Origin of the sequence: Sphingomonas yunnanensis, from assembly GCF_019898765.1 — a bacterium.
GTDB lineage: Bacteria > Pseudomonadota > Alphaproteobacteria > Sphingomonadales > Sphingomonadaceae > Sphingomonas > Sphingomonas yunnanensis.
In genome coordinates, this window is record NZ_JAIOKB010000002.1 from 508,521 (window position 1) to 564,157 (window position 55,637).

Sequence of the window (55,637 nt, forward strand, 5' to 3'; positions counted from 1 at the left end):
CCGCTGGAGGCGTGGCGGCCGATCCTCACCGCGGCACAGGCGCCCGGCGCGGTCTTCACCGATCGCAGCCCGCGCGCGCAGACCGCGGAAGGGTTCTACGACTGGACCGTCGTCAGCAAGGCCTTCGCCGAGCGCGAGTGGGCGGGCGCGGCGGAGCAGTGGAACGCGCCCACCAGCCTGACGCTCGCGCCGGGCGAGTCGCGCAGCGTCGGCGTGCGGCTGGTCGCCGCGCCGACGATCCGCGCGATCGAGGCGACGCTCGCCGCGCAGCATCGCCCGGTCGCGGTCGGCGTGCCCGGCTATGTCGTGCCGACCGACCTCGAGGCGCAGCTCTTCGTCAGGGCGCCGCGCGCGATCCGCGCGATCGACGTGGCCCCGGCCGGCGCGCTGACGGTGACCCGCGCGGGCAGCGTGGGCGGCTGGCAGCGGCTAGCGGTGCGCGGGGGCGGGTGGGGCCGGGCGCGGGTGTCGCTGACCTACGACGACGGCAGCGTGCAGACGGTGAGCTATTTCGTCACCGAGCCGCTCGACCAGGTGATGGCCGACCTCGGCCGCTTCGCGACGACTCAGCAATGGTATGAGGGGCGCGGCGACGCGTTCGGCCGCTCGCCCGCGATCCTCACCTACGATCGCGCGCGCGACGCGGTGGTGACGCAGGAGCCGCGCGTGTGGATCGCGGGGATGAGCGACGAGGCCGGCGCGGGCAGCTGGGTCGCCGCGATGATCAAGCAGCTCGACCATCCCGACGCGGGCGAGATCGCCAGGCTGGAGCGGCTGGTCGACACCACCGTGGTCGGCCGGCTCCAGGTCGCGGACGGGCCGCACGCGGGCGCGGTGCGCAAGAGCCTGTTCTTCTACGACCCCAGGGCGCACCCCGGCTATTACGACCCGCGCCGGGACTGGACGAGCTGGACCTCCTGGTCGCGAAGGGACGCGGACGACCTCGGGCGCGCCTACAACTACCCGCACGTCGCGATCGGCCACTGGGTGCTCTACCGCACCGCGCGCAACCACCCCGGGCTGGTGCGCGCGCACGACTGGCGCTGGTATCTCGGCTGGGCGCAGCGCACCGTCGTGGCGATGATGCGCGACGCGCCGCACTACGCGCAGTTTGGGCTGATGGAGGGCGACGTCTTCGTCGACATCCTCGACGACCTGAAGCGCGAGCGGATGACCGCCGAGGCCGCCGAGATGGAGCGGCTGATGCGCGCGCGGGCCGATCACTGGACGAGCCTGCGCTACCCGTTCGGCAGCGAGATGGCGTGGGACTCGACCGGCCAGCCCGAGGTCTACGCCTGGATGCGCCACTTCGGCCACGCGCCGGAGGCCGCGCTGACACGCGAGGTGATCCTCGGCTATGATCCGACGATCCCGAGCTGGGCCTATAACGGCAACGCGCGGCGCTACTGGGACTTTCTCTACGGCGGCAAGGTGGCGCGGATCGAGCGCCAGGTGCATCATTACGGCTCGACCCTCAACGCGGTGCCGCTGTTCGACTCGTTCCGCCGCGATCCCGCAGACCTGCACCTGCTGCGCGTCGCCTATGGCGGGCTGCTCGGCGGCATCACCAACATCGACCGCGATGGCTTCTCCTCGGCCGCCTTCCACTCCGCGCCCGACATGATGCGCTGGGACGCCTATAGCGGGGACTATGGCATGGGGCTGTTCGGCCATGCCTATGCCGCGGCGACCTATGTGGTGCGCGATCCGGTGTTCGGCTGGCTGGCGTTCGGCGGCAACCTGCGCGAGGAGAGCGGTGCGGTGACGGTGGCACCGCGCGACGGCGCGCGCGCGCGGCTGTTCGTGGCGCCGGCGCGGGCGTGGATCACGCTGGAGGCTGGCAAGATCGCGCTCGCCCGCTACACGCCCGCGAGCGGCGAGATCCGGCTGACGCTCGACCCGGCGCGTCCGGAGACGCCAGCGGCGCGGCTGTTCGTCGGGGACGACGGCGGCGGCGGCCGGGGCTACGCGCCGGCGAGCGGGACGTTCGAGCGCGGCGGGTACACGATCGCGCTGGGACAGGGGACGACCGAGGTGGTGCTGCGCGCGCGGTGAGGGGTCACCGCCTCACTCCTCCCCGCTTAGCGGGGAGGGGGACCGCCGGCCGCAGCCCGGTGGTGGTGGGAGGCATCCACAAACCTGCGCTACGTGGAGGTCCGCCTCCACCAGCCCGCGGCTGGTCCCCCCCTCCCCCGCCGAGGGGAGGATTGAGGGTCACCAATCCCCCGCCGCCGCCATCCACAGCGCCACCGCGGCCGCCGCGGCGGTGTCGGCGCGCAGGATGCGCGGGCCGAGCGTGATCGCCACCGCCTGCGGCAGCGCGCGGACCAGCGCGCGCTCCTCGTCGTCGAAGCCGCCCTCGGGACCGATCAGGATCGCCGCCGGCCCCGCGCGGGCGTGCATCGCCGCCGCGGCGGGGACGCCGCCGGTCTCGTCGGCGAAGAACAGCGCACGTTCCGCGGGCCACTCGCGCAGCAGCGCGGGGAGCTTCAGCATCGGCGCCAGCTCGGGCAGGGCGGTCCGCCCGCACTGCTCGGCCGCCTCGATCATGTGCGCGCGCAATCGCTCGGCGTTGGGCCTGTCGACCACGGTGCGCCGCGTCACCACCGGCACCAGCCGCGCCACGCCGAGCTCGCACGCTTTCTCGGCGAGCCAGTCGACCCGCCCCTTCTTGAGCGGCGCGGCGGCGAGCCACAGGTCGGGCACCGGCTCGCGCTCGGCCAGCCGCTCGGTGACGTCGAGCACCAGGTCGCGCTTGCCGACGCTCGCCGCGGTGGCGAGCCACTCGCCGGTGACGTCGTCGAACAGCCGCACGGGGTCGCCCGCGCGCAGCCGCATCACCGCGATGAGATAATGCGCCTGCGATCCGGCGAGCGCGCGCTGGCCAGGGGCGAGCGGCGCCTCGACGTACAGCCTCGGCGTCGAGCGCGGCGGCCAGGCAGGGGTCGCGCCCATCAGCGGCGCCCGCGCGCGAGCAGCAGTCGCGCCACCAGGAAGGCCGCGCCGCCGAGCACCGCGATGCCGATCACGCTCACCGCGATGACGCCCGCCACCCGCAGGATCGCGTAGAACAGCGCCTCGAAGAAGCGCCCGAGCGCGACCGAGAGATGGATCACCTCCCCGTCACGCGGGACCAGCGCTGCGCGCGGCAGCCGAATCCCGCGAAGAGGCAGCCCTCGGCGACCAGCGTATCGCGGCCCTCCAGGTGGAGCGTGCCGTCGACCTCGCTGCCGATGTCGGGGACGAAGACGGTGCCGGCATATTGCCCGTCCTCGCCGCGCTCGAAGCCGCGGAACAGCGCGGTGCCGATCAGCCGCTCGGTGCCGCCGGCCGCGGCGTCGTCGCGCGCCTTCTCGCTCGCGGCCACCACCGTGCCGCACATGCCCGGCGCGCCGCGGCACGGCGCGACTCGGATGCGGACGCTGTCGCCCGCGTTGCGCCAGGTGCCGGCGAGCGGGTCCGCCGCGGCGGCGGGAGCGGGGGCGAGCGCGAGGAGGAGAGCGAGCGGGAGCATGGCGGCGAGATAGGGGAGGAAGCGGGCGGTTTTAAGTCCGCGCCATCCGGTCACACGAACGCGCCTGTGCCCCGGCGAAGGCGGGGGCCTAGGCAGGAAAGCTTATGTGGGACTCACCGTCATCCCCCAGCTGGGCCCCGACCTCCGCCGGGGCACGCGCTCGGTCAGCCGGGCTGCGCCGCCAGCCGCACCGCCACCGCCTCCGCCACCTTGATCCCGTCGACCGCGGCCGAGAGGATGCCACCGGCATAGCCGGCGCCCTCGCCCGCGGGATAGAGGCCGGCGGTATTGAGGCTCTGGAAGTCCGCGCCGCGGGTGAAGCGTACCGGCGAGGAGGTGCGCGTCTCGACGCCCGTCATCACCGCGTCGGGATCGTCGTAGCCGCGGATCTGCCGGCCGAACACCGGCAGCGCCTCGCGCATCGCCTGGATCGCGAAATCGGGCAGGCAGGCGGCGAGGTCGGTCGGCGTCACGCCGGGGCGGTAGCTCGGCGTCACGCTGCCGAGCGCGGTCGAGGCGCGACCCTCGAGGAAGTCGCCGACGCGCTGCGCCGGCGCGCGATAGTCGCGCCCGCCGGCAACGAAGGCGCGCTCCTCCCAGTGGCGCTGCAGCGCGATGCCGGCGAGCGGGTCGCCGGGGAAGTCACGCGCCGGGTCGATCGCGACGACCAGCCCCGAGTTGGCGTTGCGCTCGTTGCGCGAATATTGGCTCATGCCGTTGGTGGCGACTCGTCCCTCCTCCGAGGTGGCCGCGACCACGGTGCCGCCCGGGCACATGCAGAAGCTGTAGACGGTGCGACCGTTCGAGCAGTGATGCGAGATATGGTACTCGGCCGCGCCCAGCGCCGGATGGCCGGCGTCATCGCCGAAGCGCGCGCGATCGATCCACGACTGGAGATGCTCGATCCGCACGCCGAGCGAGAAGGGCTTGGCCTCGGCATGGACCCCCGCCTCGACCAGCATGCCGAACGTGTCGCGCGCGCTGTGGCCGACCGCGAGCACGACATGCTCGGCCTCGAGGTACGAACCGTCGTGGAGGTGCAGCCCGCGGAGGTGGCGCTCGCCGCGCGCGTCCGTCCCGACGTGGAAGCCGTCGACCCGCGTCGAGAAGCGATATTCGCCCCCGAGCGCCTCGATCGAGGCGCGCAGGCGCTCGACCATCGTCACCAGCCGGAAGGTGCCGATATGCGGGTGCGCGTCGGTGAGGATCTCGGGCGGCGCGCCGGCGGCGACGAACTCCTCCAGCACCTTGCGGTTGAGGTGACGCGGGTCCTTGATCCGGCTGTAGAGCTTGCCGTCGGAGAAGGTGCCCGCGCCGCCCTCGCCATATTGCACGTTCGATTCGGGCACGAGCACGCCGCGCCGCCACAGCCCCCACGTGTCCTTGGTGCGCTCGCGCACGACCTTGCCGCGCTCGAGCACGATCGGACGGAAGCCCGCCTGCGCCAGGATGAGGGCGGCGAAGAGACCGCATGGCCCCGCGCCGATCACCACCGGGCGCTGGCGCGCGCCGCCGGCCGGGGCGAGCACGGGCGGGCGGTAGGCGGTATCGGGGGTCGGGCGGACGTCCTTGTCGTCGCCGAGCCGCGCCATCACCGCGGCCTCGTCGCGCAGCGCGACATCGACCGAATAGACCAAGGCGATGCGCCCGCGCCCGCGCGCGTCATGCCCGCGGCGCGCCACCTGCCAGCCGAGCACGTCATTGGCGGCGACGCCGAGCCGCTCGTGCAGCGCCGCGGGAAGCGCGTCGTCGTCGTGGCGCAGCGGCAGGCGCAGGTTGGAGAGCCGGATCATGGCGCGCGCCTTACACCGCGCGGGGGCGGCGGCCAACGTGAGTCGGGCGGCGGCAGACTCTGCCAATCCTCCCAGGCACGGGGAGGGGGACCGCCGACGAAGCCGGTGGTGGAGGGGGCTCTCCACCAAGCACAGCGCTCGCGGAAGCCCCCCTCCACCAGCCTTCGGCTGGTCCCCTCCCCGCGAGCGGGGAGGATTTCGCCCCGTCACAGCTTCTCGGTCAGCTCCGGCACGATCTTGAACAGGTCGCCGACCAGGCCGACGTCGGCGACCTGGAAGATCGGCGCGTCCTCGTCCTTGTTGATCGCGACGATGATCTTCGAGTCCTTCATCCCCGCGAGATGCTGGATCGCGCCGGAGATGCCGACCGCGACATAGACCTCCGGCGCGACGATCTTGCCGGTCTGGCCGACCTGATAGTCGTTGGGGACATAGCCCGCGTCGACCGCCGCGCGGCTCGCGCCCACCGCCGCGCCGAGCTTGTCCGCCAGCGGCTCGATCAGCTCGTGGAACTTCTCGCCCGAGCCGAGCGCGCGCCCGCCCGAGACGATCACGCGCGCGCTGGTCAGCTCGGGGCGGGTCAGCGCCGCGATCTCCGCGCCCTCGAAGGTCGCGAGTCCGGTGTCACCGGTGCCCGCCACCGCCTCGATCGTGCCGCTGCCGCCCTCGGCCGCGGCCTTCTCGAACGCGGTGCCGCGCACCGTCAGCACCTTCTTGGCGTCGCGCGTCTGCACCGTGGCGATCGCGTTGCCCGCGTAGATCGGGCGCGTGAACGTGTCCTCGCCCTCGACCGACAGCACGTCGCTGATCTGCATGACGTCGAGCAGCGCGGCGACGCGCGGCGCGATCGCCTTGCCCGTGGTGGTGGCGGGCGCGACGAAGGCATCGTGGTGCCCCATCAGCTCGACCACCAGCGGCGCGACATTCTCGGCGAGCTGGTGCGCGTAGGCGGCGTCGTCGGCGACATGGACCTTGCCCACGCCCGCGATCCTGGCGGCCGCCTGCGCGACGCCGTCGACCCCCTGCCCCGCCACCAGCAGATGGACCTCACCGAGCTTGGCCGCCGCGGTCACCGCGGAGAGCGTGGCGTCCTTGACGGACTGGCCGTCGTGCTCGACCCAAACCAGAGTCTTCATGCTGCGCTCCCTTACTTCGCGATGCCGAGCGACTTGAGCTTGCCCGCCAGCTCGTCGACGTCGGCGACCTTGACGCCCGCGGTGCGCTTCGACGGCTCGGCGACCTTCACCGTCGTGAGCCGCGGCGCGACGTCGACGCCGACGTCCGCGGCGGTCTTGGTCACGAGCGGCTTCGACTTGGCCTTCATGATGTTGGGCAGCGAGGCGTAGCGCGGCTCGTTGAGGCGCAGGTCGGTCGTCACGATCGCGGGCAATTTGAAGCGATCGGTCTCGAGCCCGCCGTCGACCTCGCGCGTCACCGTCACGGCGTCGGCGCTCAGCTCGACCTTGGAGGCGAAGGTCGCCTGGCCCCAGCCGAGCAAGGCGGCGAGCATCTGGCCGGTCTGGTTGTTGTCGTCGTCGATCGCCTGCTTGCCGAGGATGACGAGCTGCGGCTGCTCCTCCGCCACGATCTTGGCGAGGATCTTGGCGACGCCGAGCGGCTCCACCTTGGTGTCACTGGTGACGAGGATGGCGCGGTCGGCGCCCATCGCCAGCGCGGTGCGAAGCGTGTCCTGCGCCTTGGGCTCGCCGATCGAGACCGCGACGATCTCGGTGACGGTCCCCTTCTCCTTGAGCCGGATCGCCTCCTCGACCGCGATCTCGTCGAAGGGGTTCATGCTCATCTTGACGTTGGCGAGGTCGACGCCCGAGCCGTCCGCCTTCACACGGGGTTTCACGTTATAGTCAAGCACGCGCTTGACCGGCACCAAGACCTTCATCAGCGTCCTTCCGATCCTGCGGTCGGGGCGCGCGTTCGCGGCCCCGGTGTGGGCTCCACATGGCGGTTTTCCGCGCTTTTCGCAAGTTCAGTACGGAAAGCCCGGTTGCCGTAGCGGCAGCGTTCTCGGCGTCAACGCGCGGGGCGCGGACATGGTGGCCGGGGCAGGTGATTTTCGCGTCGCGCCTTGATCGCCGCGGCGCATGGGCGGGCACAGGCAGCGAGATTTGTGCCGCACCAGCCCGTATCACAACCTGCGGTCATCCCGGACTTGGTCCGGGATCCACTCCTCCGCTCACTCGCCGGCGATCGGGTCTGCGCGCCGGTAGATCCCGGACCAAGTCCGGGATGACGGAAGAGAGAGGGGTGCCCGAAGGGTGTGAGGCGACGCCACCAGGCGCCGCCCCTCCTCACTCAGGCGACCTTCTTCACCTCGGCGACGATCTTCTGCGCGGCGTCGCCCAGGTCGTTGGCGGGGACGATCGCGAGGCCGGAGGTGGACAGGATCTCCTTGCCCTTGTCGACATTCGTGCCCTCGAGGCGCACGACCAGCGGCACCGACAGGTTCACTTCCTTCGCCGCGGCGACGATGCCCTCGGCGATGATGTCGCACTTCATGATGCCGCCGAAAATGTTGACGAGGATGCCCTTCACCGCCGGATCGGCGAGGATGATCTTGAACGCCGCCGTCACCTTCTCCTTGCTCGCGCCGCCGCCGACGTCGAGGAAGTTGGCGGGGAACATGCCGTTGAGCTTGATGATGTCCATCGTCGCCATGGCGAGGCCGGCGCCGTTGACCATGCAGCCGATGTCGCCGTCGAGCTTGATATAGGCGAGGTCGTACTTGGACGCTTCCAGCTCGGCGGCGTCTTCCTCGGTCTCGTCGCGCAGCTCGGCGAGGTCCTTGTGGCGGAACATCGCGTTGCCGTCGAAGCCGACCTTGGCGTCGAGCACCATCAGCTTGCCGTCGTCGGTGACCGCCAGCGGGTTGATCTCGATCTGCTCGGCGTCGGTGCCGAGGAAGGCGTCGTACAGCTTCGCCGCGACGTTGGCCGCCTGCTTGGCGAGATCGCCGCTCAGCTGGAGCGCGCCCGCGACCGCACGGCCGTGGTGCGGCTGGAAGCCGGTCACCGGGTCGACGTCGATCGAGTGGATCCTCTCGGGCGTGTCATGCGCGACCGTCTCGATGTCCATGCCGCCCTCGGTCGAGGCGACGAACGAGATGCGGCCGGTGGCGCGATTGACGAGCAGCGCGAGGTAGAATTCCTTGGCGATGTCGACGCCGTCGGTGACGTAGAGGCGGTTGACCTGCTTGCCGGCGTCGCCGGTCTGGATCGTCACCAGCGTGTTGCCGAGCATCTCGGTGGCGGCGTGGCGCACCTCGTCCTCGGTCCTGGCGAGACGGACGCCGCCCTTGGCCTCGGGCGACAGCTCCTTGAACTTGCCCTTGCCGCGTCCGCCGGCGTGGATCTGCGCCTTCACCACGTAGAGCGGCCCGGGCAACTTCTTGGAGGCGGCGACCGCCTCCTCCACGCTCATCGCGGCGAAGCCCGCGGGCACGGGCACGCCGAACTTCGCGAGCAGCTCCTTGGCCTGATATTCGTGGATGTTCATGCGCGGTCTCCGACACAGCAGGACAGACTAGACTGGAGCGTGCCTTAGGCGCTTGCGGCAGGGGAATCCACCCCGCGGTTTGGCTTTCCGAAACACGGGACGCAGTTGCGAGGCGATAGCATTAGAGTGTGAGAAGGGTGGCACGGGCATGTGAATTTGCGTTTGACGGCGCGAGGGCGCCGTCGTGGCGGGCGGAGGTGCCTGATGACGCTGCACTTGCTCTCCCCCGCGCGCCGGCGGACCGCGCCACCACCGAGCACCACAACACGCCTTTGCGGTTGCCGATCTGTTCCACTTGGCGCAGAGCGAGAGCGTGACGTCGCCCTTCCCCGCGCTGCCGCACCCCGCCCTCCACGCCAGCCACTCGGGCGTGTGGGTGGCGCGCGCCGGCGAGACGCGCGCGCTCTCGCGCGGCGAGGCGATCCGGCTCGCCGCCGACACGCCGGTGATCCTGCTCAACGCCCCGCTGGTGGCGCAGCGGCTCGGTTATGCCGAGCTGTCGGGGCTCGACCTGCTCGAGCTGTTCGCCTTCCTCCACCCCGCGCGTTTCGCGGTGCCGACCCCGCGCGGGATCGCGCAGGTGGCCGGGCTCGACGCCCCGGCGCGCGATGAAGACGTCGCCGCCTTTCTCGCCGTCGCGGCCGAGCGGCTGCTCGCGGTGACGCAGGCGAGCGACTGGTCCGAGCGCGAGGGCGCCTGGACCGCCGCACAGTCGCTCACCCGCGCGCGCTGGCCGTGGGCGCCGATCGTCGCGCCGCGGATCGCCAAGCCGGCGCAGCACGAGCGCTGGCTGTTCTCGCGCCTGCCCGAGTGGCAGGAGACCGCGCCCCGCCCTGCCCCCCGCGCGGTGACGCTCGACGACGCCGCGGTGATCGAGCGGCTTGCGACGCTCGTCGGCGGCGACGCCGAGGTGCGGACCGGCCAGCGCGCTTACGCCGCGGCCGCGGGAGCCGCGTTTGCGCCGCGGGCGGCGCGCGACATGCCCAACCTCGTGCTCGCCGAGGCGGGGACCGGGATCGGCAAGACGCTCGGCTATCTCGCCCCCGCCAGCCTGTGGGCCGAGCAGGCCGGCGGCGCGGTGTGGATCTCCACCTATACCAAGGCGCTGCAACGCCAGCTCGGGCATGAGACGCGGCGGCTCCACCCCGATCGCGCGGTGCGCAAGGCGCGCGTGGTGACGCGCAAGGGGCGCGAGAATTATCTCTGCCTGCTCAACCTCGAGGACGCGCTGCAGGGCGGCTTCGCCGGGCGCGCGGCGATCCTGGCGCATCTGGTGGCGCGCTGGGCGGCCTATAGCGACGACGGCGACATGGTGGGGGGCGACCTGCCGGGCTGGCTCGTCACGCTGTTCCGCCGCAACGGCTCGGCCGCGCTGACCGACCGGCGCGGCGAGTGCGTCTACGCCGGCTGCCCGCATTACCGCCGCTGCTTCATCGAGCGCGCCGCGCGCGCCTCGGCCGAGGCCGACCTCGTCATCGCCAACCACGCCCTCGTGATGGTCAACGCCGCGCGCGGGCGCGAGACCGCGACCCGGCCGACGCGCTACGTGTTCGACGAGGGGCACCATCTGTTCGACGCCGCCGACGCGATGTTCGGCACCGCGCTGACCGGGCAGGAGACGATCGAGCTGCGCCGCTGGATCGTCGGCCCCGAGGGCAACGCGCGCGGGCGGCGGCGCGGGCTCCAGGCGCGGCTGTCCGACCTCGCCAGCTACGACGAGCAGGGCGCGCGCGCGATCACCGAGATCGTCGCGGCGGCGGGGGCGCTCGCCGCCGACGGCTGGCTCCAGCGAGTCGCCGAAGGGCAGCCGTTCGGCGCGATCGAGACGCTGCTCGCCGCGGTGCGCGGGCTCGCCTACGCGCGCGCCGAGCAGGACGCCGACGCGGGCTACGGGCTCGAGACCGAGCTCGCCGAGCCCACCCCCGAGCTGATCGAGGCGGCGGCGCCCGCCGCGCACGCGCTCGACTCGCTGGTGCGCCCGATGGTGGCGCTGGGCAAACGGCTCGAGGCGGTGCTCGCCGACGCACCCGACTGGATGGACGCGCCGGCGCGCGCGCGGGTCGAGGGCGCGATCGCCTCGCTCGGCTGGCGCGCCGAGACCGTCGCGGCGTGGCTCGCGCTGCTGGCGCGCGTCGGCGGTCCGGCAGACCCGCGCTTCGTCGACTGGCTCGCGGTCGAGCGTGGCGAGGGGCGCGAATATGATATCGGGCTGCACCGCCGCTGGCTCGACCCGACGCTCCCCTTCGCCGAGACGGTGCTCAAGCCGGCGCACGGCGCGCTCGTCACCTCGGCGACGCTCACCGCGGGCGGCGACTGGGAGACCGCCGAGGCGCGAGTCGGTGCGCCGCATCTGCAGCGCGCGCCGGGCCGCTTCGCCGCGCCGAGCCCGTTCGACTACGCGCGCAACGCCGAGGTGGTGGTCGTCACCGACGTCAAGCGCGGCGACGTGCCCGCGCTCGCCAATGCCTATGCGCGGCTGATCGAGGCGTCGGGCGGCGGCGCGCTCGGGCTGTTCACCGCGATCCGCCGGCTGCGCGCGGTCCACGCGCGTCTCGCCGACCGGCTCGCGCGCGCCGGGCTGCCGCTCCACGCGCAGCACGTCGACCCGATCGACACGGGCACCTTGGTCGACATCTTCCGCGACGATCCGCACGCCAGCCTGCTCGGCACCGACGCGCTGCGCGACGGCGTCGACGTGCCCGGCCAGTCGCTGCGACTGGTGGTGATGGAGGGCGTGCCCTGGCCCAAGCCGACCGTGCTCCACGCCGCGCGCCGGCTCGCCGGCGGCGGGAGCGCCTACGACGACCGCATCGTGCGCGCGCGGCTGGCGCAGGCGTTCGGGCGGCTGATCCGGCGCGGCGACGACGCGGGCCTGTTCGTGCTGCTGTCGGCGGCGATGCCGTCTCGGCTGCTCGACGCGTTTCCGCCGGGCGTGCGGGTGTCCCGCGTGCCGCTCGACGAGGCGGTGAACCGCGTGCGGCAGCGGCTTTCCACCGCCGGGCCGATCGGGCATGAGGCCGACCCTCACGACGCCCGAGCGGAGCTGCCCGAATGAAGACGCTGACGCTGCTGCGCCACGCCAAGTCGGGCTGGGACGACGGCGTGCCGCGCGACCTCGATCGCCCGCTCAACCCCAAGGGCCGCCGCGCCGCGCAGGCGATGGGGCGCGAGATCAAGGCGATGGGGCTCGAGTTCGACCGCGTGATCGCCTCCCCCGCGGTGCGCGTGCGCGAGACGATCGACGAGCTCGAGCGCGGGCTCGGCCGCGCGCTGGCGCCCGATTGGGACCGGCGGCTGTACCTCGCCTCGGCGGCGACGCTGCTCGACGTGGTGCACGAGCAGGACGACGCGGCGGAGACGCTGCTGCTGGTCGGCCACAACCCCGGGCTGGAAGAGCTGGTGCTAGGGCTGGTGCCCGAGGCGCCGGGCGGGCTGCGCGACGCGGTGGAGGAGAAATACCCCACGGCGACGCTGGCCGAGCTGACCTTCGCGGTCGATGGCTGGAGCGACGCGGCGTGCGGCGGCGCGACGCTGACCCGCTTCGTCCGCCCGCGCGACATCGACGCGACCTTGGGTCCGGACGGGGAGTAGCGGTTCCTCGCGGACGCAGTGTGAGATCCTCCCCTGCAAGGGGAGGATCGAGCGGCATCGACCCAGTGTTTTCCCTCCCCACAGGCGGCGAGATCTAGCACACCCCACTAAAGCCCGGGTGCGCGGGGCGCATGTGCTTCTTTATTCCCCATCGACGAGGTCGGCTTTTACAAGCACATTGATCGCAAAGGGGAGATTCCATGCACCGTCGCCGTCTGTTCGCGTTCCTCACCACCACCGCGGGGCTCGCCGTGGCGCTGCCCGCGACGGCGCAGCAGGCGCCCGACGCGCCGGCGCAGGACACCTTTGCGGCCCAGACTGCCACGATCTCCTCTGCGAGCGCCAACCCCGCTCCCGCCGACGGCGACGTCGTCGTCACCGCGCGCTTCCGCAACGAGTCGCTCCAGCAGGTGCCGATCGCGATCACCGCGATCAGCGGCGCCTCGCTCGCCGAGCGCCAGCTCAACAACGTCCAGGCGATCACCGCCGCGATCCCCTCGGTCAACTTCCGCACCGGCGCGTCGAACAAGGACCGCACGATCTTCATCCGCGGCGTCGGCACGATCACCACCTCGCCCGGCGTCGAGCCCTCGGTCTCGACCGTGCTCGACGGCGTGGTGCTCACCCGCCCGGGCCAGGCGACGCTCGATCTCGGCGAGGTCGAGCGGATCGAGGTGCTGCGCGGGCCGCAGGGGACGTTGTTCGGCAAGAACGCCTCGGCCGGCGTGGTCAATATCGTCACGCGCGATCCCGGCGACAGCTTCGCCGCCTTCGGCGAGCTCGGCGCCACCACCGACGAGGAATATCGCGTCAAGGCGGGTGTGTCGGGGCCGCTGATCCCGGGCAAGCTCGCCGCGCTGATCGGCGGCCTCTACGACGATTTCGACGGCAACACGCGCAACGTCGTGACCGGCAACGACACCAACGCCTCGCGCCGCTACGGCGTCCGCGCCAAGCTGGTCGCGACCCCGACCGAGACGCTCAAGCTCACCGCGATCGGCGACTATCTCAACACGAGGGAGACGGTCGCGGCGGTCTACGCCTCCGCCAGCCAGATCGCCTATCCGAGCCGCGCGGTGACCACCTCGGCGCCGTTGATCGCGGCGCTGGGTGCGCGGGGGATCACCCCCTCGCCGAGCAACCGCGCCAACGCGACCGACATCGACACCGACGTGCGCGACGAGAATTACGGCGGCTCGCTCACCGCCGAGCTCGGGCTGGGCGACTATCAGGTCACCTCGATCACCGCGTGGCGCCAGTGGCTCAACCACCAGCGCCAGGACTATGACGGGCTGACCGGGCTGAGCACCGCCTTCCCGCAGGGGCTCGACGACGGCACGGTGAACAGCAAGCAATTCTCGCAGGAGCTGCGGCTCACCTCGCCGCGCGGCGGGCTGATCGACTATGTCGTCGGCGCCTATTACCTGCGCGGCGAGACCGACGAGCGCTACCAGCGCACGCTCACCACGCTGACCGCGGGCGCGCCGCTCACCACCGTCGGCGTCGCCAATTATGGTATCACCAGCCACAATTACGCTCTGTTCGGCGAGGCCAACGTCAACTTCAGTTCCGCTTTCCGCGCCATCGCCGGCTATCGCTCGACCTGGGACACGCTCGACTTCTACCATGTCCGCACGTCGAGCAACGACCCGACCAACAGCGGCGCGGCCGCGCTCGATCGTCCCGCGATCCGCGCCTATCACAACGCCAGCGGCAGCACCGACCGGCGCGGCGACAGCTACCGCCTCGGCCTCCAGCTCGATCTCGGCGCGCGCGCGCAGACCTATTTCACCTACTCGCGCGGCTACAAGGGGCCGGCGTACAACGTCTATTTCAACATGCGCTCGCTCAACGCGACGACCCTGCTCGACGAGCTGCCGCTCAGCCCGGAGACGAGCGACTCGTTCGAGATCGGGCTCAAGGGCAGCACCGCCGACCGCGCGCTGAGCTACAGCCTCGCGGCCTATACCACGACGTTCGACGGCTATCAGGCCAATTTCAACGACGTCGTCGACGGCGCGCAGGTCACCCGGCTGATCAACGCGGGCTCGGTGCGCTCGCGCGGGGTCGAGGCCGACGTGACGCTGCGCCCGACCGCGGGGCTGACGGTCGACCTCTCCGGCGCCTTCACCGACGCCACGGTGCGCGACTTCCTCTGCCCGACCGGCGCGCCGACCAGCTGCAACATCAACGGCCAGCCTTTGCCCTTCGCGCCGCGCGTCAAGCTGTACGAGAATGCCGCCTACCGCTTCGCGCTGAGCGACTCGCTGTCGATGGAGCTGCAGAGCGACGTCAGCTTCAGCTCCAAGACGCAATATTCGCTCAACCAGACGCCGAGCACGATCCAGCCCGCTTATGCGATCTGGAACGCCAGCGTGGCGCTGATCCGCCCCGGTGACGGCTGGCAGCTGCGCGCGTACGTCAAGAACATCACCGACCAATCCTATGCCAGCTTCCTCGCCAACGGCTCGTTCGCTGGCACGGTGCGATTCGTGCCGCGCGACGACCGGCGCTATGCCGGGCTGCTGCTGCGCAAGGATTTCTGACGATGGCGGAGGATACGAGCCGGCGCGGCGTGCTGCTGGCGGGGACGGGCGGGGCGTTCGGGCTGTACAGCTGGGCGGCGGGCGCGGCGGAGGCGGCGACGCCGGTGCCGCGCCGCTCGCGCCGGCTCGCGCGCGTGTCGGGCGCCCGCCCGCGCAACATCCTGTTCGTGCTGACCGACGACCATCGCTACGACGCGATGGGCTTCATGAAGGCGCAGGATTTCGGCGACACGCCGACGCTCGACCGGCTCGCGCGTGAGGGCACGCATTTCCGCAATGCCTTCGTCACCACGGCTCTGTGCTCGCCGAGCCGCGCCTCGATCTTCACCGGCCTCTACGCGCACCAGCACAAGGTGGTGGACAACAACCACCCGATCCCGCCCGGGCTCGTCTATTATCCCGAGTACCTCCAGGCCGCCGGCTACGACACCGCCTTCATCGGCAAGTGGCATATGGGCGAGGAGGGCGACTCGCCCCAGCCCGGCTTCGACCGTTGGGTCAGCTTCCGCGGCCAGGGCAGCTACCTGCCCGAGGCGAACGGGCTCAACGTCGACGGTCGGAAGGTACCGCAGAAGGGCTATATCACCGACGAGCTGACCGACTATGCGCTCGACTGGCTCGGCGAGCGCCCCAAGGGCAAGCCGTGGATGATGCACCTCGCGCACAAGGCGGTGCACTCCGAGTTCATCCCGGCGGAGCGCCACAAGGGCCGCTACGACAAGGAGACCTTTCGCTATCCGGGGTCGATGAAGCCGGGCGTCACGGGTCGCCCGATGTGGGTCGAGAACCAGCGCAACAGCTGGCACGGCGTCGGCTACCCCTATCACGGCACGCTCGACATCGGTGACTATTACAAGCGCTACATGGAGACGCTGCTCGCGGTCGACGAGGGCCTGGCCAGGATCATGGACCTGCTCGAGCAGCGCGGCGAGCTCGACGACACGCTGATCCTCTACATGGGCGACAACGGCTTCATGTTCGGCGAGCACGGGCTGATCGACAAGCGCGCGGCCTATGAGGAATCGATGCGCGTGCCGATGCTGGCGCGCTGCCCGGCGCTGTTCCCCGCGGGCAGCGTGGTGGAGCAGGTGGTCGCCAACATCGACGTCGCGCCGACGATGCTCGCCGCCGCCGGGCTGCGCGCGCCCGCGGACATGGCGGGCGCGAACATGCTGCCGCTGGCGCGCGGCGGCGCGGTGCCGTGGCGCAGCGAATTGCTCTACGAATATTATTGGGAGCGCAACTTCCCGCAGACCCCGACCGTCCATGCGCTCCGCGAGGACCGGTACAAGTACATGCACTTCCACGGCATCTGGGATCTGGACGAGCTGTACGACCTCGCCGCCGACCCGCACGAGAGCGACAATCTGCTCGCCCGCCCCGGCCACGAGGACCTCGCCGCGCGGATGAGCAGCAAGCTGTTCGCGCTGCTGGAGACGACCGGCGGCATGGCGATCCCGCTCAGCGCCGACGCGGGCGTGCGCAACGACCTGCGCGACCCGCGCGGGCCGCGTCAGGCGCCCTTCGCGCCCGGCTTCTTCCGCCCGCCGCGGGCCGGCTAGCGTCCGCCTTATCGAAGCTGAAGCGTGCTCCAGCGAACGCCGAAGCCCGCAGCTCCGGGGGCGGCGTTCGTGGCTCTGGGCTCCTACTTGTGCAGGAGCACGCTCGTGCTTCGGACATACCCGACCGCTCTCCAACCGCACCGGACCGGGGCATCTCCCCGCATCGGGTGACGCGAAACTGTAAAAAGGTTCCCTCGCGTCAGCCTCCCTGCCCCAATGGGGCTGGAAATTTTATTGCCGAGTTGCTATAAGAGGCCGGCACGGGCGCATTCGTTCTCGCGTCCCTGGAGACGTCAAACCTTCTGCTCCCCTCGTCAGTCCGTTCCGCGGTGCTTGCCGGCGCGGGTCGCAGCGGACTGCGGGAGCCCTAACATTGGAAAGGCCTCCTATGGCTGCCAAGGCTCTGCATTTCGATGTCGGTGACTATGTCGTCTATCCCAAGCACGGGGTCGGCCGTGTGATCGAGCTGCAGAAACAGGAGATCGCGGGCATGCAGCTGGAGCTGTACGTGCTGCGGTTCGAGAAGGAGCGGATGACGCTGCGCGTCCCCACCAACAAGGCCGAATCGGTCGGCATGCGCAAGCTCTCGTCGGACAAGACGATGCGCGAGGCGATGGAGACGCTCAAGGGCAAGCCCAAGGTGAAGCGGACGATGTGGTCGCGTCGCGCGCAGGAATATGAGGCGAAGATCAACTCGGGCGACCTCGTCTCGATCGCCGAGGTGGTGCGCGACCTGTTCCGCGCCGACGACCAGCCCGAGCAGAGCTATTCCGAGCGCCAGATCTTCGAGGGCGCGTGCAGCCGCCTCGCGCGCGAGCTCGCCGCGATGGAGCAGATCGACGAGCCGGCGGCGCAGGAGAAGATCCTCGACATCCTCCGCAAGGCCGCGGCGATCTACAACAAGGACAAGGTGCCGGCGTAACCCGCCGCATCGGGTCAAATGACGAGGGGGGCGGTCCGCGGGCCGCCCCTTTTCGTTTGCGCGTCGCCACGTTGTGTATTAGTGGTGCAATACACGTTCGGGAGAAGAGGACATGCGCGCGATCATCGCCGCCGTACTGCTGCCGCTGGCGGCCTGCGGCAACAGCTTCAGCGTCGACACGGACGATCGGCCCGGCATCCCGGCCACGGGCAGCGGCAACCAGCGCAGCTACGCGGCGTCGGGCTTCGACTCGGTCGAGCTCGCCGGTAGCGACGACGTCAGCGTGCGGGTTGGCGGCGGCTTCGCGGTCACCGCCGAGGGCGACACCGAGGCGCTCGACAAGCTCAAGATCACGCGCGACGGCAGCACGCTGCGGGTGTCGCGCCGCAACGGCCGCTCGCGCGGGCACGCGCGGGTGACGGTGACGATGCCGACGATCACCGGCGCAACGCTGGCGGGGTCGGGCAACCTCTCGGTCGATCGAGTCGAGGCGCGCGCGTTCAAGGCGAAGCTGGCGGGCTCGGGCAACCTTACCGTGGCGGCGCTGCGTGCCGAGCAGGCCGACGTCTCAATCGCCGGTTCGGGCAACGCCGCGCTCACCGGGCGCTCGGGCACGCTCGACCTGTCGATCGCTGGCTCGGGCAACGTGACGCTGGCGGGCGAGAGCGATCGGCTCGAAGCGTCGATCGCGGGCTCGGGCGACGTGGCGGGCGAGCGGCTGGTCGCCAAGGCCGCCGACATCAAGGTGATGGGATCGGGCAGCGTCCGCGCCACGGTCGACGGCCAGGCCGAGGTGATGGCGATGGGGTCGGGCGACGTCGACCTCGGGCCGCGCGCGCGCTGCTCGGTGCGCAAGATGGGGTCGGGCAGCGTGCGGTGCGGCGGCTGATCCTCGCCGCTGCGCTGCTCGCGCTCGCCGCCGCGCCGGCGAGCGCGGCGGAGCGGCGCTGGCCGGTCGCCACGGTCGAGCGGCTGCGGGTAGAGACGCCCGCGACGGTACGAGTCGTCGTCGCGGCGTCGGACGGCGCGGGCACCGGCGTCTCCGCCAGCGCGGCCGATCCGGCGGCGCTCGACACGCTGAGGGTCGAGGCGAGCGGGGGAACGCTGGTCCTGCGCGGCGGGGCGGCGAGCGCCGGCGCGGTGGTGACGGTGGTCGCGCCGCGGCTCACCGCCGTCGCGGTCTATGCCGCGGCGCGTGTGACGATCGCGGCGATGCGCGGCGAGCGCGTCGAGCTGTCGGCCGCGGCGGGGTCGATCGACGTGGCCGCGCTCGACGCGGCACGACTCAGCGCGACACTGGCAGGCGACGCGACGGTCACGCTGGCCGGTCGCTCGCCCGACGCGACGCTGATCGCCAACGGCATCGGCACGATCGACGCGCGCGCGCTGGCGACGCAGCGGCTGACGGTGCGCGGCGCGGGCGACTCGATCGTGCGCGGCGCGGCGTCCCAGGCGGCGACGGTGGTGGCGATCCAGAACGCGCAGGTCAGCGTCTCCGGCCGGCCGCGCTGCGAGATGCGCGCGGTGCCGCCCGCTTCGGCGACGTGCGGGCGGTGAGACGCAGCCGCTGCTGAGGCACGTGCCAAGTCTGCCTCTCCCCGTCATCCCGGACGTGTTCGGGATGACGGGCGCGCCGTCGACTCACGTCAGGACGCGACGCTCCCTCACCAGATCCGCACACGATCCTTCGGCGCGACATATTGCTTCTGCGACGGATCGATCTTCCACGCCGCATACCAGGCGTCGACGTTGCGCAGCGGATTGACCGCGCGGATCTGCCCCGGCGAGTGCGGGTCGCTGACGAGCTGCTGGCGCAGCGCCTCGTCGCGGAACAAGGTGCGCCACACCTGCCCCCAGCCGAGGAAGAAGCGCTGGTCGCCGGTGAAGCCGTCGATCACCGGCGCGCGCTTCCCGCCGAGCGAGGCATGGTAGGCGTCGAGCGAGATCAGCACGCCGCCGAGGTCGCCGATATTCTCGCCCATCGAGGCGCGCCCGTTGATATGGACGCCGGGCAGGCCGGGGAAGCTATAGGCCTCGTACTGCGCGCCGAGCCGCGCCGCCTGCGCCTCGAACTGGGTCGCATCCTCCGCGGTCCACCAGTCGCGCAGCACGCCGCGCCCGTCCGACTTGCGGCCCTGGTCGTCGAAGCCGTGGCTGATCTCGTGGCCGATCACGCCGCCGATTCCGCCATAGTTGATCGCGTCGTCCGCCTGGGGGTCGAAGAAGGGCGGCTGGAGGATCGCCGCGGGGAAGACGATCTCGTTCTTGACCGAGCTGTAGTAAGCGTTGACCGTCTGCGGCGTCATGCCCCACTCGGCCTTGTCGACCGGGCGCGCGATCCGGGCCCGGTCATAGTCCCACTCGAACCGGGTGGCGCGCTCGGCGTTGCCGACGAGATCGCCCGCGCGCACCTCCAGTCCGGTATAATCGCGCCACGTCGAGGGGTAGCCGACCTTGACGGTGAAGCCCTGCAGCTTGTCGAGCGCCTGGGTCTTGGTCGCGGGACTCATCCAGGCGAGGTTCCTGATCCGTCCGGCGAGCGCGACGCGCAGGTTGCCGACCAGCGTGTCCATCTTCGCCTTCGACTCGGGCGGGAAGTAGAGCGCGACATAGTCGCGGCCGATGCCCTCGCCGATCGCGTTCTCGGTGAAGCCGACCGCGCGCTTCCAGCGCTCGCGCTGCTGCGGCTGGCCGTTGAGGAACTTGGAGCGGAAGTCGAACTCGGCGTCGACGAAGCGGCGCGACAGCAAAGGCGCGACGTCGTCCACGGTGCGGAACGCCGCCCAGGCCTTGAGCGTGGCGAGATCGGTCGCGGCGAACAATGCGGCGATCTTGGGGAAAGCGGTGTTCTGTGCGACGATCGCGCGGTCCGCCGCGCCGAGCCCAGCCGCCTGCCAATAAGCATCCCACGGGAAGCCCGGGGCCTGCGCCTTCAGCTCGGTGAGCGTCATCGGATTGTACGTCTTGTCGCGGTCCCGGCTCTCGGCGCGGGTCCAGTGCGCCTGCGCGAGCCTGGTCTCCATGTCGACCACGCGCTCTGCCGCGGCGGCGGCGTCGGGCCAGTTCGCCATCGTCAGCATCTGCGCGACATATCGGCGGTAGCGCGCCACCTGCGGCGCGAACTTGGGATCGAGGTACAGCTCGCGGTCGCCGAGGCCGAGCCCCGACTGGCGCAGGTAGAGCGCGTAGACCTCGGGCCGCTTGGCGTCGTCGCTCACCCCGGCGCTGACGAAGCTGGCGCCGAAGCCGCCGACCGAGCGCCCCATCAGCCGCGCGATATCGTCCTTGCTCGCCGCCGCGGCGATCGGGCGCAGCCGCTCGGTCAGCGGCGCCGCGTCGGCGCGCTCGGCCGCGGCGGTGTCCATGAAGCCGGTGTAGAGCAGCGCCCCCTTGGCGCGGTCGGGATGCGCGGCGTCGCTCGCGCTATAGCCCGTGATCAGCGCGCGCAGCCGCTGCTCGGAGAGTTCGCGCAGCACCGCGAAGGCACCGTAGGAGGAACGGTCCGCCGGGATCTGCGTGCGCGCCACCCAGGCGCCGTTGACGAAGCGGAACCAGTCGTCGCCGGGGCGGACGCCGCGGTCCATGCCGGTGAGGTCGAAGCCCCAGGCGCCGTAGCGGGTCGCGCCCGCGTCGGGCGCCGCGGCGACGTTGGGCGCGGGCGCGGCCTGCTGGTCGCGGCTCAGCGCGGGGGCGGCGAGGACGAGGCCGGCGGTCGCGGCCAGCAGCACGCTCTTCAGGGTCACGGGATCGTCTCCGGGCGAAATAGTAACTTTTGGTATGAGCGCGCGGTGGCACGTGGCGCGCGGCGAGGCAATAGGCCAGTGCTGCTGTCGGGTCGGATCGGTCGTGCTGGGCCGGCGGGCGCTTTTCTTTCGGCATGGTGCGGGTAGAGCAAGAGGGCTCAGGCGGCCGGGGTGCGCTGTTAGCACCGCCTCGTGCGCGGCGCTGGGTTCCTGCGTGCGCAGGAACACGGTCGTCCCACGAGTGCTCCTGCGCACGCAGGAGCCCAGGGCCGCTAGTGCGACACAGGCGACGTGCAACGCCGTGTGCCCGATTGATGGCTATGACAGTGAGATCGCCTGACCCATGTCCCCCCGCCGCCTGATCGCCCCGCTGCTCGCCGCGCTCGCGTTGGCCACACCCGCACCGCCCGCCGCGGCGCGCGACCGCGGCGCGGTGCGACCGCAGCCGCCGGCGCGGCTGCTCAACGCGGTCGAGGCGCTCGGCCAGCGCTTCCCCGACGCGGTCGGCATCTCGGTGCGCGACGTGGAGCGCGGCTGGACCGTCTCGTGGCAGGGCGGCACGCGCCGCCCGCAGCAGAGCGTCAGCAAGCTCTGGGTCGCGCTCGCCACCTTCGACGCGATCGACCGCGGCGCGCTCGGCCTGCGCGAGACCGTGACGGTGCGGCGCGGCGACCTCACCCTGTTCCACCAGCCGATCCGCGCGCGCGTCGGCGCGGGCGGTCTCCGGATCACGATCGCCGACCTGCTCGACTGCGCGCTGACGCGCAGCGACAACACGTGCAACGACGTGCTGCTGCGCCAGGTCGGCGGCCCCGTCGCGGTGCGTCGCACGCTCGCGCGCAAGGGGATCAGCGGCGTCACCTTCGGTCCCGGCGAGCGGCTGCTCCAGGCGCGCACCGCCGGGCTGACGTGGCGCGACTCCTGGGCGGGGGGCGACGGCTTCCTGCGCGCCCGCGCGCGGCTGAGCCTCGCCGCGCGGCGCCGCGCGCTCGACCGCTACGTCGCCAGCCCGCCCGACGGCGCCTCCGCCGACGGCGTCACGCTCGGGCTGGCGCGGCTGGCGCAGGGGCGGCTGCTGAGCCGGGCCTCGACCGCGCGGATGCTGGCGCTGATGCGCGCGAGCCGGACCGGGCCGCTGCGGCTGCGCTCGGGACTGGGGCGCGGCTGGACGCTCGCGCACAAGACCGGCACCGGGCAGGAGCTGGCGGGAACCGCGACCGGCACCAACGACGTCGGGCTGCTCACCGCGCCCGACGGGCATCGCTATGCGGTGGCGGTGCTGATCGCGCGGACGCGCGCGCCGCTGCCGACGCGGCTGCGGCTGATGGGGGACGTCACCCGCGCGGTGGTGCGCGCGCACGGCTGAGCCGGCGGATTGATCCGAGTCACTGGTGTCGCGACGAAATCCGGCGCAGCCTGCGGCCTCATCGTCCCGGAGACCTGCCGCATGCGTCCTGCCCTGATCGCGCTCACCCTCGCCCTGCTCGCGCCGCTCGCGCTGACCGCCGCCGCGCCCAAGGCGACGCTCGACCCGCGCACCGCTTTGTACGAGCTGCGCACCTATTACCCCGCGCCGGGCAAGCTGGCCGCGCTCAACACGCGCTTCCGCGAGCATACGCTGGGCATCTTCAAGCGCCACGGCATGACCAACGTGGCCTATTGGAACGAGCTGCCCAGCGCCGACTATCCCGAGGGCCGCGTCGTCTACGTCCTCGCCTACCCCGACCGCGCCGCACGCGACGCCGACTGGAAGGCGTTCGGCGCCGACCCCGAGTGGCAGAAGGTCGCCGCCGCGAGCGAGGTCAACGGCAAGATCGTGACCAAGGTCGACAGCGTGTTCATGACCATGACCGATTATTCGCCGCCGCTGCGGCTGAAGTGAGAGAAGATCCTCCCCGCCCGCGGGGAGGATCTCGCCGTCGCAGCCGCTATCGCGCGCCGACGGCACCGTATCGCGCCTCGCACGTTGTGCCCCCGCATCCAGCAGGAGACACATCATGGCCGATTCCGCCACCGCGTCGAACAAGAAGACCGCGCTCAGCGACTCGCTCAAGACGCATTTCACCGGCGACGCACCGCTGACCGAGAAGGCGCGCGGCTTCGCCAAGGAGCGGCCGTGGACCAGCGCGGCCTTCGTCGGCGTCGCCGCGCTCGCGGTGCTCAACACGCTGCGCGGCCGGGGCTGAGCCGCTACGCGACCGCGGCGCTCAGTTCGCCGCGGTCGTCGCCCCGGCTTGTGGGTCCGCCGCCACCGGCAGCCACACCGCGCTCGCCGCGTCGCCGCCCCAGCGCACCGTCTGCGTCGCCCTGACGTAGTCGCGCGGGCGCGCGTCCATGATCGAGGGCACCCAGCTCTGCGGATTGCGGTCGTAGAGCGGGAACAGCGACGACTGTACCTGCACCATCATGCGGTGCCCCGGCAGGAAGACATGGTCGACGTTGGGCAGCGACCAGCCGAACGTATAGGTCTTGCCCGGCGTCAGCGCCGCGGGCGTGGCGAAGCCGCCGACGTAGCGGCCGCGGAAAATCTCGATCCCGAGCGCGAGCTGATAGCCCGCCATCGCCGGCTCGGCGCTGTTCTCCTCCGGGTAGACGTCGATCAGCTTGACCACGAAGTCGCCGTCGCGTCCCGTCGTCGCGGCGCGCAGGTCGACCTTGGGCGCCCCCTTGATGTGGACCGGGCGGTCGAGCACTGCGCCGGTGTAGCTCAGCACGTCGGGGCGGCCGTCGACGAAGCGCTGGTCGTGCACCAGCCAGGTGCGCCACTCCTCGCCCTGCATGTGGACCGGGCGGGGCAGCATCGGCACCGGCTTGGCCGGGTCCGAGACGTAGCTGTCGCTCCCCGCCGCGGGCTTCTCCCAGGACAGCGACGCGTTGCCCGCCAGGTACAGCGGCCTGTACTGCCCCGCCGGCCAGCGCGGCGACACCTCCCAGCGGTCCTCGCCGGTGGCGTAGGTGAGCACCGGCGGCGTATCGCACGGCGCCGGTCGGGACTTGAGGTGGCAGTCGAGGAACGGCTTCATCCATCGCGTGCGGAACTGCCGGCCGGTATCGCCCTCCCACTTGAGCGGCCCGAGCTCGCGCGCCTCGTAATTGACCTGCGAGTGGCGCCACGGCCCGATCACCAGGCTGACCAGCCGGTTGTCGGGGTCCTGGCCCTCGAGCGCCTGGTAGACCGCGGGAGCGCCGTAGCTGTCCTCCTGGTCCCACTGGCCGACGACGAGCATGGTCGGCACCGTCAGCTTGCGCGCGCCGAGCAGCTTGTCGACCGCCTGCCCCTGCCACCACGAATCATAGCTCGGGTGCTCGAGCACCTTGCGCACCACCGGCAGGTCGAGCAGCCCGTAGCGGCGCGCGTAATCGCCCGCCGAGCCGGCGGCGAGATAGGCGGCATATTCGTCGCCGCCGCCCTTGGGCACCGCGCCGCCGCCGGTCTTGACCGTCTGCGACAGGTCATAGTCGAAGCCGAAGGTGCGGAACGCGCCGTTGTGGAACCAATCGTCGCCCATCCAGCCGTCGACCATCGGGCTCTGCGGCACGGCGGCCTTGAGCGCGGGATGCGGGTCGATCAGCGCCATCAGCGAGGTGAAGCCGAGGTAGGACGAGCCGGTGATGCCGACCTTGCCGTTGCTCTCGCGCACGTTCTTCACCAGCCAGTCGATCGTGTCATAGGCGTCGGTGGCGTGATCGACCTTGGTGGCGTTGAGCGGCCCGCGCAGGGGGCGGTTCATCACGTAATCGCCCTCGGACTTCCCCAGCCCGCGCACGTCCTGGTAGACGCGGATATAGCCGTCGTCGACGAACTCGGCGTCGGCGACGGGCAGGATCTCCTCGATATGCTGGCTGCGGTTGCGGCTGGTCGCCTTGTCGGCGTCATAGGGTGTGCGGCTGAGCAGGATCGGCGCGTCATGCGCGCCCTTGCGGTAGACGATCACCGTGTAGAGCCGCGTGCCGTCGCGCATCGGCACCATCTCGGTGCGGCGGACGTAATCGGCCTCGGGGCGAACCCAATCGTAGCCGGCGACCTGCTCGTTCGCCATCGTGTCGGTGGGCGCGTGCTGCGCGCTCAGCGCCGCGGGCAGCGCGGCGGCGAGCAGGAAGGGAGCGGCGCGGCGGGCGAGCGGGAGGCGGCGGTTCATGGCGCCTGAGGTGCCGGGACGCGCGCGCGCGGTCAAGCGCGCGGCGCTCCCCTTGGCAGCCCCGCGCGACCTGCTATTCGTTGCGAAGAGACAATAGGTTGCGGCATGCACGTCCCCGATCCTCCTGTGCCCGCCGTCACCACCTTGGGTGACTTCGACTGGGCGTCCACCCCGCTCGGCGCGCCCGATCGCTGGAGCCCGGCGCTGCGCGCCGCGGTGGCCGAGTCGCTCGCTGGCGCCGCGCCGGCGCATCCTCCCGCCCCCAGCGCCGCCGCGGCGCTCGACGCGCTGTTCGACGCCGCGCCGCTCGGGCTCGGCATCTGGGACCGCGAGCTGCGCTTCGTCCGCGTCAACGCCAGCCTCGCGCAGATGAACGGCCTGCCGCCCGAGGCGCATATCGGCTTCACCCCGCGCGAGCTGCTGCCCGACATCGCCGGGATCGACGCGCTGATGGGGCGCTGGCGCGCGATCATCGACACCGGCGAGCCGTGGCTCGACGTCGAGGTCCACGGCGGCACCCCCGCCAACAGCGACAAACAGCGCAGTTGGCGCGAGCATTTCTTCCCGATCCGCAACGGCGATCAGGTCGTCGGCATCGGCGCGGTGGTGGAGGAGACGACCGAGCGCGACCGGGTCGAGGCGGCGCTGCGCGCGAGCGAGGCGCGCTTCCGCGAGTTCGCCGAGGCCTCGTCGGACGTGCTGTGGCTCTTCGACATCGACAGCGCGCGCTTCGCCTATCTCAGCCCGGCGCTGCGGAAGCTCTACGGGATCGGGGTGGCGAGCGGGCGCGGCGCGCCGCTCAGCTTCGACTGGCAGACCGCGATCATCGCGGAGGATCGCGAGCTCGCCGCCACCACGCTGCGCCGCGTCCGCCAGGGTGAGCGCGTCACGCACGATTTCCGCGCGCGCATCCCCGGCAGCGGCAAGGTGCGCTGGCTCAAGAACACCGCCTTCCCGCTGCGCGCGCCGGACGGCCGAGTCAGCCACATCGGCGGCATCGCGCAGGACGTCACCGAGGAGCGCGATGCCGCGGCGCGGCTGCAGATGCTGATCGGCGAGCTGCAGCACCGCACGCGCAACCTGATGGGCGTGATCCAGGCGGTCGCGGAGAGCACGCTCGAGGCAAGCACCGACCTGACCGACTTCGAGCGCGCCTTCTCGGCGCGACTCGACGCGCTGTCGCGCGTGCAGCAGCTCCTGTCGCGGATCGAGGGGCTGGAGCGGGTCGGCTTCGACCAGCTGCTGCGCAGCGAGCTCGCCGCCTTCGGCGCGCTGCCCGACGACGACTCGCGCGTGTCGCTCGCCGGGCCGCGCGGCGTGCCGCTGCGCTCGGGCGGGATCCAGACGCTGGCGCTGGCGCTCCACGAGCTCATCACCAACTCCGTGAAATACGGCGCGCTGAGCCAGCCGGGCGCGACATTGTCGGTGCGCTGGGCGCTGCTGCCGGTGGCGGCCGGCGAGCGGGCGCGGCTGCGCTTCGACTGGGAGGAGCGCGGCGTCGCCATGCCGGCGCGCGGCGACTCGCCCGAGCGCGTCGGCCAGGGGCGCGAGCTGATCGAGCGCGCTGTGCCCTACCAGCTCGAGGCGACGGTCGACTATGCGCTCACCGCCGACGGCGTGCGCTGCGCGATGGTGCTGCCGGTATCACAGACGCTGGTGCGAGGCGCCGCGGCGTGAGCGTGCTCGCCGGACTGCGCGTGCTGGTGGTGGAGGATGAGTATCTGCTCGCGCGCCAGCTCGAACGCGCGCTCCAGCGCGACGGCGCGGACGTGGTCGCGGTGGCGCCCTCGGTCGCGGCGGCGCTGGCGGCGCTGGCGGCGGGCGCGCTGCCCGACGTCGCGGTGCTCGACCTCAACCTCGCCGGGGAGAAGGCCTATCCCGTCGCCGCGGCGCTGCGCGCCGCGGCGGTGCCCTTCGCCTTCGCCAGCGGCTATGACGCGGCCGACCGTGACCCCCCCTTCGCCGACGCGCCGCACCTCAACAAGCCGCTGACGATGGCGACGCTGCGGACCTGCCTCGCGCGGCTGACGGGGCGCACGCCAGGATGAGCCGAGCCCGGAGACGATGATGACGAGCGACCTCGAACTGACCCGCCGCACCCTGCTCGGTGCCGCGGCCGCTGCCGCCACGCTGCCGGGAACCGCGCTGGCCGCTCCCGCCGCCACCCGCGCGCTCTACGCGGGCGGCTACAACAAGGAGGGCGGCGCGGGGCTGCTCCCGCTCGATTATGCGCCCGCCGCGGGGGCGTGGCGTGCCCATGCGGCGGTGGCCGCCGCCCCCGACGCCTCCTGGGGGGTGCGCCAGCCGCGGCTCGGGCTGCACTACCTGGTGCAGGAGGGCGGCGCCGGGAAGGTCGCCGTGTTCCGCCAGCGCCGCGGCGCGTGGCAGCGGCTCGCGCTGGTCGATGCGGGCGGCGCCGACCCGTGCCACCTCGCGCTGAGCGCCGACGCGCGCGCGTTGGCGGTGGCCAATTACAGCAGCGGCAGCGTCGCGCTGATCGCGCTCGACCCGCGCACCGGACTGCCGCGCGCGGCGGCGCAAGTGGTGGCGCACCGGGGGCGCGGCGCCGACGCCGAGCGCCAGGCCGCGCCGCACGCGCACTGGGTCGGCTTCAGCCCGGACCGGAAGTGGCTGTGGTCGGTCGATCTCGGCGCGGACACGATCTTCGCGCACCGGCTCGACGCCGCCGGCACGCGGCTGGGCGAGACCCGCGTCGCCTATCGCGCGGTCGCGGGCAGCGGGCCGCGCCATCTCGCCTTCCACCCGCGTCTGCCGCTCGCCTATCTCGTCGCCGAGCTCGACAACAGCGTGACGGTGCTCCGCCGCGGCACCGATTCCCGCTTCACCGCGCTGGCGCGCCACTCGACGCTGCCCGCGGGGTTCGCGGGCAAGAGCCAGGCCGGCGCGATCGCGATCGACCCGCGCGGGCGCTGGCTCTACGCCTCGAACCGCGGCGCCGACAGCGTCGCGGTCTATGCGATCGCCGCGGACGGGGCGCTCACCCCGATCCAGCACATCGCCTGCGGCGGGCGCTGGCCGCGCCACCTGCGCGTGCTCGACCAGCACCTGCTCGTCGCCAACGAGCGCAGCGGCACGATCGACGGCTTCGCGGTAGGTCGCGACGGGCAACTGGCGCCGTTCGGCGCCGCGGCGCGCGCGCCCGGCGTCGCGTTCGTCGGGGAGGTGTGAGGGGCGCGGTCGTTTTCACCCACCCTCCCCTAACGCCTCTGGTCGGCCGTCATCCTACCTGTTCCGTCATCCCGGGCCTCACCCGGGATCCATGCTTTAGCGAGAGCAACAGCGGGGGGCGTACGCGGTGCGATGGATCCCGGGTCAAGCCCGGGTTGACGGCAGAGCACTAGGCCCGGGAAGGCGCTTTCCCATGATCAGGGCGCGCCCTCAGCCCGCCTCGGCGAGCAGCGCCTTGGCCTGTGCCCCGGTCCAGTCGAGGTCGCCGGTCACGCGCCAGATCTCCTTGCCCGCGGCGTCGTACAGGATCGTCGTCGGCAGGTTGGCGCCGTAGGCGGTGCTCAGCGCCAGCTTCTCGTCGAGGAACGGCTCCAATTTGGCGAAGCCGCGCGCCTTGAGGAAGTCCTTCGCCTTGGCGGGCTCCATGTCCTGGCTCACCGCGACGACGCGGACCCTGCCCGCGAGCGCGCCCGCGGCGGCGTCGAGCGTCGGCATCTCCTTGACGCAGGGGGCGCACCAGGTCGCCCACAGGTTCACCAGCAGCGGCTTGCCGCCACCCAGCGCCGCCAGGGTCGTCGGCGCCCCCGCCAGCGTGGCGAAGCCCGCCGCCGGGGCGGCCTCGCCCTTGTGGCTGCGGTCGACCTTGTCGGGGCGCGCCGCGCCCGCGGCGGGCACCTCGTCGGCGCTGGCGGCGCTCGCCGCGACGTTGCCGCCCGCGGCTTGCCCGCCGCCTCCCGAGCCCTTATCGCACGCGCTGACCGCCAGCGCGGCGCCGAGGAGACAGACGATCGCGACACGCGAGACCATGAGCGGTTCCAACCAGATGTGGGGCGGGCGGTTCGCCGAGGGTCCGGCCGCCGTCATGCGCGAGATAAACGCCTCCATCCCCTTCGACAAGCGGATGTGGCGCCAGGACGTCGCGGGCAGCCGCGCGCACGCCGCGATGCTGGGCGCGCAGGGGATCGTCTCCGCCGCCGACGCCGCCGCGATCGACGCCGGGCTGGCGCAGGTGGCCGAGCGCTACGCCGCCGAGGGTGTGCCCGACGACCTCGCGATGGAGGACATCCATATGCTGAGCGAGGCGCGGCTCGGCGAGGTGATCGGCGGCGCGGCGGGGCGGCTCCACACCGCGCGCAGCCGCAACGACCAGGTCGCGACCGACTTCCGCCTGTGGGTCCGCGACGCCACCGACCAGGTAATCGAAGCGCTCGACCGGCTCGACGACGCCCTGCTCGCGCGCGCGGAGGAACATGCCGCCAGCGTGATGCCGGGCTTCACTCACCTCCAGTCGGCGCAGCCGGTGACGCTCGGCCACCATCTGATGGCCTATCACGAGATGGTGCGGCGCGACCGCTCGCGCTTCACCGACAATCGCGCGCGCGCCAACCTCTGCCCGCTCGGCGCGGCGGCGCTGGCGGGCACCGGCTTCGCGATCGACCGCGACGCCACCGCGCGCGCGCTCGGCTTCGACGCGCCGACGCGCAACAGCCTCGACTCGGTCAGCGACCGCGACTTCGCGCTCGATTACCTGATGGCGGCGAGCCAATGCGCGCTCCACCTGTCGCGGCTGGCGGAGGAGTTCGTGCTGTGGGCGTCGCAGCCCTTCGCCTTCGTGGCGCTGTCGGACCAATGGTCGACCGGCAGCTCGATCATGCCGCAGAAGCGCAACCCCGACGCCGCCGAGCTGGTGCGCGGTCACAGCGGGCGGATCACCGGCTGCCTGATGAGCCTGATGATGACGATGAAGGGGCTGCCGCTCGCTTATTCCAAGGACATGCAGGACGATAAGCCGCCGGTGTTCGAGGCGCACGACCTGCTCGCTCTGTCGCTCGCGGCGATGACCGGGATGGCCGAGAGCGCCACCTTCCGCACCGAGCGGATGCGCCAGGTGGCGGAGAGCGGCTTCGCTACCGCGACCGACCTCGCCGACTGGCTGGTGCGCGAGGCCGACGTGCCGTTCCGCGAGGCGCACCATGTCACCGGCCGCGCGGTGGCGCGCGCCGAGGCGCTGGGCTGCACGCTCGACCGCGTGCCGCTGCCGGAGCTGCAGGCGATCGACCCGCGCATCACCGCCGCGGTCTACGACGTGCTGTCGGTCGACGCCTCGGTGGCGAGCCGGCGCAGCTTCGGCGGCACCGCGCCGGACAATGTCCGCGCCGCGATCGTGGCCGCGCGGGCCGTGCGGGCGGGAGAGGGAAAGTGACGACACACCGAGCCCTCGCAGTTACCGCACTGGCGACCGCGCTGGCGGGCTGCGGCTCGACCCAGGCGCTCAAGCCGGCGCCGGGCGTGCCGCTGCCCGTCGCTCCCTATGGCGCGACCGCGACGCCGGCGATCGGCGAGCTGCTCACCCCCAGCGTTCAGGCCCGCCCGCGCCGCACCGGGGAGGTCCTGACCCGCTCGCAGGAGCGCCAGAGCGACGAGTACGACCTGCCGCCGCGGTGAGGGGGATAGCGGCGGCCTAGGTCTGGCGCTTCCCGTCCCCACTGCCGTCATCCCGAACTTGTTTCGGGATCCACCGGCCCGCATACGCCGCAACCGAGGGACTCGCGGCACCGTGGATCCCGAAACGAGTTCGGGATGACGGCTCGTGGTGGGGCGAAGGCACGCCCCCCACAGCCGGCCACGTCTTCGTCACGCCGACGCGCGAACCACGCTAGAAGAGACACGATGGACCATTTCCACTATCGCGACGGGGAATTGTGGTGCGAGGGCGTGCCGCTGGCGCGCGTCGCCGCCGAGGTCGGTACCCCCGTCTACGTCTATTCCGCCAACGCCTTCCGCGACCATGCCCGCGCTTTCCGCGCCGGGCTGGTGGGCGTGCGCGAGGCGCATCTCGCCTATGCGATCAAGGCCAATCCCAATGTCGCCGTGCTGCGCCTGCTCGCCGCCGAGGGCTATGGCGCCGACGTCGTCTCGGGCGGCGAGCTGGCGCGCGCGCTCGCCGCGGGGATGCCCGCCGAGTCGGTCGTCTTCTCGGGGGTCGGCAAGACCGAGGCCGAGCTGGTGCGCGGGCTCGACGCGGGGATCGGCCAGTTCAACCTCGAGCTGGAGGAAGAGGGCGAGGCGCTCGCCCGGCTCGCCGCCGCCCGCGGGCTGACCGCGCGCGCGGTGCTGCGCGTCAACCCCGACGTCGACGCCGGGACGCACGCCAAGATCTCGACCGGGCGCAAGGAGAATAAGTTCGGCGTGCCGATCGACCAGGCGCCGGCGATGTTCGCGCGACTGGCGGGGCGGCCCGGCCTCTCGCTCGAGGGCGTGGCGATCCATATCGGCAGCCAGCTGTTCGACCTCGCGCCGCTGGAGGCCGCGTACCGGCGCGTCGGCGAGCTGGTGGCGACGCTGCGCGCCGCCGGCCACCGCGTCACCCGCGTGGACCTCGGCGGCGGCCTCGGCGTCCGCTACAAGGAGGGCGACGCGCCGCGCTCCCCGGCCGAATATGGCGCGATGGTCGAGCGAGTCACGCGCGACTGGGACGTCACGCTGATGTTCGAGCCCGGACGCGTGATCGCCGCCAACGCGGGGGTGCTGCTCACCCGCGTGATCTGGGTGAAGCCCGGCGTGGTGAACCCCTATGTCATCGTCGACGCGGCGATGAACGATCTCGCGCGACCGGCGCTCTACGACGCCTGGCACGACTTCGATCCGGTGGTGCCGAGGGGCGAGCGGGTCACCGCCAACATCGCCGGGCCGGTGTGCGAGACCGGCGACACCTTCGCGATGGCGCGCGAGATCGACCGCGTCGCCAAGGGCGATCTCGCGGTGTTCCGCAGCGCGGGCGCCTATGGCGCGACCATGGCCTCGACCTACAACAGCCGCGCGCTCGTGCCAGAGGTGCTGGTCGACGGCGACCGCTTCGCGGTGGTGGCCGACCGGATCGCGGCGGAGACCATCCTGGCCGCCGAGCGGGTGCCCGAGTGGCTGTGAGCCGGTGAGCGACCCGCGTGACGCCGCGGCGGCGCTGCCGAGCCTGCCGGTGTTCCTCCGTCTGGCGGGACGGCCGATCATCCTGGTCGGCGAGGGCGAGCCCGCCGCGGCGAAGCGGCGGCTGCTCGAGCGCGCGGGCGCGATGATCGTCGGCGAGGACGATGGCGTGGCACGGCTCGCTGTGGTGGCGGACGACGAGGCCGCGGTCGCGCGGCTCAAGGCGCGCGGCGTGCTGGTCAACGCGGTCGACCGGCCCGAACTCTGCGACTTCACGCTCCCCGCGATCGTCGACCGTGCGCCGGTGCTGGTCGCGATCGGCAGCGCGGGCGTGTCGGCGGGGCTGGCCGCGGCACTGCGCCAGCGGCTCGAGACGCTGCTGCCGGCCACGCTCGGCCGGCTCGCCGAGGCGCTCCATGTCGCGCGGCCCGCCCTCCGCGCCGCGCTGCCCGACATGGGCGAGCGCCGCCGCGCGATCGGGGCGGCGCTCGCGCCCGGCGGCGCGCTCGACCCGCTCGGCGCGCCCGCGCTCGAGGACGTCGCCGCGGCGGTGATCGCGGCGCAGCCCGCCACCGGGCTCGCCCGCCTGCGGCTGCGCTCGCACGACCCGGACGAGCTGACGCTGCGCCAGGCGCGGCTGCTCGCCGCAGCGGACGTGGTGACGCATCGCCCCGACGTCCCTCCCGCGATCCTCGATCGCGCGCGCGCCGACGCCGAGCGGATCGAGTGCGCCGCGCCGCCGCTCGCCCCCGCGACGGGGCTGGTGGTGGACCTCGCGATGGAGGAGGAACGATGAGCGGCACCGCGTGGCGAGTCACCGGCGAGGGTAAGGTGGAGGAGATATCGGTCAAGGGCGCGCTCGGCTGCGGCGCCCCCTTCGTCTGGGTGCACCTCACCACCAACGCCGAGCACGCCCAGACATGGCTGCGCGACGAGGCGGGCCTGCCGCCCTATGTGATCGACTCGCTGACCGCCGCCGAGACTCGCCCGCGTGCCGACAAGCTGGCCGACGCCGCCTTCGTCAACCTGCGCGGTCGCACCGACGAGGAGCTGGACGGCTCCGACATGCTCGCCTCGATCCGTATCTGGGCAGCGAAGGGTCGGGTCGTCACCGTGTCGCGCAAGCATCTGGTCGCACTCGACGAGGTCGTGAAGCTGATGCGTGACGGCGCGATCCGCGATCCCGGCGACCTGATCAGCGCCTTCGCCGCCGAGATCACCGAGGACCTCGATCCCGTGGTCGCCGATCTCGGCGACTGGCTCGACGATTGCGAGCAGAAGCTCGCCGCCGAGCATATCTTCGAGCTGCGACGCGGCGTCACCAAGGTGCGCTCGGAGGCGATCAACTACCGCCGCTTCCTCGCGCCGCAGCGCGCCGCGCTGGAGAAACTGGCGACGCTGCCGGGCGACTGGCTCGCCGAGGACGACCGCGCGCATCTCTCCGCCGCGGCCGACCGCGCCGCGCGCATGGCGGAGGAGGTGGAGGCGATCCGCGAGCGCGCCGCGCTGGTGCACGAGGCGCTGACCGACCTGCGCGCCGAGCAGCTCGACCAGCGCGGGCTGGTGATCGCGATCGCGGCGATGGTGTTCCTGCCGCTGACCTTCATCACCGGCCTGTACGGGATGAACGTGGAGGGGCTGCCCTATGCCAAGGAGCCCTGGGCGTTCGACGCGATCGCGGGGGTCTGCGCGCTGATCGCGGCGGGAACGGTGATCTATTTCCTGCGGCGGCACTGGTTCCGCTGAGCGGCGCTGTCGGTATCCTGCTGCGTCTGCCCTCGCTTACCGATGTGCGCCTGCGCACGCAGGAGCTCAGAGCCGTGAGCATCATCGCTGTGACCCCAGGCTCCGGCGTTCGCCGGAGCACAGCCTAGCTCGTCGTCGGCGTCATCTATCCTGCCGCGACGACGCGCGCGGTCATGCTCGCGGGCGACAGGATCTCGATCCAGTAGCCATCGGGATCGGTGATGAAGGCGATGTCGCGCATCTTGCCCTCGTCGGGCCACTTGCGGAACGGGACGCCCAGCGCCGCGAACCGCGCGCAGGCGGCCGTCACGTCGGGCACCGAGACACCGAGATGGCCGAAGCCGCGCGGCTCGTCGTTGCCGCTGTGGTAGCCGGCGAAGCCCGGGTCGCTCTCGCTTCCCCAATTGTGCGTCAGCTCCAGCGTGGTCTCGCGCGTGAAGACGAAGCGCGCGCGCTCCGCCGGATCGGCCGGTACGCTCTCGCCCTCGCCGAGGAAGGCGAGGAAGTAGAGCGAGAAGCGCATGTCCTCGATGTCGAGCCGCTGGATCAGCGTCATGCCCAGCACCTGCTGGTAGAAGGCCAGCGACGCCGCCGGGTCACGGACCCGCAGCATCGTCTGGTTCAGCGTGAACCCCTCGGTACCGGCAGGGCGGGGCATGAGCCTATCTCCGTCAGGCGAGCGTGAGGCCGACGTCGACGTTGCCGCGCGTCGCGTTCGAATAGGGGCAGATCTGGTGCGCGGCCTCGACCAGTCGCTCCGCCTCGGCGCGCTCGACCCCCGGCAGGTCGACGAGCAGGTCGGTGGTGATGCCGAACCCACCCTCCGAACGCGGGCCGATGCCGACGGTTGCGGTCACCTTGGTATCGGCAGGCACCTTCACCTTGAGCTGCTGTCCCGCGACCTTGAGCGCGCCGATGAAGCAGGCCGAATAGCCCGCCGCGAACAGCTGCTCCGGGTTCGCGCCCTCGCCGCCCGCGCCGCCGAGCTCCTTGGGCGTCGAGAGCGCGACGGTGAGCGTGCCATCCTCGCTGCGCGCCTCGCCGTCGCGGCCGCCGGTGGCGGTGGCGCGGGTGCTGTACTTGACGTCGACGGTCATGATGCAGTCTCCTATCGCGATAAACCTTGCTTCGATAAACCTCTGCTAGACCGCAAGCGCCAGCCTGTCCAGTGGAATTTGTATCGCGATAAGCAATAGGCTATGTAGCGGGAAAGGATGACGTGAATGCCGGCTCCCCTCCCCCTCGACCAGCAGCTCTGTTTCTCGCTCTACGCCGCCAGCATGGCGGTGGGGCGCGCGTACAAGCCGCTGCTCGACGAGCTCCGCATCACCTACCCGCAATATCTGGTGCTGCATGCGCTGTGGGAGCAGGACGGGCGCAGCGTCGGCGCGATCGCCGAGCGGCTCGCGCTCGAGTCGAGCACGATCACCCCGCTGGTCAAGCGGATGGAGGCGGCGGGTCTGGTCGAGCGCCGGCGCAATCCGGACGACGAGCGTCAGGTCCAAGTGTTTCTCACCGAGGCGGGCCAGGCCATGCGCGCCCGCTGCGGTTGCCTGGCGGAACGCCTGCTGGAGCGCTCGCGGCTGTCGATCGACCAGCTCGCCGCGCTCAACCGGCAGGTGCAGGCGCTGCGCGACGCGCTGGTGGAGAGCGGCGGGGGTTAGCGTTCGAGCCACCTCCGGTGCTCGTGCTCCGGCGAACGCCGGAGCCTGAGGGCCACCGACGTCGTCCTCTCCCGATCTGGGCTCCCGCGTGCGCGGGAGCACGGTTGGGCTTGGCTGGGCGAGACTCTCGGCTCAATCCTCGCGCAGCGCGGCGGCGATCCAGTCGCGCACCACCCGAACGCGCGCGAGCGTGGCGGCCTCGCCCTGCAACTCGCCCGCCGACTGGTTCGGTTCGCGCGGGGCGGGTGCGTCGGCGGCGCCCGGCTTGGCATCCCGGCGGCTCGGGCGCTCGCGCGCCAGCAGCTGCTGGACGCCGCGGATGGTATAGCCCTCCCCATTCAGCAGCGCGGCGATGCGCTCGATCAGCGCGACATCGGCGGGGCGGTAGTAGCGGCGATTGCCGGCGCGGGTCACCGGGCGGAGCTGCGGGAAGCGTTCCTCCCAGTAGCGCAGCACGTGCGGGGCGACCCCGGTCGCCGCGGCGACCTCGCCGATCGTCCGGAAGGCGGCGGCGGATTTCTCGTCCGACGCCACGGTCGTCAGCTGGCGCCCGCGATGCGGTCGCGCATCATCTGGCTGGCGCGGAAGGTCAGCACGCGCCGCGGCGCGATCGGCACCTCGACCCCGGTCTTGGGGTTGCGCCCGATCCGCTCGCCCTTGTCGCGCAGCACGAAGGTGCCGAAGCCCGAGATCTTGACGTTCTCGCCTTCCGCCAGCGCGCCGCACATCTTCTCGAGGATCTGCTCGACCATGCGCGCCGAGTCCGCGCGCGAGAGACCGACGCGCCGATGCAGCGCCTCCGCCAGATCAGCGCGCGTGAGCGTGCCCGCCTCCACCATGACCGCAACCCCCCTTCAAAGTTAAATGACTGTCATTACCGTTCGTTAAAACGCAATCGTTTTCTTGTCGATCGGTGACCGCCAGTCAGGGTCAGTAGCGCAGCACCGCGGCACCCCAGGTGAAGCCCCCGCCCATCGCCTCGAGCACGACGATATGCCCCGGCCGGATGCGCCCGTCGCGCACCGCCTGGTCGAGTGCCAGCGGCACCGAGGCGGCGGACGTGTTGGCGTGCTGGTCGACCGTCATCACCACCTTCTCGGGGGGGAGCGACAGCTTGCGCGCGGTGGCGTCGAGGATGCGCGCATTGGCCTGATGTGGGACGACCCAGTCGACGGAATCGGTCGGCAGCCCGGCGGCGAGCAGCGCCTCCTCCATCACCGCGGCCAGGTTGACCACCGCGTGGCGGAACACCTCGCGCCCCTTCATCCGCAGCTTGCCGACCGTTCCCGTGGTCGAGGGGCCGCCGTCGACGTAGAGCAGGTCGTTGTGACGGCCGTCGGCGTGGAGCCGGGTCGCCAGGATGCCGCGCGCCGCGGGGTCGGCGTTGTCCTCCGCCGTGTCGCGCGCCTCGAGCACGATCGCGCCGGCGCCGTCGCCGAACAGCACGCAGGTGGTGCGGTCCTCCCAGTCGAGCAGGCGGGTGAAGGTCTCCGCGCCGATCACCAGCGCGCGGCGGTGCGCGCCGGCGCGGATCATGCTGTCCGCCACCTGCACCGCGTAGAGGAAGCCCGAGCAGACCGCGGCGACGTCGAACGCGACGCAGTCGTTGATCCCCAGCATCGCCTGCACCTTGGTGGCCGTGGCGGGAAAGGTGTTGTCGGGCGTGGCCGTGGCCAGCACGATCAGGTCGACGTCCTGCGGCGTCACGCCCGCGGCGGCGATCGCGGCGACCGCGGCGTCGCGCGCCAGCGTCGCGGTGGTCTCGCCCTCGCCCGCGATATGGCGAAAACGGATGCCGGTCCGCTCGACGATCCACTCGTCCGTCGTGTCGACCCGCTCGGCCAGCTCGGCGTTGGAGACGCGGTGCGCGGGTAGAGCGGAGCCCGTCCCCGTCAGCACGGCCCGGATCATGCGGCGGCTTTCGCTTCGAAGTGGCGCAGGTCCTCGGCGATGCGGCGCGCCAGATCGGCCTTCACCATCTTGGCGGCATTGCCGATCGCGGTGGCGACACCGCGCTCGTTGGCGCTGCCGTGGCTCTTGAGCACCAGCCCGTTGAGGCCGAGGAAGACCGCACCATTGTGGTTGTTCGGATCGAGATGGTCGCGCAGCAGCTCGGTCGCGGGGCGCGAGATCAGGAAGCCCAGCTTGGAGCGGACCGAGCTGGTGAAGGCGCGCTTGAGCAGGTCGCCGACGAAGCGCGCGGTGCCCTCGGCGGTCTTGAGCGCGATATTGCCCGAGAAGCCGTCGCACACGATCACGTCATGCTCGCCGCGCGACAGCCGGTCGCCCTCGACGAAGCCCGTGAAGTTCATCGGAAGATGCCCCGCCACCCGCAGGATCTGCGCGGCATCGCGGATCTCCTCGGTGCCCTTCTGGTCCTCGCTGCCGATGTTGAGCAGCGCGACGCGGGGCGACTCGAGGTCGAGCGTGGTGCGCGCATAGGCGGCTCCCATCACCGCGAACTGGACGAGGTTGCGCGCGTCGCACTCGGTGTTCGCGCCGAGGTCGAGCACCACGACGTCGTTGTCACCCAGCGTCGGAAGCAGCGCGGCGAGCGCGGGTCGGTCGATCCCGGGCATGGTGCGCAGCGACAGCTTGGCCATCGCCATCAGCGCGCCGGTGTTGCCCGCCGACACCGCCGCACCGGCGCGGCCCTGCTTCACCAGATCGATCGCGACGCCCATCGAGGTGGTCCGCGCGCGGCGGATCGCCTGGGTCGGCTTCTCGTCGCCCGCGATCACGTCGGGCGCGTGGACGATCTCGGAATGTTGCGAGAGGTTCGGGTGGCCCTTCAGCCCCTCCGAGATCACCGCCTCGTCACCCACCAGCAGGAAGCTGACGTCGTCGAAGCGGCGGCGCGCGCGCGCCACCCCGGCCAGCATGACCGCCAGCCCCTCGTCGCCGCCCATCGCATCGACGGCGATCCGGGACCTGTCGGACATCACTGGACCCAACTCCTGATGCTCAACCGCGGGAGGCCCGCGATCAGGCGTCGACCGCGATGACCTCGCGACCGTTGTAGTGACCGCAGGCGGTGCACAGGTTGTGCGGGCGCTTCAGCTCGCCGCAGTTCGGACACTCCTGGAATGCCTCCACCGAGAGCGCGTCGTGCGCGCGGCGCATGCCGCGGCGGGAGGGGGAAGTCTTTCGCTTGGGGACGGCCATCGCGGCACCTTGATCTATCTAAGAGTTCGTAACAGCGACGAGCCGATGTCCGGGGCCGCGCGGCCGGCGCATGAGCCGGCCGCGGCGGACAGCCGGGCATCGGCTCGTATCGCGAAGCCCCGCGCCTATAGCGATTTCCGCCACTGTTGCAAGTCGCCGTCACCTGTCTCTCCGCTGCGTCACCAACGAGCGAGCGGCGCAATTGATGCCGCGGACGTCCGAGCGCAAGTCCCCGCACCCTCGCGCGAATCACTCTCGGTCGGGGTCACTGCGCCAGCACCCGGTCGCTCACGAACATGTTGTGGCGGCGCTCGTGCGCGAACGTGCTCGGCTGGCCGTGGCCGGGGATGAAGGCGGTGGCGTCGCCGAGCGGCCACAGCTTGGTGACGATCGACTCGATCAGCTGCGGGAAATTGCCCTGCGGCAGATCGGTGCGCCCGATCGAGTTCTGGAACAGCACGTCGCCGACCTGCGCGAACTGCGACGGCGCGTGGTGGAAGATGACGTGACCGGCGGTGTGCCCCGGCGTGTGGTAGACGTCGAGCAGCAGCTCGCCGACGCTCACCGTGTCGCCCTCGATCAGCCAACGGCTCGGCTCGAAGACGGTGCCCTCGACGCCCCATTGCCGGCCGTCCTCGTCGAGCCGCGCCAGCCAGAAGCGATCGTCCTCGTGCGGCCCCTCGATCGGCACGCCGAGCGAATCGGCGAGCGGCTTGGCCGCGCCGGCATGGTCGATATGGCCGTGGGTGAGCAGGATCTTCTCCACCGTCACGCCGGCGCGCGCGATCGCGGCGGTGATCCTGGGCAGGTCGCCGCCGGGATCGACCACCGCGGCGCGCATCGTCGCGGTGCACCAGATCAGCGTGCAGTTCTGCTGGAGCGGGGTGACCGGGATGATCGCCGCGCGCAGCGGGGTATCGCTCATTGCTCGCTCCTGGGCTCGCGCCTGGCGCGGTCCGAATGTGCCGCGCGCGCCCCGCATAGCCGCGGCGCGCGCGCTTGTCACAGCCGTCGGCGCTCGCACCGGAGAGCGAATTGCTGTCCTTACCGCGGCTTGGACGCGATGAGTCGCGGCAAGCCGACTTGCCGGCGCGGCGGCGCGCGGGCATCACCGGCCCATGGTGCTTGAACCGCCCTTCGTGCTGCTCGACGACGCGCGACCGGGTGCGGGTCCGGCGCGGCTCTACACGAACCCGCGCCGCGTGCTGCGCGCCGACTCGCTTCCGGATGTACCGGCGCTGCTGCGCGAGGCGGCGGGGGCGAACGCGGCGGGCTTCCTCTCCTACGGCGCGGGCGCGGCGTTCGAGCCGAGCGCGGGGACCGCGCCGCGCGCGCCCGACGCGCCGCCGCTCGCCTGGTTCGGGCTGTTCGACGGCTGGGAGGAGGTCGACGACGTCGCCGCGCTGCTGCCCGAGGCGGCGGCGAGCTGGGTCGGCGCGCCCGCGCCCGAGCTGACGCGCGACGAGTATGACGCGATGTTCGCGGAGGCGCAGGCGCTGATCGCGGCGGGCGACCTCTACCAGCTCAACCTCACCTTCCGCGCGCGCGTGCCGGTGCTGGGTGACCCGCTCGCGCTCTACGCCCGGCTGCGCCCGCACGCGCGCGCCGGCTGGGGCGCGATCGTCGCTACGGGCGAGCATATGTTGCTCTCCTTCTCGCCCGAGCTGTTCGTCGCGCTCGACGGCGACCGGCTCACCTGCCGCCCGATGAAGGGGACGGCGCGACGCGAGACCGATCCGGCGGCCGATCGCGCCGCGGCCGAGCGGCTCGCCGGCGACGCCAAGCAGCGCGCCGAGAACCTGATGATCGTCGACCTGATGCGCAACGATCTCGCGCGCGTCGCGGTCGCGGGCAGCGTCGCGGTGCCCGAGCTGTTCGCGGTGGAACATTACCCCAGCGTCCACCAGCTCACCTCCACGGTCACCGCCGGGCTGGCACCGGGCCGGGGCGCCGCCGACGTGCTCGCCGCGCTGTTCCCGTGCGGCTCGATCACCGGCGCGCCCAAGGTCCGCGCGATGCAGGCGATCGCGGCGATCGAGCGCGGCAGCGCGCGCGACGTCTACACCGGCGCGATCGGCCGGATCGACGCGGGCGGCGACGCGCAGTTCAGCGTCGCGATCCGCACGCTGACGCTCGCCGCTGGGGCGGAGGCGGCGCTGCTCGGCGTCGGCGGCGGGATCGTCGCCGATTCGCGCGCCGACGAGGAATGGGACGAGGCGCTCGCCAAGGCCGCCTTCGTCACGCGCGCGGTGACCACGCCCGACCTGATCGAGACGATCGCCTTCGACCCGCTCGAGGGGCTGCTGCTGGTCGACCGCCATCTCGCGCGGATGAAGGCGAGCGCGGCGGCGTTCGGCTTCGACTTCGACCGCCACGCCGCGCGCAACGAGCTGCAGGCGGCGACCTTCCGGCTGCGCGAGCGCGCGCGCGTGCGGCTGCTGCTGGCCCCCTCCGGCGCGATCGCGATCGAGGTGACCCCGCCGCCCGTGACGCGGCTCGCGCCGCTGCGCGTCGCGCTGGCGGCGCTGCCCGTGACGCCGCGCGACTGGCGTCTGCGCCACAAGACCAGCGATCGCGCCTTCTACGATCGCGCGCGCCGCGCCGCGGGCGAGGACGAGGTGGTGTTCGTCGCTCCCGACGGCCGATTGACCGAGGGCAGCTTCACGACCGTCTTCGTCGAGCGCGGCGAGACGCTGGTGACGCCGCGCGCCGGCCCGCTGCTGCCCGGCGTGCTGCGCGCCGAGCTGATCGCGCAGGGTCGCGCGGTCGAGGGCGATCTCACCCCGGCCGAGCTCGCGGGCGGCTTCCTGCTCGGCAATGCGCTGCGCGGGCTGATGCGGGCCACGCTCGCGGTTGCACTATGAGAACGACCGTCGCATAGGCACGCGCGCTTCCTCAACCAAGGCGCCCCCCATGCACCCCTCCGCCGCGCTCGACCGCATCAATCCCTCGCCGACGCTGGCGATCACCAGCCGCGTGCTGGAGCTGAAGCGCGCCGGGGTCGACGTGATCGGGCTGGGCGCGGGCGAGCCCGACTTTGACACGCCCGAGTTCGTCAAGGAGGCCGCGATCGCGGCGATCCGCGCGGGCAAGACCAAATACACCAACGTCGACGGCACGCCCGAGCTGAAGGAGGCGATCGTCGCCAAGTTCAAGCGCGACAATTCTCTCGACTACACCCCCGCTCAGATCAGCGTGAATGTCGGCGGCAAGCACACGCTGTTCAACGCTCTGGTGGCGACGCTCGACGCCGGCGACGAGGTGATCGTGCCCGCGCCCTATTGGGTGAGCTACCCCGACGTGGTGCAGTTCGCCGGCGCCACCCCGGTGATCGTCGCCGCCGGCGCCGACGTCGGTTACAAGCTTACCCCGGCGATGCTCGAGGCGGCGATCACGCCGCGCACCAAATGGGTGATCCTCAACTCGCCGTCCAACCCGACCGGCGCCGCCTACACCGTCGACGAGCTCCGCGAACTCGGCGCGGTGTTCGAGCGCCACCCGCACGTGTGGATCTTCGCCGACGATATGTACGAGCATATCGTCTACGACGACTTCCGCTTCGCCACGATCGCCGAGGTCTGCCCGTCGCTGTACGAGCGCACGCTGACGGTGAACGGCTGCTCCAAGGCCTATGCGATGACCGGCTGGCGCATCGGCTTCGCGGGCGGGGCGCCGTGGCTGATCAAGGCGATGGGCAAGCTCCAGTCGCAGTCGACCAGCAATCCCTGCTCGATCGCGCAGGCCGCGGCGGTCGCGGCGCTGACCGGCGACCAGTCCTTCCTCAAGGAGCGCGGCGCCGCCTTCCAGAAGCGCCGCGACCTCGTCGTCGGCCTGCTCAACCAGGCCGACGGCATCACCTGCCCCACCCCCGAGGGGGCCTTCTACGTCTACCCCGACGTCAGCGGCGTGATCGGAAAGGCCACCCCGGCAGGGCGCACGATCGAGACCGACAGCGACTTCGTCGGCTATCTGCTCGACGACGCCAAGGTGGCGGCAGTGCAGGGCGTCGCCTTCGGCGTCTCGCCCGCGATGCGGATCAGCTACGCCACCTCGGAGGCGCTGCTGACCGAGGCGTGCCACCGGATCCAGCAGGCCTGCGCCGCGCTGCGCTGAGTTGCCTGACGGTTACGAACGGAAACGATTCTGTTCGAACGTTGACATACCGGCGCGGGAACGCCGCGCCTATATGGGCGCCAGATGAACGCGTCGCCCAGAAGCGGTTCATCGCCCGATCCCTATTCCTCCAGCCCAAGGGCGCGCACGGCGCCCGCGACACCGGAGCGGCCGCGCGGGCGGTCGGAGAGAAGAGAGTAACGCCATGAACCGCTTCATCAAGTCCAGCTTCGCGCGCCGGTTCGCCGGCGGCTTTCTGATCGGCGCGGCGGCGATGCTCGGGATCCATGCCAGCCAGGCCGAGACCCCCGCCAACGCCTATGCCGCGACTCACGTCGCGCGCTGATCGCGGACGTATCGTCCGCACATGCGCGGGCGATGAAAGGCGCTGATCCATGTTGCCGGCGCGCCGCGCGATCCCCATCTTCTGCGTCATGACCAAGCTTTTTCCCCGTCGCCTCGGAGCGCTCGCGCTCGGCGCCCTCTCGCTGGCCAGCTGCGGCGCCGCACAGGCGGAGCGCGCGGTGCCGATCCCCGCCGCCGCGCGCGACGTCGCGCCGACGGCGGGCTTGCAGACCGCGGTGCTCGCGGGCGGCTGCTTCTGGGGCATGGAAGCGGTGTTCCAGCAGGTCCGCGGCGTGCGCGACGTCACCGCGGGCTATGCCGGGGGCACCGCCGCGACCGCCAATTACCGCGACGTCAGCAGCGAGACGACGCGCCACGCCGAGGCGATCCGAGTCCGCTATGACCCGCGCGTGGTGAGCTACGCGACGCTGCTGCGCGTCTATTTCTCGGTGGCGCACGACCCGACGCAGGTGAACCGCCAGACCCCCGATGTCGGCACCAGCTATCGCTCCGCGATCTTCGCGCAGACGCCCGAGCAGCGCGCGGTGGCGAGCGCCTATATCGCGCAGCTCGGCGCCGCGCGTGCCTTCCAGCGCCCGATCGCGACCAAGGTGGAGAGCGGCGCCTTCTACCCGGCCGAGGCGGAGCACCAGGACTTCTTCCAGCGCAACCCGTACCACCCCTATATCATGCGCTGGGACAAGCCCAAGGTCGCCGCCTTCCGCGCCGGCTTCCCCCGTCTGGCGAGCTGAGCCGGCGCGGAAAGCGCTACAGGCGCGTGCCCACCGCGGCGCAGGCGAGGAACATCAGCAGCCCGGCGAAGCGGTTGCTGCGGAAGCGCGCGAGCGCGCCAGCGCCGTCGTCGGGCACCAGTGTCGCCGCCTGCCAGCCGAGATGGAGCGCGATCGGCGCCAGCGCGAGGAGCACCAGCGCGTCGGCGCGGACCTGCCAGAAGGCCGTCGCCCATGAAGCCAGCGCGAGCGCGTAGCAGAGCGCGACCCCGGCGCGGACGTGCCGCCCCATCGCCAGCGCCGACGAGCCGATCCCGATCAGTGCGTCGTCCTCGCGGTCCTGGAGCGCGTAGATCGTGTCATAGCCCACCACCCAGAGAATCGCGCCGGCGTAGAGCAGCAGGCCGGGCAGGGTGAGCGCGCCCCACACCTCGCTCCAGCCGACCAAAGCCGCCCAGGAGAAGACCAGCCCGAGCCAGACCTGCGGCCACCAGGTGATGCGCTTCATGAAGGGATAGGCCGCCACCGGCGCGAGCGCGGCGAGCGACACGACCGCGGCGTAGCGATGGAGCCGGAGCAGCACCACCAGCCCGATCAGGCACAGCGCCACCAGCCAGGCCCAGGCCACGCCGAGTGACACCTGCCCGCTGGCGAGCGGGCGGTGGCGCGTGCGCGCGACGCTGGCGTCGAGCTCGCGGTCGACGATATCGTTGTAGACGCAGCCCGCGCCGCGCATCGCGACGCTGCCGAGCAGCAGCCACAGCAGCAGCGGCCAGCGCTCGGCCGCGCCGCCGGCGAGCGCGACCGCCCAGGCGCCGGGCCAGAACAGCAGCCACCAGCCGATCGGGCGATCGAGCCGCGCGAGCAGCGCGAGCGCGCGCGGTAGCGGCGGGAGCGCGGCGACGAGGCCGCGGTGCTGGCTGTCGGGGACGATCTCGGTCACGCGCGCCGCTCTAGCGCGTCCCGCCCCGCGACCAAAGCCGCGGTTGCGGCGCGCCGGCACCGCCGCCATGGTCACGCGTCAACCGTTCCCGGGGAGAGGATACAAATGGTCGGCCCGCCGGCATGACGCTGCTCGCCATCGCCCTCGTCATCGTACTGCTGATCCTGCTGGTGGCGCTCGCCAAGGCACCGCCGCTGGTGGCCTTCGTCATCGCCGCGCTACTCGGCGGCGTGCTGCTCGGCGTGCCGCTCGAAACCATCCCCAAGGCGATCGAGAAGGGCATCGGCGACACGATCGGTCCGCTCGTCGTGATCGTCGTGCTCGGTGCGATGGCGGGCAAGCTGATCGCCGACAGCGGCGCCGCGCGGCGGATCGCCGACGCGCTGATCGCGCTGTTCGGCCCACGTCGTCTGCCGCTGGCGATGGCGGCGACCGGCTTCCTGGTCGGCATCCCGCTCTTCTACAATGTCGGCTTCGTGCTGATGGTGCCGCTGATCTTCTCGATCACGGCGCGGGCCAAGCTGCCGCCGGTCCATGTCGGCATGCCGCTGCTCGCCGGCCTGTCGATCGCGCACGGCTTCCTCCCGCCGCACCCCTCGCCGACCGCGCTGGTGACCCAGCTCCACGCCGACCTGGGACAGACGCTGATCTACGGCCTGATCGTCGGCGTGCCGACGCTGCTGATCGCCGGCCCGCTGTTCGCGATGACGTTGAAGACCATCCAGTCGCCCCCCTCCGCGCTGTTCGCCAGCGACGACGCGGCCGAGCGCCGGCTGCCCGGCACCGCGGTGAGCTTCCTGTGCGCGCTGCTGCCGGTCGGGCTGATCGCGGGCACGACCGCGCTCAGCTATCTCGCGCTGTCGCCCGAGCTCGCCGCGGCGGTGCGCTTCGTCGGCAACCCGACGGTGGTGCTGCTGGTGGCGATCGCGATCGCGATGCTCGCGCTGGGGGCGGGCAGCGGCCTGCCGCTGCCCCGCATGATGGAGAGCTTCGCCGGCGCGACGCGCGACATCGCGCCGATCCTGCTGATCATCGCGGGCGCGGGCGCGCTCAAGCAGGTGCTGGTGGAGAGCGGCGCCGACCGCGTGCTCGCCGCCGAGCTGGCGACGCTGCCGATCCCGCCGCTGGTGCTCGGCTGGCTGCTCGCCTGCGTGATCCGGATCGCGCTCGGCTCGGCGACGGTCGCGGGCCTGACCGCGGGCGGGCTGGTCGCGCCGTTGCTCGCCACCAGCGGCGCCGACCCGAACCTGATGGTGCTCGCGATCGGCGCGGGCAGCCTGATGTGCAGCCACGTCAATGATTCGGGCTTCTGGATGTTCAAGGAATATTTCGGGCTGAGCCTGCGCGACACCTTCCGCTCCTGGTCGCTGATGGAGACGCTGGTCGGCAGCTTCGGGCTGGTGTTCGTGCTGCTGCTCGACGCGGTCGTTTAGCCGAGCGAGCGGACAGCTCGTCGCGACGCTCCAGCGCGTGCTCAGACGATGTCTGTCATGCACTGTCACGCGATCGTCGTCACGCCGATGCAACGGTGGGCGGCGCCGCGCGGCTATAATGCTATCCGCGGTCGGTGACGGAGGCGGGCATGACGACACAGATCACGCGCTGGGCACGATCGCTGGCGCCGCTCGCGTTCCTGCTCGCCGCGCCGCTCGACGCCGCGTCGCACGGGGCGGTGCGGCCGCACGAGCTCCGCGTCGAGCGGGTGGTCGCGCTGGTCCGCCACGGCGTGCGCGCGCCGATATCCGGGGAGGTGCCCGAGGGCACGCGCACCGACGCGCCCTGGCCGCGCTGGCCGGTGGCGCCGGAGCGGCTCACCCCGCGCGGCGCGCGCGCGCTGCGGATCGAGGGCGCCTTGGCGCGGCGCTGGCTCGACTCAATCGGCCTGACCGGGCGCGGGCGCTGCCCCGCGGCCGGTCAGGTGAGCGTCTGGACCAACACCGCCGAGCGGACCATCGCCAGCGGCGCCGCGCTGGCGGAAGGGCTCGCGCCGGGCTGCGCGGTGCCGATCGGTCACCGCGACGCGGGCGCGGTCGACCCCTTGTTCGAGCCGCTGCGCGCGGGCGCGGCGCCGTTTGACGCGCGCGCCGCGATCGAGTCGGTCCAGGCCTATACCGGCGGGGTCGAGCGCATGGCGGATCGCTACGGGCCGCAGCGCGCCGAGCTCGACCGCGCGCTCGGCTGCGGCGACGCCGCGGGCTGCAGCCCCAGCGCGCCCGCGACCCTGCGCCCCAGCGCCGACGGGCGCGCGATCGAGCTGAGCGGCCCGATCCGCGACGTCTCGGGCACCGCGCAGGTGCTGCTGCTGCAATATGCCGAGGGGCTGACCGCGCGCACACCGTGGTCGCGGGTCGACGCCGCCGCGCTGCGCCGGCTCGGCGCGCTCCACGCCGCGCTGTTCGACGTCTTCTCGCGGTCGCCCTATATGGCGGCGCGCCAAGCGGGGCCGCTCGCGCGCCGCGTCGAGGAGCGGCTCACCGCACGCGACGGCCCGGCGGTCGAGCTGCTGGTCGGGCATGACACCAACGTCACCGCGCTCGCCGCGGTGCTGGGCGTGACGCTGACCGCGCCGGGCTATGCCGCGGGCGACGTCGCACCCGGTGGCGCGCTGGTGCTCGAGCTGCTGCGCGGCCGCGGTGGGGCGCGCTTCGTCCGCGCGACCTATCGCACCCAGTCGCCGACCCAGCTGCGCCGCCTCGCGCGCGACGGCACGGTGACCCGGCTCGCCGTTCCGGGCTGTGCCAGCGGACCGGAGCGGAGCTGCCCGCTCGGCGAGTTCGTGCGGCTGCTGCGCGGCCGCACCGCGGGCTGAGCGCGGCTTGCACCCCCGCGGCGGCTCGCCGACAAGGGGGCATGATCCGCTCCCTCCTCGCCCTGATCGGGCTCGCCGCGTCGCCCGCGCTCGCCCAGCAGCAGGGCCAGCGCCCGCCGATCACCGCCGCCGCGCCGCAGCCCGCCGCGTCGCGCACCTGGCCGACGCGCGAGGCCGACGCCGAGCTGCGCGACGTCGCCTTCGCCGCGGGCGGGACGATGGCGCGGGTGCGGCTCCACTATACGACGCTCGGCACGCCGCACCGCGACTCGCGCGGCGAGATCGACAATGCGGTGATGGTGCTCCACGGCACCGGCGGCACCGGCAAGCAGTTCCTCCAGCCGCAGTTCGCTGACCTTCTCTACGGCCCCGGCCAGCCGCTCGACATCACGCGCTTCTACGTCATCCTTCCCGACAATATCGGGCACGGCGGCTCGTCCAAGCCGTCCGACGGCATGGGTCCCGACTTCCCGCGCTACGACTATGACGACATGGTCGCGCTGCAGCACCGGTTGGTGACCGAGACGCTCGGCATCAAGCGGCTGCGGCTGCTGATGGGCACGTCGATGGGCTGCATGCACGCGCTGCTGTGGGGCGAGCGCTGGCCCGACGCGGCGCAGGCGCTGATGCCGCTCGGCTGCGAGGCCGTCCCGATCGCCGGGCTCAACCGGATGTGGCGCCAGCTCGCGATCGAGTCGATCACCGCCGACCCGGCCTACGCGGGCGGCCGCTATCGCGCGCAGCCGCTCGCCGGGCTGCGCGGCGCGGCCGCGCTGCTGTTCGTCGCGGGCGGCGCGCCGATCTACCTGCAGGACGCCTATCCGGCGCGCGACGCCGCGGCCGATTACGCGCGCCAGCGCGTCGCTTCCTCGCTCAAAGGGCTCGACGCCAACGACCTGATCTGGGCGCTCGACTCGTCGCGCAGCTACGATCCCTGGCCGCGGCTGGAGGCGATCACCGCGCCGCTGACCTGGATCAACTCGGCGGACGATTTCATCAACCCGCGCGCGCTCGACTATCCCGAACGCGCGGTGAAGCGGATGCGCGACGCGCGCTTCCGGCTGATCCCCGAGAGCGTCGCCACGCGCGGCCACGGCAGCCACACCTGGGCGCGGCTGTGGAAGGACGATCTCGTCGCACTGCTCGCGCGCTCGGCCCCGCGCTGATCGGCTTGCACGCGCGCCCCGCGCGACCTAGCGCCGAGCGCATGCGCCCCTTACTCCCGCTCGTCGCGCTCGCCGCGCTGCTCTCCCCGCCCGTCGCGGCGCAGCGCGCCGACCGCGCCACGCCCGGCTGGGTGCGGGTCCGGCTCGAGACCGCGGACGGACCGATCGTGCTCGCGCTCGACGCGCGCCACGCGCCGGTGACCACCGCCAATTTCATGCGCTACGTCGACGACGGCCGCTTCGACGGGGTCAGCTTCTACCGCACCGCGCGCAACAAGCGCGACCCACGCTACGGCTTCATCCAGTCGGGCATCCGCACCGATGCGCGGCGCTTCCTCGACACGATCCCGCATGAATCGACCAGGCAGACGGGGATCAAGCATCTCGACATGACGATCTCGATGGCGCGCCTCGGCCCGCCCGGCGCGGCCAACGGCAATTGGTTCATCACCGTCGGCGCGATCCCCTCGATGGACTGGAGCCCGACCAACCCGGGCTACGCCGCCTTCGGTCGAGTCGTGGCGGGGCAGGCGACGGTGAAGCGCATCCTCGCCGAGCCCACCGGGGGCGGGATGAAGGGCACGCTGATCCTCCAGCCGGTCCGCGTCGACAAGGCGATCCGGCTCGACGGCGCCGCCAGGCCGACCGGCCGGCCGCGCCCGTGGCTGATCGAGCGCCGCCGCGACGGCTGAACTCCCGGCGCTTGCGGCTCGTTAGGGTGCGAGCGAAGGAGAATGACATGAGCGAGCAGCCGAACAAGCCGGGCGGTGACTTCCGCGAGGACGGCAAGGTCCGCGACGCGGGCGACGAGCAGGCGGTCAAGAACCAGGGCGGCACCACGCCCGAGGCCTATCCCAAGAAGGACGGCGGCCGTGCCACCGGCGAGGACAGCGCGGTCGGCGCGGGTCGCGGCGAGAGCGACGGGCAGTAGCGTCTACCCGCGCGGCAGCGCCTCGACATAGGCGCGCACCGCGTCGGCGATCGGCACCGGGCGGCCGGTCGGGAGATGGACGTTGACGCTCACCATCGTGATGACGCTGCACAGCGCGCCGCTGGCCGGGTTGGTCAGCTCGAAGCGCAGCGTCATGCTGGTGGTGCCGATCTTCTCCACTCGGACATGCGCCTCGACCTCGTCGCCCCAGGTGAAGGGCGCGAGATAGTCGAGTTCGGCGCGGCGGACGTGGAACTCGCTCTCCTCCCAGACGGGGCCGAGCGCTTCGGCGATGCCGCTGGCGCGCCAGAACTCGGTCGCGGCGACGTCGGCATATTCGAGGTAGCGCGAGTTGAAGACGACCCGCTGGCCGTCGATCTCGGCGTAGCGAACGCGGAAGCGGGTGGAGAAGGCGAAGCCGGGACGGGTCATAGGCGGCGCGCTGTGACGGTGCCACGGCGCCGGGTCAACCGACGACGCGACGTCCGCCTCACAGCTCGATCACGCGATCGGGCAGCTCGTTGACGTCGCTCGCGCTCTTGGGCAGCTGCTCGGCGAGGATCGCGCCGATCACGCCCACCGCCGCGACCATACCCGCGCCCGCCTGCCCGGCCCTGACCGAGTCGACCAGCGCCGCCATCGCCGCGCCCCAGCGCTCGGGCGGCACCGCGGCGTGGACCGCGCGGTCGGCGACGATCTCCGCGGCATGCTCGTCGGCGGAGAGGTAGAGCAGCACCGCCTCGCGCCCCGCGGTGCGGCGCTCCGCGGCGAGGCGGAAGTAGAGCAAAGCGCGCCGCCGCACACGCCGTCGCCGGGTCGCGCGCGGGGTCAGCGCGAGTCGCAGCGGCATCCAGGCGAGCAGCAATCGCGTGAGCAGAAAGGTCGCCGCCTGCGCCACGAGCAGCAGCGCGAGCGCGGTCGCGCGCGACTCGCCCCAGCCCCAGCCCCAGCCCCAGCCCCAGCCGTTGCCGGGCGCGAGCGACGCGGGCCACAGCGCCGCCGCGGCGGGCACCGCCAGCGTGGCGAGCAGCGCATAATGGAGCGCGACGTCATGATAGGCGTCGGAGCGCTCGCTCACCACGGTGACGATCTCGCCGTCGGTGGCGCGCTCGGCCCTGGTGACCGCCTCGGTCACCGCGGCGCGCTCGGCGGGGGTGAGCACCAGCCGCGCCATCACCAGCTCCCGCTCGCGCCGCCGCCGCCGAACGAGCCGCCGCCGCCGGAGAAGCCTCCACCGGAGAAGCCGCCTCCCGACGAGCCGCCGCCGCCCCAGCCCGAGCCGGCGCCCCAGATCACCACCGGCGCCACGCCGCCACGATAGCGGCTGCCCCCGGCGGAGCGGCGCAGCAGCGGCAGCAGCACGAAGACGAGCACGACCGCGATCCAGAAAGCGGCGACCATCCAGTCGCCGCCCTGATCCTGCGCTGGTGCCGGCCTGGCGCTGGCCTGCGCGGCGCGGCGCTCGGCGGCCTCGGGCGGCAGCTTGAGCTGCTCGGCGAGCTGCTGCGCGCCGGCGACGATGCCGCCCGGCATATCGCCGCCGCGGAAGCGCGGCAGGATGGTCTGGTTGACGACGATGCTGGCATAAGCGTCGGTGACGATCGGTTCGAGCCCGTAGCCGACCTCGACCCGTACCTTGCGCTCGCTCGGTGCGACCAGCAGGATCACGCCGTTGTTCGCGCCCTTCTGCCCGATGCCCCAGGCGCGGCCGAGCCGATAGCCATAGTCCTCGATCGTATAGCCCTGCAGGCTCGGCACGGTGGCGACGACGAGCTGGCGCGACGAGGCCTGCTCGACCGCGGCGGAGAGCTGCTCGAGCTGGCGTACCTGGTCGGCGTCGAGCAGCTTGGCGGCGTCGACGACGCGACCGCTGAGCGGCGGGAACTGCTGCGCGGTCGCGGCCGTCGCGGCGAGCAGCCACAGCGCCGCGAGCAGCAGCGCGCACCAGCGCTGCAGGAGCGCCGAGATGTTGTCCGCCACGTCCGCGGCGCGAGCGTGCTCCTGCGCACGCAGGAGCCCAGGGTCACGAACGCCGTTCCGGAGGCCCTGGGCTCCGGCGTTCGCCGGAGCACGCTTCCGCCTCGATGGGTCGGACACCGATCCGCGCCGGAGCGCGCGCGCGATCATCGTCGCGGCTCAGCTGCCGAAGTTGACCGTCGGCGCCTGCTCGGCGCCGGGGCTCGTCGCCTGGAACGGCACGAGCGGCTTGGCGCCGTAGAAGATCCTGGCGCCGACCGCGTCGGGGAAGGTGCGGATCCGCGTGTTATAATCCTGCACCGCCTGGTTGTAGTCGCGCCGCGCGATGGTGATGCGGTTCTCCGTCCCCTCCAGCTGCGACTGGAGCGAGAGGAAGTTCTGGTTCGACTTGAGGTCGGGATAGGCCTCCTGCAGACGCTGCAGCGACAGCGTCACCGCGTTCTGCGCGGCGGCGTAGCGCTGCACCGCGGCCGGGTCGCTGAGCTGGTCGCCGCTCACCTGGACCCGATTGGCCGAGGCGCGCGCCTCGGTGACCCGGGTGAGGACGTCCGATTCCTGCTTGGCGTAGCCCTTCACCGTCGCGACGAGGTTGGGGATCAGGTCGGCGCGGCGCTGATATTCGTTCTGCACGTCGGCCCAGCGCGCCTTGGCATTCTCCTCGGCGGTGGGAACGCTGTTCACCCCGCAGGCGGCGAGCGGCAGGGCCATCACGAGCGCGGCGGCGCGGCGGTGCATCATCTCGAAATCCCCTTTTCCCGCGAACTATACGCCGGCGCCAACGCGGGCGTCGCGGTAAAAGTTACCAGGGGAGCAACGATCTTCTCGCGGTCAGCCGCCGGCGGCGGCCCCCGGCGCCTGCCAGCGCGCGCGCTCCTCGAGCAGGCGAGTCACCGCCGCCATGTTCGCGCTGCCCCACTCGCACAGCGGCGCCAGCGCGGCGGCGAGGCCGTGGCCGAGCGGCGTCAGCGTGTAATCCACGCGCGGCGGCACTTCGCGATAGTCGCGGCGGGTGACGATGCCGTCGGCCTCGAGTTCCTTGAGCTGCTGGATCAGCACTTTGTCGCTGACGCCGCGGACCGCGCGCTTGAGCGCGCCGTAGCGGTTCGGTCCCTGCATGAGGAAGTAGATGATCAGCGGCTTCCACTTGCCCGCGATCACGCGGAGCGTGGCGTCGAGCCCGCAGCTGAAGCCGGCGGCGGGAAGGTCAGCGACGTTCGTCATTTTCGGGTACTTACCAGAAGGTGCATACTTGTCGACAGGTAGGCACGCCATCAGCTCTGCGCCAGTTCGAAGAACGGAGCAGACGACCATGAAGAGACTGGAAGGCAAGACCGCGGTAGTGACCGGCGGCGGGACGGGCATCGGCTTCGCGACCGCGAGGCGCTTCGTCGACGAGGGCGCGTTCGTCTACGTCACCGGGCGCCGGCAGGAGCCGCTCGACCGTGCGGTGGAAGGTCTCGGCGGCAACGTGCGCGCGGTGCAGGGATCGGTGTCCGACCTCGCCGACCTCGCGCGGCTGTTCGATCAGGTGAAGGCCGAGCGCGGCACGCTCGACGTGCTCTTCGCCAACGCCGGGCACGGCGACCTCGTCCCGCTCGGCGAGATCACCGAGGAGCAGTATCAGCGCACCTTCGACATCAACGTCAAGGGCGTGCTGTTCACGGTGCAGGCGGCGCTGCCGCTGATGCGCGCGGGCGGCTCGATCATCCTCACCGGCTCGACCACGGGGTCGATGGGGACGCCCGCCTTCAGCGTCTACAGCGCGACCAAGGCGGCGGTGCGCAACTTCGCGCGCAGCTGGGCGCAGGACCTGCGCGGCACCGGGATCCGCGTCAACGTGCTCTCGCCCGGGCCGACGCTGACCGAGCTGGCGCAGGAGGTGGTCGGCCGCGACGCGATGGTCGAGCTGGGCGCGGGCACGCCGATCGGCCGCGTCGGCCAGCCCGACGAGATCGCCGCGGTGGCCGCCTTCCTCGCCTCCTCCGACAGCAGCTTCATGACCGGCAGCGAGGTCTTCGCCGACGGCGGGCTGGCGCAGATCTGAGCGCGCCGCGGCGACTCACTGGACCGCGCCGCCGAACAGCGGCAACCTCGGGGCATGGAACCCGATTCCCGCCAGGGCGCGCCGATGATCGAGCGCGCGCGCAGCGTCGCCGCGGGCTTCGCCGACGTCGGCCTGACCCAGGCCGAGGAGCTGCTGCGGCGCGTCTCGCCCGAGGGGCGCGCGCAGGCGCGCCGCGAGCGCGAGGCGCGGGCGCGGCGGCAGCGCCGGCTGCTCGTTCGGCTCGTGCTCGCCGCCGCGGCGTCGCTGCTGGTCTGGGCGCTGCTCGCGATCGCGGTGGCGCCCGCCGTGGCGCTCGCCGTGGCGGCGGCGCTGATGCTGCTGCTGACGACGCTGGTGCTGATCCGCGCTTCGCCGCGCGCGCCGGGACGCGAGGCGCTCGCCGGCGCGGCGCTGCCCGATCTCGCCGCCGAGGCGGCGCTGTGGCTCGCCGCGCAGCGCCGCGGGCTGCCGCCGCCCGCGCTGCGGCTGAGCGAGACGATGGCGCGGCGGCTCGAGACGCTCGCGCCGCGGCTCGCGCAGCTCGACCCGCGCAGCCCGGCGGCGGCGCAGGTCCGCGCGCTGATCGCGGTCGAGCTGCCCGACCTCGTCGACGGCTGGCGCGCGGTGCCGATCTCGCTGCGCGGCAGCACGCGCGACGGTGCGCCCGCGCCCGACCTGCTGCTCGAGAACGGGCTGCGGCTGCTCGACGGCGAGCTCGCCCGGGTCGACTCGCAGCTCGGCCGCGGCGCGCTCGACGGGATCGCGGTGCAGGGCCGCTACCTCGAGCTGAAGTACGACGCGGACGGCGACCTGCGCTGAACGGCTCCGCGCGCCGGAGCGACGGACCCGCTTGAGTCGAAGCGGGTTAGAGCAGCTCGAGAGGAGCACAGCATGCGAGACGAGATCAGCCGGACGCGCCAGCGCGAGATCGCCACCGAGCATCTGCTGTTCAAGCTGATCGAATATGTCGAGGCGCGCGACCCCGGGCTGCTCGACTTCCTCGAGGGGAGCCTGTCGCACCTGGGCGACCCGGCGCACGACGACAGCAAGGACGACGAGGGCGTGCGCGAGATCGCACGCCGCCTGATCGCGGGCGCGCGCGCGCAGGGCACGGGCTGAGCGCGGTGCCGCCCGCGCTCGCGGCGGGCTCACCGGCCTATCGCCGCCTCACGCTGGCGATGCTGTTCGCCGGCTTCGCCACCTTCTCGACGCTCTACGCGGTGCAGCCGCTGCTGCCGCTGCTGGCGGCGCACTTCCGGCTGAGCGCGGAGGCGGCGTCGCTCGCGGTGTCGCTGGCGACCGGACCGCTCGCGCTCGGCATCCTCGTCGCCGGTGCGGTGTCGGACCGGGTCGGGCGCCGGCCGCTGATGGTGGCGGCGATGATCAGCGCGGCGCTGCTGACGGTGGCCGCGGCGGTGGTGCCCGGCTGGTACGGGCTGCTCGCGCTGCGGCTGCTCGCCGGGCTGGCGCTCGCGGGCGTGCCCGCGGTGGCGATGGCCTATGTCGCCGAGGAGGTCGACTCGGCGTCGATCGGCGCGGCGATGGGGCTCTATATCGCCGGCAGCGCGCT

57 protein-coding genes (2 of these 57 cut by a window edge) are annotated in these 55,637 nt (G+C 72.3%); 33 read left to right on the forward strand and 24 right to left on the reverse strand.

What is annotated here, in order from left to right; genetic code table 11:
- On the forward strand, positions 1–2,055 hold the 3' portion of the coding sequence (locus K7957_RS08535) for a DUF5695 domain-containing protein (RefSeq protein WP_246616844.1). The gene continues 639 nt to the left of window position 1, outside the view; only the last 2,055 of its 2,694 coding nucleotides appear in the window; its start codon lies off the left edge, out of view; its stop codon occupies positions 2,053–2,055.
- 159 nt (positions 2,056–2,214) lie between these two features.
- On the opposite strand, the gene K7957_RS08540 is transcribed toward K7957_RS08535, so the two are convergent.
- From K7957_RS08540 to sucC, 7 genes are all read right to left on the reverse strand, one after another.
- On the reverse strand, positions 2,215–2,955 hold the full coding sequence (locus K7957_RS08540) for a 16S rRNA (uracil(1498)-N(3))-methyltransferase (protein WP_223011541.1): 741 nt from the start codon (positions 2,953–2,955) through the stop codon (positions 2,215–2,217).
- On the reverse strand, positions 2,955–3,116 hold the full coding sequence (locus tag K7957_RS08545; RefSeq protein WP_223011542.1) for a hypothetical protein: 162 nt from the start codon (positions 3,114–3,116) through the stop codon (positions 2,955–2,957). The genes K7957_RS08540 and K7957_RS08545 overlap by 1 nt, the downstream gene beginning before the upstream one ends.
- On the reverse strand, positions 3,113–3,568 hold the full coding sequence (locus K7957_RS08550) for a DUF2147 domain-containing protein (protein ID WP_343228350.1): 456 nt from the start codon (positions 3,566–3,568) through the stop codon (positions 3,113–3,115). The genes K7957_RS08545 and K7957_RS08550 overlap by 4 nt, the downstream gene beginning before the upstream one ends.
- A 110-nt stretch (positions 3,569–3,678) precedes the next feature.
- Positions 3,679–5,307 carry an NAD(P)/FAD-dependent oxidoreductase gene (locus tag K7957_RS08555; RefSeq protein ID WP_223011543.1) on the reverse strand — a complete coding sequence of 543 codons (1,629 nt, stop codon included), beginning with the start codon at positions 5,305–5,307 and terminating at the stop codon, positions 3,679–3,681.
- 206 nt (positions 5,308–5,513) lie between these two features.
- Positions 5,514–6,443 (reverse strand): electron transfer flavoprotein subunit alpha/FixB family protein, encoded by a 930-nt coding sequence (locus K7957_RS08560; RefSeq protein WP_223011544.1) that lies wholly within the window; start codon positions 6,441–6,443, stop codon positions 5,514–5,516.
- A gap of 11 nt (positions 6,444–6,454) precedes the next feature.
- Positions 6,455–7,204, reverse strand: coding sequence for an electron transfer flavoprotein subunit beta/FixA family protein (locus K7957_RS08565; RefSeq protein WP_223011545.1), 750 nt, complete (start codon positions 7,202–7,204; stop codon positions 6,455–6,457).
- Positions 7,205–7,617: 413 nt separating this feature from the next.
- Positions 7,618–8,817, reverse strand: a complete 1,200-nt coding sequence (sucC, locus tag K7957_RS08570) for an ADP-forming succinate--CoA ligase subunit beta (protein WP_223011546.1) — start codon at positions 8,815–8,817, stop codon at positions 7,618–7,620.
- A 313-nt stretch (positions 8,818–9,130) separates the two neighbouring features.
- Here sucC and K7957_RS08575 point away from each other — a divergent pair, with 313 nt between their 5' ends.
- The 7 genes from K7957_RS08575 (at position 9,131) to K7957_RS08605 (ending at position 18,995) form a co-directional block, all read left to right on the forward strand.
- Entirely contained in the window at positions 9,131–11,872 is a 2,742-nt protein-coding gene (locus tag K7957_RS08575; RefSeq protein ID WP_223011547.1) for an ATP-dependent DNA helicase, read from the forward strand.
- Complete coding sequence (locus K7957_RS08580; RefSeq protein ID WP_223011548.1) at positions 11,869–12,408, forward strand: SixA phosphatase family protein; 540 nt, start codon at positions 11,869–11,871, stop codon at positions 12,406–12,408. The genes K7957_RS08575 and K7957_RS08580 overlap by 4 nt, the downstream gene beginning before the upstream one ends.
- Positions 12,409–12,608: 200 nt before the next feature.
- Entirely contained in the window at positions 12,609–14,954 is a 2,346-nt protein-coding gene (locus K7957_RS08585) for a TonB-dependent receptor (RefSeq protein ID WP_223011549.1), read from the forward strand.
- A gap of 2 nt (positions 14,955–14,956) precedes the next feature.
- A complete protein-coding gene (locus K7957_RS08590) occupies positions 14,957–16,516 on the forward strand; it encodes a sulfatase family protein (protein ID WP_223011550.1) in 1,560 nt (519 codons plus the stop codon).
- Between the two features lie 388 nt (positions 16,517–16,904).
- Positions 16,905–17,438: a CarD family transcriptional regulator gene (locus K7957_RS08595; protein WP_219755021.1), complete on the forward strand. Its 534-nt coding sequence runs from the start codon at positions 16,905–16,907 to the stop codon at positions 17,436–17,438.
- A 112-nt stretch (positions 17,439–17,550) separates the two neighbouring features.
- Positions 17,551–18,327: a head GIN domain-containing protein gene (locus tag K7957_RS08600; protein WP_223011551.1), complete on the forward strand. Its 777-nt coding sequence runs from the start codon at positions 17,551–17,553 to the stop codon at positions 18,325–18,327.
- The gene (locus K7957_RS08605) at positions 18,315–18,995 is read left to right on the forward strand and encodes a GIN domain-containing protein (RefSeq protein ID WP_223011552.1); all 681 of its coding nucleotides are present in this window, start codon (positions 18,315–18,317) and stop codon (positions 18,993–18,995) included. Before K7957_RS08600 ends, K7957_RS08605 begins: the two co-directional genes overlap by 13 nt.
- A 107-nt stretch (positions 18,996–19,102) precedes the next feature.
- Here K7957_RS08605 and K7957_RS08610 read toward each other — a convergent pair whose 3' ends face one another.
- Positions 19,103–21,181 carry a M13 family metallopeptidase gene (locus K7957_RS08610; RefSeq protein WP_223011553.1) on the reverse strand — a complete coding sequence of 693 codons (2,079 nt, stop codon included), beginning with the start codon at positions 21,179–21,181 and terminating at the stop codon, positions 19,103–19,105.
- 343 nt (positions 21,182–21,524) lie between these two features.
- On the opposite strand from K7957_RS08610, the gene K7957_RS08615 reads away from it, so the two are divergent.
- The 3 genes from K7957_RS08615 to K7957_RS08625 all read left to right on the forward strand — a co-directional run bounded on the left by K7957_RS08615 (position 21,525) and on the right by K7957_RS08625 (position 23,367).
- Entirely contained in the window at positions 21,525–22,547 is a 1,023-nt protein-coding gene (locus K7957_RS08615) for a serine hydrolase (RefSeq protein ID WP_223011554.1), read from the forward strand.
- An 81-nt stretch (positions 22,548–22,628) separates the two neighbouring features.
- Complete coding sequence (locus K7957_RS08620; RefSeq protein WP_223011555.1) at positions 22,629–23,063, forward strand: NIPSNAP family protein; 435 nt, start codon at positions 22,629–22,631, stop codon at positions 23,061–23,063.
- A gap of 115 nt (positions 23,064–23,178) precedes the next feature.
- Positions 23,179–23,367 (forward strand): hypothetical protein, encoded by a 189-nt coding sequence (locus K7957_RS08625; protein WP_223011556.1) that lies wholly within the window; start codon positions 23,179–23,181, stop codon positions 23,365–23,367.
- Positions 23,368–23,388: 21 nt separating this feature from the next.
- On the opposite strand, the gene K7957_RS08630 is transcribed toward K7957_RS08625, so the two are convergent.
- Complete coding sequence (locus K7957_RS08630) at positions 23,389–25,320, reverse strand: CocE/NonD family hydrolase (RefSeq protein ID WP_223011557.1); 1,932 nt, start codon at positions 25,318–25,320, stop codon at positions 23,389–23,391.
- 105 nt (positions 25,321–25,425) lie between these two features.
- Here K7957_RS08630 and K7957_RS08635 point away from each other — a divergent pair, with 105 nt between their 5' ends.
- From K7957_RS08635 to K7957_RS08645, 3 genes are read left to right on the forward strand one after another with little or no spacing between them, the layout of a single operon-like run.
- Complete coding sequence (locus K7957_RS08635) at positions 25,426–26,997, forward strand: sensor histidine kinase (RefSeq protein WP_223011558.1); 1,572 nt, start codon at positions 25,426–25,428, stop codon at positions 26,995–26,997.
- A complete protein-coding gene (locus K7957_RS08640) occupies positions 26,994–27,368 on the forward strand; it encodes a response regulator (RefSeq protein WP_223011559.1) in 375 nt (124 codons plus the stop codon). Before K7957_RS08635 ends, K7957_RS08640 begins: the two co-directional genes overlap by 4 nt.
- Positions 27,369–27,387: 19 nt before the next feature.
- On the forward strand, positions 27,388–28,509 hold the full coding sequence (locus K7957_RS08645; RefSeq protein ID WP_246616845.1) for a lactonase family protein: 1,122 nt from the start codon (positions 27,388–27,390) through the stop codon (positions 28,507–28,509).
- A 210-nt stretch (positions 28,510–28,719) separates the two neighbouring features.
- On the opposite strand, the gene K7957_RS08650 is transcribed toward K7957_RS08645, so the two are convergent.
- The gene (locus K7957_RS08650) at positions 28,720–29,316 is read right to left on the reverse strand and encodes a TlpA family protein disulfide reductase (protein WP_223011561.1); all 597 of its coding nucleotides are present in this window, start codon (positions 29,314–29,316) and stop codon (positions 28,720–28,722) included.
- Positions 29,317–29,332: 16 nt separating this feature from the next.
- Between K7957_RS08650 and argH the strand changes: the two genes are divergently transcribed.
- The 5 genes from argH to K7957_RS08675 all read left to right on the forward strand — a co-directional run bounded on the left by argH (position 29,333) and on the right by K7957_RS08675 (position 34,179).
- Positions 29,333–30,712 carry an argininosuccinate lyase gene (gene argH / locus K7957_RS08655; protein ID WP_223011795.1) on the forward strand — a complete coding sequence of 460 codons (1,380 nt, stop codon included), beginning with the start codon at positions 29,333–29,335 and terminating at the stop codon, positions 30,710–30,712.
- Positions 30,709–30,954: a hypothetical protein gene (locus K7957_RS08660; RefSeq protein ID WP_223011562.1), complete on the forward strand. Its 246-nt coding sequence runs from the start codon at positions 30,709–30,711 to the stop codon at positions 30,952–30,954. The genes argH and K7957_RS08660 overlap by 4 nt, the downstream gene beginning before the upstream one ends.
- Before the next feature lie 225 nt (positions 30,955–31,179).
- Positions 31,180–32,436 carry a diaminopimelate decarboxylase gene (gene lysA, locus K7957_RS08665; RefSeq protein ID WP_223011563.1) on the forward strand — a complete coding sequence of 419 codons (1,257 nt, stop codon included), beginning with the start codon at positions 31,180–31,182 and terminating at the stop codon, positions 32,434–32,436.
- A gap of 4 nt (positions 32,437–32,440) precedes the next feature.
- Positions 32,441–33,229 carry a precorrin-2 dehydrogenase/sirohydrochlorin ferrochelatase family protein gene (locus tag K7957_RS08670; RefSeq protein WP_425517183.1) on the forward strand — a complete coding sequence of 263 codons (789 nt, stop codon included), beginning with the start codon at positions 32,441–32,443 and terminating at the stop codon, positions 33,227–33,229.
- Positions 33,226–34,179: a zinc transporter ZntB gene (locus tag K7957_RS08675; protein ID WP_223011564.1), complete on the forward strand. Its 954-nt coding sequence runs from the start codon at positions 33,226–33,228 to the stop codon at positions 34,177–34,179. Before K7957_RS08670 ends, K7957_RS08675 begins: the two co-directional genes overlap by 4 nt.
- A gap of 145 nt (positions 34,180–34,324) precedes the next feature.
- Here K7957_RS08675 and gloA read toward each other — a convergent pair whose 3' ends face one another.
- Both gloA and K7957_RS08685 read right to left on the reverse strand, forming a co-directional pair.
- Positions 34,325–34,837: a lactoylglutathione lyase gene (gene gloA, locus K7957_RS08680; RefSeq protein WP_223011565.1), complete on the reverse strand. Its 513-nt coding sequence runs from the start codon at positions 34,835–34,837 to the stop codon at positions 34,325–34,327.
- Between the two features lie 13 nt (positions 34,838–34,850).
- Complete coding sequence (locus K7957_RS08685) at positions 34,851–35,276, reverse strand: organic hydroperoxide resistance protein (RefSeq protein WP_223011566.1); 426 nt, start codon at positions 35,274–35,276, stop codon at positions 34,851–34,853.
- A 126-nt stretch (positions 35,277–35,402) separates the two neighbouring features.
- On the opposite strand from K7957_RS08685, the gene K7957_RS08690 reads away from it, so the two are divergent.
- A complete protein-coding gene (locus K7957_RS08690) occupies positions 35,403–35,843 on the forward strand; it encodes a MarR family winged helix-turn-helix transcriptional regulator (protein ID WP_223011567.1) in 441 nt (146 codons plus the stop codon).
- Between the two features lie 132 nt (positions 35,844–35,975).
- On the opposite strand, the gene K7957_RS08695 is transcribed toward K7957_RS08690, so the two are convergent.
- The 6 genes from K7957_RS08695 to K7957_RS08720 form a co-directional block, all read right to left on the reverse strand.
- The gene (locus K7957_RS08695; protein ID WP_223011568.1) at positions 35,976–36,377 is read right to left on the reverse strand and encodes a MerR family transcriptional regulator; all 402 of its coding nucleotides are present in this window, start codon (positions 36,375–36,377) and stop codon (positions 35,976–35,978) included.
- A gap of 5 nt (positions 36,378–36,382) precedes the next feature.
- A complete protein-coding gene (locus K7957_RS08700) occupies positions 36,383–36,682 on the reverse strand; it encodes an integration host factor subunit alpha (RefSeq protein WP_183922282.1) in 300 nt (99 codons plus the stop codon).
- A gap of 91 nt (positions 36,683–36,773) precedes the next feature.
- On the reverse strand, positions 36,774–37,754 hold the full coding sequence (locus K7957_RS08705) for a beta-ketoacyl-ACP synthase III (protein WP_223011569.1): 981 nt from the start codon (positions 37,752–37,754) through the stop codon (positions 36,774–36,776).
- Complete coding sequence (gene plsX, locus K7957_RS08710; protein WP_223011570.1) at positions 37,751–38,785, reverse strand: phosphate acyltransferase PlsX; 1,035 nt, start codon at positions 38,783–38,785, stop codon at positions 37,751–37,753. Before plsX ends, K7957_RS08705 begins: the two co-directional genes overlap by 4 nt.
- Before the next feature lie 43 nt (positions 38,786–38,828).
- A complete protein-coding gene (gene rpmF, locus K7957_RS08715) occupies positions 38,829–39,008 on the reverse strand; it encodes a 50S ribosomal protein L32 (RefSeq protein WP_028967316.1) in 180 nt (59 codons plus the stop codon).
- A 265-nt stretch (positions 39,009–39,273) separates the two neighbouring features.
- Positions 39,274–39,933: an MBL fold metallo-hydrolase gene (locus K7957_RS08720; RefSeq protein WP_281422840.1), complete on the reverse strand. Its 660-nt coding sequence runs from the start codon at positions 39,931–39,933 to the stop codon at positions 39,274–39,276.
- Positions 39,934–40,126: 193 nt separating this feature from the next.
- Between K7957_RS08720 and pabB the strand changes: the two genes are divergently transcribed.
- From pabB to msrA, 4 genes are all read left to right on the forward strand, one after another.
- Positions 40,127–41,872 (forward strand): aminodeoxychorismate synthase component I, encoded by a 1,746-nt coding sequence (gene pabB, locus K7957_RS08725; protein ID WP_223011571.1) that lies wholly within the window; start codon positions 40,127–40,129, stop codon positions 41,870–41,872.
- 49 nt (positions 41,873–41,921) lie between these two features.
- Positions 41,922–43,121 (forward strand): pyridoxal phosphate-dependent aminotransferase, encoded by a 1,200-nt coding sequence (locus tag K7957_RS08730; RefSeq protein ID WP_223011572.1) that lies wholly within the window; start codon positions 41,922–41,924, stop codon positions 43,119–43,121.
- 205 nt (positions 43,122–43,326) lie between these two features.
- Entirely contained in the window at positions 43,327–43,467 is a 141-nt protein-coding gene (locus K7957_RS08735) for a hypothetical protein (protein ID WP_223011573.1), read from the forward strand.
- A gap of 88 nt (positions 43,468–43,555) precedes the next feature.
- Entirely contained in the window at positions 43,556–44,218 is a 663-nt protein-coding gene (gene msrA / locus K7957_RS08740) for a peptide-methionine (S)-S-oxide reductase MsrA (protein WP_223011798.1), read from the forward strand.
- Between the two features lie 16 nt (positions 44,219–44,234).
- On the opposite strand, the gene ubiA is transcribed toward msrA, so the two are convergent.
- Complete coding sequence (ubiA, locus tag K7957_RS08745) at positions 44,235–45,140, reverse strand: 4-hydroxybenzoate octaprenyltransferase (protein WP_343228351.1); 906 nt, start codon at positions 45,138–45,140, stop codon at positions 44,235–44,237.
- Between the two features lie 122 nt (positions 45,141–45,262).
- Between ubiA and K7957_RS08750 the strand changes: the two genes are divergently transcribed.
- From K7957_RS08750 to K7957_RS08770, 5 genes are all read left to right on the forward strand, one after another.
- Complete coding sequence (locus K7957_RS08750; RefSeq protein WP_223011574.1) at positions 45,263–46,573, forward strand: gluconate:H+ symporter; 1,311 nt, start codon at positions 45,263–45,265, stop codon at positions 46,571–46,573.
- Positions 46,574–46,722: 149 nt separating this feature from the next.
- The gene (locus tag K7957_RS08755; protein ID WP_223011575.1) at positions 46,723–47,949 is read left to right on the forward strand and encodes a histidine-type phosphatase; all 1,227 of its coding nucleotides are present in this window, start codon (positions 46,723–46,725) and stop codon (positions 47,947–47,949) included.
- A 41-nt stretch (positions 47,950–47,990) separates the two neighbouring features.
- Positions 47,991–49,115 (forward strand): alpha/beta fold hydrolase, encoded by a 1,125-nt coding sequence (locus tag K7957_RS08760; RefSeq protein ID WP_223011576.1) that lies wholly within the window; start codon positions 47,991–47,993, stop codon positions 49,113–49,115.
- Between the two features lie 41 nt (positions 49,116–49,156).
- Positions 49,157–49,807 (forward strand): peptidylprolyl isomerase, encoded by a 651-nt coding sequence (locus K7957_RS08765; protein WP_223011577.1) that lies wholly within the window; start codon positions 49,157–49,159, stop codon positions 49,805–49,807.
- Between the two features lie 47 nt (positions 49,808–49,854).
- Positions 49,855–50,046: a hypothetical protein gene (locus K7957_RS08770; protein ID WP_219755046.1), complete on the forward strand. Its 192-nt coding sequence runs from the start codon at positions 49,855–49,857 to the stop codon at positions 50,044–50,046.
- Positions 50,047–50,049: 3 nt separating this feature from the next.
- Here K7957_RS08770 and K7957_RS08775 read toward each other — a convergent pair whose 3' ends face one another.
- The 5 genes from K7957_RS08775 to K7957_RS08795 form a co-directional block, all read right to left on the reverse strand.
- Positions 50,050–50,478, reverse strand: a complete 429-nt coding sequence (locus K7957_RS08775) for an acyl-CoA thioesterase (protein WP_223011578.1) — start codon at positions 50,476–50,478, stop codon at positions 50,050–50,052.
- Between the two features lie 58 nt (positions 50,479–50,536).
- On the reverse strand, positions 50,537–51,220 hold the full coding sequence (locus K7957_RS08780; RefSeq protein WP_223011579.1) for a TPM domain-containing protein: 684 nt from the start codon (positions 51,218–51,220) through the stop codon (positions 50,537–50,539).
- Positions 51,220–52,026, reverse strand: coding sequence for a TPM domain-containing protein (locus K7957_RS08785; protein ID WP_343228352.1), 807 nt, complete (start codon positions 52,024–52,026; stop codon positions 51,220–51,222). The genes K7957_RS08780 and K7957_RS08785 overlap by 1 nt, the downstream gene beginning before the upstream one ends.
- Before the next feature lie 156 nt (positions 52,027–52,182).
- Entirely contained in the window at positions 52,183–52,761 is a 579-nt protein-coding gene (locus K7957_RS08790; RefSeq protein ID WP_223011581.1) for a LemA family protein, read from the reverse strand.
- A gap of 90 nt (positions 52,762–52,851) precedes the next feature.
- Positions 52,852–53,244: a winged helix-turn-helix transcriptional regulator gene (locus K7957_RS08795; protein WP_223011582.1), complete on the reverse strand. Its 393-nt coding sequence runs from the start codon at positions 53,242–53,244 to the stop codon at positions 52,852–52,854.
- 88 nt (positions 53,245–53,332) lie between these two features.
- Between K7957_RS08795 and K7957_RS08800 the strand changes: the two genes are divergently transcribed.
- The 4 genes from K7957_RS08800 to K7957_RS08815 all read left to right on the forward strand — a co-directional run.
- Positions 53,333–54,067 carry an SDR family NAD(P)-dependent oxidoreductase gene (locus K7957_RS08800; protein ID WP_223011583.1) on the forward strand — a complete coding sequence of 245 codons (735 nt, stop codon included), beginning with the start codon at positions 53,333–53,335 and terminating at the stop codon, positions 54,065–54,067.
- Between the two features lie 54 nt (positions 54,068–54,121).
- Positions 54,122–54,886: a hypothetical protein gene (locus K7957_RS08805; RefSeq protein ID WP_223011584.1), complete on the forward strand. Its 765-nt coding sequence runs from the start codon at positions 54,122–54,124 to the stop codon at positions 54,884–54,886.
- Positions 54,887–54,958: 72 nt separating this feature from the next.
- Positions 54,959–55,186: a hypothetical protein gene (locus K7957_RS08810; protein ID WP_223011585.1), complete on the forward strand. Its 228-nt coding sequence runs from the start codon at positions 54,959–54,961 to the stop codon at positions 55,184–55,186.
- A gap of 5 nt (positions 55,187–55,191) precedes the next feature.
- Positions 55,192–55,637, forward strand: the start of a protein-coding gene (locus tag K7957_RS08815) for an MFS transporter (protein ID WP_343228353.1). 787 nt of this gene lie beyond the right edge of the window; the window shows 446 of its 1,233 coding nt (coding positions 1–446); its start codon is at positions 55,192–55,194; its stop codon lies beyond the right edge, outside the window.

Coding starts and splice junctions, on each gene's coding strand:
- K7957_RS08540 (WP_223011541.1), bottom strand. CDS start 2,955: ATGGGCGCGACCCCTGCCTGGCCGCCGCGCTCGACGCCGAGGCTGTAC.
- K7957_RS08555 (WP_223011543.1), bottom strand. CDS start 5,307: ATGATCCGGCTCTCCAACCTGCGCCTGCCGCTGCGCCACGACGACGAC.
- K7957_RS08560 (WP_223011544.1), bottom strand. CDS start 6,443: ATGAAGACTCTGGTTTGGGTCGAGCACGACGGCCAGTCCGTCAAGGAC.
- K7957_RS08565 (WP_223011545.1), bottom strand. CDS start 7,204: ATGAAGGTCTTGGTGCCGGTCAAGCGCGTGCTTGACTATAACGTGAAA.
- sucC (WP_223011546.1), bottom strand. CDS start 8,817: ATGAACATCCACGAATATCAGGCCAAGGAGCTGCTCGCGAAGTTCGGC.
- K7957_RS08580 (WP_223011548.1), top strand. CDS start 11,869: ATGAAGACGCTGACGCTGCTGCGCCACGCCAAGTCGGGCTGGGACGAC.
- K7957_RS08585 (WP_223011549.1), top strand. CDS start 12,609: ATGCACCGTCGCCGTCTGTTCGCGTTCCTCACCACCACCGCGGGGCTC.
- K7957_RS08590 (WP_223011550.1), top strand. CDS start 14,957: ATGGCGGAGGATACGAGCCGGCGCGGCGTGCTGCTGGCGGGGACGGGC.
- K7957_RS08595 (WP_219755021.1), top strand. CDS start 16,905: ATGGCTGCCAAGGCTCTGCATTTCGATGTCGGTGACTATGTCGTCTAT.
- K7957_RS08600 (WP_223011551.1), top strand. CDS start 17,551: ATGCGCGCGATCATCGCCGCCGTACTGCTGCCGCTGGCGGCCTGCGGC.
- K7957_RS08615 (WP_223011554.1), top strand. CDS start 21,525: ATGTCCCCCCGCCGCCTGATCGCCCCGCTGCTCGCCGCGCTCGCGTTG.
- K7957_RS08620 (WP_223011555.1), top strand. CDS start 22,629: ATGCGTCCTGCCCTGATCGCGCTCACCCTCGCCCTGCTCGCGCCGCTC.
- K7957_RS08625 (WP_223011556.1), top strand. CDS start 23,179: ATGGCCGATTCCGCCACCGCGTCGAACAAGAAGACCGCGCTCAGCGAC.
- K7957_RS08630 (WP_223011557.1), bottom strand. CDS start 25,320: ATGAACCGCCGCCTCCCGCTCGCCCGCCGCGCCGCTCCCTTCCTGCTC.
- K7957_RS08635 (WP_223011558.1), top strand. CDS start 25,426: ATGCACGTCCCCGATCCTCCTGTGCCCGCCGTCACCACCTTGGGTGAC.
- K7957_RS08645 (WP_246616845.1), top strand. CDS start 27,388: ATGACGAGCGACCTCGAACTGACCCGCCGCACCCTGCTCGGTGCCGCG.
- K7957_RS08650 (WP_223011561.1), bottom strand. CDS start 29,316: ATGGTCTCGCGTGTCGCGATCGTCTGTCTCCTCGGCGCCGCGCTGGCG.
- argH (WP_223011795.1), top strand. CDS start 29,333: ATGTGGGGCGGGCGGTTCGCCGAGGGTCCGGCCGCCGTCATGCGCGAG.
- lysA (WP_223011563.1), top strand. CDS start 31,180: ATGGACCATTTCCACTATCGCGACGGGGAATTGTGGTGCGAGGGCGTG.
- K7957_RS08675 (WP_223011564.1), top strand. CDS start 33,226: ATGAGCGGCACCGCGTGGCGAGTCACCGGCGAGGGTAAGGTGGAGGAG.
- gloA (WP_223011565.1), bottom strand. CDS start 34,837: ATGCCCCGCCCTGCCGGTACCGAGGGGTTCACGCTGAACCAGACGATG.
- K7957_RS08685 (WP_223011566.1), bottom strand. CDS start 35,276: ATGACCGTCGACGTCAAGTACAGCACCCGCGCCACCGCCACCGGCGGC.
- K7957_RS08690 (WP_223011567.1), top strand. CDS start 35,403: ATGCCGGCTCCCCTCCCCCTCGACCAGCAGCTCTGTTTCTCGCTCTAC.
- K7957_RS08700 (WP_183922282.1), bottom strand. CDS start 36,682: ATGGTGGAGGCGGGCACGCTCACGCGCGCTGATCTGGCGGAGGCGCTG.
- K7957_RS08705 (WP_223011569.1), bottom strand. CDS start 37,754: ATGATCCGGGCCGTGCTGACGGGGACGGGCTCCGCTCTACCCGCGCAC.
- plsX (WP_223011570.1), bottom strand. CDS start 38,785: ATGTCCGACAGGTCCCGGATCGCCGTCGATGCGATGGGCGGCGACGAG.
- rpmF (WP_028967316.1), bottom strand. CDS start 39,008: ATGGCCGTCCCCAAGCGAAAGACTTCCCCCTCCCGCCGCGGCATGCGC.
- K7957_RS08720 (WP_281422840.1), bottom strand. CDS start 39,933: ATGAGCGATACCCCGCTGCGCGCGGCGATCATCCCGGTCACCCCGCTC.
- pabB (WP_223011571.1), top strand. CDS start 40,127: ATGGTGCTTGAACCGCCCTTCGTGCTGCTCGACGACGCGCGACCGGGT.
- K7957_RS08730 (WP_223011572.1), top strand. CDS start 41,922: ATGCACCCCTCCGCCGCGCTCGACCGCATCAATCCCTCGCCGACGCTG.
- K7957_RS08735 (WP_223011573.1), top strand. CDS start 43,327: ATGAACCGCTTCATCAAGTCCAGCTTCGCGCGCCGGTTCGCCGGCGGC.
- msrA (WP_223011798.1), top strand. CDS start 43,556: ATGACCAAGCTTTTTCCCCGTCGCCTCGGAGCGCTCGCGCTCGGCGCC.
- K7957_RS08750 (WP_223011574.1), top strand. CDS start 45,263: ATGACGCTGCTCGCCATCGCCCTCGTCATCGTACTGCTGATCCTGCTG.
- K7957_RS08755 (WP_223011575.1), top strand. CDS start 46,723: ATGACGACACAGATCACGCGCTGGGCACGATCGCTGGCGCCGCTCGCG.
- K7957_RS08760 (WP_223011576.1), top strand. CDS start 47,991: ATGATCCGCTCCCTCCTCGCCCTGATCGGGCTCGCCGCGTCGCCCGCG.
- K7957_RS08765 (WP_223011577.1), top strand. CDS start 49,157: ATGCGCCCCTTACTCCCGCTCGTCGCGCTCGCCGCGCTGCTCTCCCCG.
- K7957_RS08770 (WP_219755046.1), top strand. CDS start 49,855: ATGAGCGAGCAGCCGAACAAGCCGGGCGGTGACTTCCGCGAGGACGGC.
- K7957_RS08775 (WP_223011578.1), bottom strand. CDS start 50,478: ATGACCCGTCCCGGCTTCGCCTTCTCCACCCGCTTCCGCGTTCGCTAC.
- K7957_RS08780 (WP_223011579.1), bottom strand. CDS start 51,220: ATGGCGCGGCTGGTGCTCACCCCCGCCGAGCGCGCCGCGGTGACCGAG.
- K7957_RS08790 (WP_223011581.1), bottom strand. CDS start 52,761: ATGATGCACCGCCGCGCCGCCGCGCTCGTGATGGCCCTGCCGCTCGCC.
- K7957_RS08795 (WP_223011582.1), bottom strand. CDS start 53,244: ATGACGAACGTCGCTGACCTTCCCGCCGCCGGCTTCAGCTGCGGGCTC.
- K7957_RS08800 (WP_223011583.1), top strand. CDS start 53,333: ATGAAGAGACTGGAAGGCAAGACCGCGGTAGTGACCGGCGGCGGGACG.
- K7957_RS08805 (WP_223011584.1), top strand. CDS start 54,122: ATGGAACCCGATTCCCGCCAGGGCGCGCCGATGATCGAGCGCGCGCGC.
- K7957_RS08810 (WP_223011585.1), top strand. CDS start 54,959: ATGCGAGACGAGATCAGCCGGACGCGCCAGCGCGAGATCGCCACCGAG.